Annotated in this window: 37 protein-coding genes (1 of these 37 running past the window's edge); 8 read left to right on the top strand and 29 right to left on the bottom strand. The window is 37.9% G+C overall.

Annotation, left to right across the window (positions count from 1 at the left end):
* The 7 genes from QM481_RS24050 to QM481_RS24020 form a co-directional block, all read left to right on the top strand.
* Window positions 1-690 carry the 3' portion of a peroxiredoxin family protein gene (locus tag QM481_RS24050; protein WP_283383672.1) on the top strand. 582 nt of this gene lie to the left of the window's left edge, so 690 of the gene's 1,272 nt are visible here — the last part of the coding sequence; the start codon falls outside the window, past its left edge; it ends in the stop codon at window positions 688-690.
* A gap of 32 nt (window positions 691-722) precedes the next feature.
* Window positions 723-1,340 (top strand): YceI family protein, encoded by a 618-nt coding sequence (locus QM481_RS24045; protein WP_283383671.1) that lies wholly within the window; start codon window positions 723-725, stop codon window positions 1,338-1,340.
* 97 nt (window positions 1,341-1,437) lie between these two features.
* Entirely contained in the window at window positions 1,438-1,902 is a 465-nt protein-coding gene (locus tag QM481_RS24040; protein WP_283383670.1) for a protein-disulfide reductase DsbD domain-containing protein, read from the top strand.
* Window positions 1,903-2,034: 132 nt separating this feature from the next.
* Entirely contained in the window at window positions 2,035-2,976 is a 942-nt protein-coding gene (locus QM481_RS24035) for a cytochrome-c peroxidase (RefSeq protein ID WP_283383669.1), read from the top strand.
* 189 nt (window positions 2,977-3,165) lie between these two features.
* Complete coding sequence (locus QM481_RS24030) at window positions 3,166-4,476, top strand: peroxiredoxin family protein (RefSeq protein ID WP_283383668.1); 1,311 nt, start codon at window positions 3,166-3,168, stop codon at window positions 4,474-4,476.
* 93 nt (window positions 4,477-4,569) lie between these two features.
* Window positions 4,570-7,317, top strand: coding sequence for a TonB-dependent receptor (locus QM481_RS24025; protein WP_283383667.1), 2,748 nt, complete (start codon window positions 4,570-4,572; stop codon window positions 7,315-7,317).
* A gap of 63 nt (window positions 7,318-7,380) precedes the next feature.
* A complete protein-coding gene (locus QM481_RS24020) occupies window positions 7,381-8,151 on the top strand; it encodes a DUF4397 domain-containing protein (protein WP_283383666.1) in 771 nt (256 codons plus the stop codon).
* Window positions 8,152-8,303: 152 nt separating this feature from the next.
* On the opposite strand, the gene QM481_RS24015 is transcribed toward QM481_RS24020, so the two are convergent.
* The 28 genes from QM481_RS24015 to QM481_RS23885 all read right to left on the bottom strand — a co-directional run bounded on the left by QM481_RS24015 (window position 8,304) and on the right by QM481_RS23885 (window position 56,368).
* Entirely contained in the window at window positions 8,304-9,167 is an 864-nt protein-coding gene (locus tag QM481_RS24015) for a cyanophycinase (protein WP_283383665.1), read from the bottom strand.
* Between the two features lie 56 nt (window positions 9,168-9,223).
* Window positions 9,224-10,663 (bottom strand): SLC13 family permease, encoded by a 1,440-nt coding sequence (locus tag QM481_RS24010; RefSeq protein WP_283383664.1) that lies wholly within the window; start codon window positions 10,661-10,663, stop codon window positions 9,224-9,226.
* Between the two features lie 56 nt (window positions 10,664-10,719).
* Complete coding sequence (locus QM481_RS24005; protein WP_283383663.1) at window positions 10,720-12,138, bottom strand: phytoene desaturase family protein; 1,419 nt, start codon at window positions 12,136-12,138, stop codon at window positions 10,720-10,722.
* 32 nt (window positions 12,139-12,170) lie between these two features.
* Window positions 12,171-13,421 (bottom strand): sulfite dehydrogenase, encoded by a 1,251-nt coding sequence (soxC, locus tag QM481_RS24000; RefSeq protein ID WP_283383662.1) that lies wholly within the window; start codon window positions 13,419-13,421, stop codon window positions 12,171-12,173.
* Between the two features lie 35 nt (window positions 13,422-13,456).
* Complete coding sequence (locus QM481_RS23995) at window positions 13,457-14,038, bottom strand: c-type cytochrome (protein WP_283383661.1); 582 nt, start codon at window positions 14,036-14,038, stop codon at window positions 13,457-13,459.
* A 30-nt stretch (window positions 14,039-14,068) separates the two neighbouring features.
* Window positions 14,069-15,391 (bottom strand): hypothetical protein, encoded by a 1,323-nt coding sequence (locus QM481_RS23990; protein ID WP_283383660.1) that lies wholly within the window; start codon window positions 15,389-15,391, stop codon window positions 14,069-14,071.
* A gap of 14 nt (window positions 15,392-15,405) precedes the next feature.
* Window positions 15,406-17,139, bottom strand: a complete 1,734-nt coding sequence (locus QM481_RS23985; protein ID WP_283383659.1) for a tetratricopeptide repeat protein — start codon at window positions 17,137-17,139, stop codon at window positions 15,406-15,408.
* 137 nt (window positions 17,140-17,276) lie between these two features.
* The gene (locus tag QM481_RS23980; protein WP_283383658.1) at window positions 17,277-18,935 is read right to left on the bottom strand and encodes a hypothetical protein; all 1,659 of its coding nucleotides are present in this window, start codon (window positions 18,933-18,935) and stop codon (window positions 17,277-17,279) included.
* A 38-nt stretch (window positions 18,936-18,973) separates the two neighbouring features.
* Window positions 18,974-20,314, bottom strand: coding sequence for a DoxX family protein (locus QM481_RS23975; protein WP_283383657.1), 1,341 nt, complete (start codon window positions 20,312-20,314; stop codon window positions 18,974-18,976).
* Window positions 20,315-20,335: 21 nt separating this feature from the next.
* A complete protein-coding gene (locus QM481_RS23970) occupies window positions 20,336-21,676 on the bottom strand; it encodes a RagB/SusD family nutrient uptake outer membrane protein (RefSeq protein WP_283383656.1) in 1,341 nt (446 codons plus the stop codon).
* 58 nt (window positions 21,677-21,734) lie between these two features.
* Window positions 21,735-24,776 (bottom strand): SusC/RagA family TonB-linked outer membrane protein, encoded by a 3,042-nt coding sequence (locus QM481_RS23965; protein ID WP_283383655.1) that lies wholly within the window; start codon window positions 24,774-24,776, stop codon window positions 21,735-21,737.
* Between the two features lie 841 nt (window positions 24,777-25,617).
* Window positions 25,618-26,853 carry an efflux RND transporter periplasmic adaptor subunit gene (locus tag QM481_RS23960; protein WP_283383654.1) on the bottom strand — a complete coding sequence of 412 codons (1,236 nt, stop codon included), beginning with the start codon at window positions 26,851-26,853 and terminating at the stop codon, window positions 25,618-25,620.
* Window positions 26,854-26,864: 11 nt separating this feature from the next.
* A complete protein-coding gene (locus tag QM481_RS23955) occupies window positions 26,865-31,205 on the bottom strand; it encodes a CusA/CzcA family heavy metal efflux RND transporter (protein WP_283383653.1) in 4,341 nt (1,446 codons plus the stop codon).
* Window positions 31,206-31,323: 118 nt separating this feature from the next.
* Window positions 31,324-31,659 (bottom strand): DUF6660 family protein, encoded by a 336-nt coding sequence (locus QM481_RS24955; RefSeq protein ID WP_374760925.1) that lies wholly within the window; start codon window positions 31,657-31,659, stop codon window positions 31,324-31,326.
* Between the two features lie 421 nt (window positions 31,660-32,080).
* Window positions 32,081-32,464, bottom strand: a complete 384-nt coding sequence (locus QM481_RS23950; RefSeq protein ID WP_283383652.1) for a nuclear transport factor 2 family protein — start codon at window positions 32,462-32,464, stop codon at window positions 32,081-32,083.
* A gap of 36 nt (window positions 32,465-32,500) precedes the next feature.
* Window positions 32,501-33,358, bottom strand: coding sequence for an SDR family oxidoreductase (locus QM481_RS23945; RefSeq protein ID WP_283383651.1), 858 nt, complete (start codon window positions 33,356-33,358; stop codon window positions 32,501-32,503).
* A 362-nt stretch (window positions 33,359-33,720) separates the two neighbouring features.
* On the bottom strand, window positions 33,721-34,725 hold the full coding sequence (locus tag QM481_RS23940) for a VOC family protein (protein ID WP_283383650.1): 1,005 nt from the start codon (window positions 34,723-34,725) through the stop codon (window positions 33,721-33,723).
* Window positions 34,726-34,845: 120 nt separating this feature from the next.
* Window positions 34,846-35,439 (bottom strand): Crp/Fnr family transcriptional regulator, encoded by a 594-nt coding sequence (locus QM481_RS23935; RefSeq protein WP_283383649.1) that lies wholly within the window; start codon window positions 35,437-35,439, stop codon window positions 34,846-34,848.
* A 644-nt stretch (window positions 35,440-36,083) separates the two neighbouring features.
* A complete protein-coding gene (locus QM481_RS23930; protein WP_283383648.1) occupies window positions 36,084-37,169 on the bottom strand; it encodes a Fic family protein in 1,086 nt (361 codons plus the stop codon).
* A 497-nt stretch (window positions 37,170-37,666) separates the two neighbouring features.
* Entirely contained in the window at window positions 37,667-40,066 is a 2,400-nt protein-coding gene (locus QM481_RS23925; protein WP_283383647.1) for a glycoside hydrolase family 127 protein, read from the bottom strand.
* Between the two features lie 320 nt (window positions 40,067-40,386).
* Complete coding sequence (locus QM481_RS23920; protein ID WP_283383646.1) at window positions 40,387-41,991, bottom strand: RagB/SusD family nutrient uptake outer membrane protein; 1,605 nt, start codon at window positions 41,989-41,991, stop codon at window positions 40,387-40,389.
* An 11-nt stretch (window positions 41,992-42,002) separates the two neighbouring features.
* The gene (locus tag QM481_RS23915; RefSeq protein ID WP_283383645.1) at window positions 42,003-45,293 is read right to left on the bottom strand and encodes a SusC/RagA family TonB-linked outer membrane protein; all 3,291 of its coding nucleotides are present in this window, start codon (window positions 45,291-45,293) and stop codon (window positions 42,003-42,005) included.
* Between the two features lie 280 nt (window positions 45,294-45,573).
* Entirely contained in the window at window positions 45,574-46,686 is a 1,113-nt protein-coding gene (locus QM481_RS23910; protein WP_283383644.1) for a FecR family protein, read from the bottom strand.
* Window positions 46,687-46,829: 143 nt separating this feature from the next.
* Window positions 46,830-47,432: an RNA polymerase sigma factor gene (locus QM481_RS23905; protein WP_283383643.1), complete on the bottom strand. Its 603-nt coding sequence runs from the start codon at window positions 47,430-47,432 to the stop codon at window positions 46,830-46,832.
* A 198-nt stretch (window positions 47,433-47,630) separates the two neighbouring features.
* Window positions 47,631-48,971, bottom strand: coding sequence for a DUF6055 domain-containing protein (locus QM481_RS23900; protein ID WP_283383642.1), 1,341 nt, complete (start codon window positions 48,969-48,971; stop codon window positions 47,631-47,633).
* A 387-nt stretch (window positions 48,972-49,358) separates the two neighbouring features.
* Window positions 49,359-51,689, bottom strand: a complete 2,331-nt coding sequence (locus QM481_RS23895) for an alpha-L-arabinofuranosidase family protein (RefSeq protein ID WP_283383641.1) — start codon at window positions 51,687-51,689, stop codon at window positions 49,359-49,361.
* A 44-nt stretch (window positions 51,690-51,733) separates the two neighbouring features.
* Complete coding sequence (locus QM481_RS23890; RefSeq protein ID WP_283383640.1) at window positions 51,734-54,109, bottom strand: glycoside hydrolase family 127 protein; 2,376 nt, start codon at window positions 54,107-54,109, stop codon at window positions 51,734-51,736.
* Window positions 54,110-54,112: 3 nt separating this feature from the next.
* A complete protein-coding gene (locus tag QM481_RS23885) occupies window positions 54,113-56,368 on the bottom strand; it encodes a S9 family peptidase (protein ID WP_283383639.1) in 2,256 nt (751 codons plus the stop codon).
* Window positions 56,369-56,665: 297 nt separating this feature from the next.
* Here QM481_RS23885 and QM481_RS23880 point away from each other — a divergent pair, with 297 nt between their 5' ends.
* On the top strand, window positions 56,666-56,974 hold the full coding sequence (locus QM481_RS23880; RefSeq protein WP_283383638.1) for an AraC family ligand binding domain-containing protein: 309 nt from the start codon (window positions 56,666-56,668) through the stop codon (window positions 56,972-56,974).
* Between the two features lie 565 nt (window positions 56,975-57,539).
* Here the strand turns inward: QM481_RS23880 and QM481_RS24950 are convergent.
* The coding region (locus tag QM481_RS24950; protein WP_374760926.1) for an integrase core domain-containing protein at window positions 57,540-57,671 on the bottom strand (132 nt) is incomplete at its 5' end.

The raw sequence follows: 57,671 nt of genomic DNA, 5'->3' as shown, positions 1-57,671 counted from the left end.
CTAACAGGATTTTCAGGGCCTAGTCCGTGGCTGATTCGAGGCAAAATCAACCCCGACAAAAGTATCTCTGGAGAAGTGGGTCTTGGTATTTACAACAATGTAAAATTTGAAGGCGTAAAAGATAGCAAAGCAGAATTGCCTGATCCTTATGCTCTTACCTATTTAAAACCAGGGTATGAAAAATTAGATTTCAAACTTCCTGACCTAAATGGAAAACTAGTTTCATTGAGCGATGAAAAATACAAAGGCAAAGTGGTCATTGTTGAAATCATTGGTACTTGGTGTCCTAACTGTACCGATCAAACACAATTTTTATCACCTTGGTACAAGGCCAATAAAGACCGTGGAGTTGAGGCAGTTGCCGTAGGATTTGAACAAAAAGATGACCTAGAATATGCCAAATATACTTTGGGCAAACTTCGTGACAAGTATGATATTCAATATGATATCCTGTTTGGTGGTATTGCAGATAAAAAGGTAGCATCAGAAAAATTCGAAGCTCTTAACAAAATGATTGCCTTTCCTACCACTATTATTATAGGAAGAGATGGTAAAGTCAAGCAAATCTATACGGGTTATACAGGTGAGGTAACAGGCAAGTATTTTAAAAAGTATGCCAAAAAATGGAATAAAGACCTCGATAAATTGATTAATGAGCCTGTTCCAAGTGCTGAGTTGTCATTAAAATAACGCTAATATTCAAACATTAAATTACACGAACAATGGTAAAAAAAGTATCTTTCCTATGCACAGCATTGATAGCTCTCACACTGGGCGTATCTGCTAACGATGGCAAAACTAAAGGCGCTGATGCTACGTATACAGTAGACAGTCAAGCAAGTCATTTGGTTTGGACTGGCAAAAAAGTAACGGGTTCACACACAGGTAATATCCCCTTGAGTACGGGTTCGTTGGTGGTATCCAATAGTAAATTCAAAAGTGGTGCATTTGAAGTTGATATTGCCTCGCTTACTGTAACCGATATTACAGATAAGGATGGCAATGCCAAACTGGTAGGGCACCTCAAAGCCGAAGACTTTTTTGGTACAGATAAGTTCCCTAAAGCCAAATTTGTTACCTCTTCTGTAACTCCTAAAGGTGGTGAAAACTATGAAGTTACGGGCAAATTAACCATCAAAGGAATTACTAATGAAGTTAAGTTTCCTGCGGTGATTAAGGTGGAAAAAAATAAAGTTACAGCACAAGCTAAAATTGTGGTAGACAGAACCAAATACGGTATCAAGTTTCGTTCGACAAATTTCTTTGAAAACCTTGGCGATAAAGCTATTGACAATGATTTCGAATTGAATGTCAATTTGGTGGCAAATGCTGGCAAATAACTCATATTCTTGATGAGATAATGGGCAGATTTTTTCATCAAGTACAACAACTGAGGTATATTAGCACCTCAGTTGTTCCAAAATACACAACATCAGTATGAAAAAGATATATATCGTTTGTTTACTCCTACTCTTCACAAACGCCATACAAGCGCAAGAAACAGATATTGATAAAATTGTCAATTGGAACTTTAAAATCACCAATAAAGATTTTAAAATCGGCGACGAAGTAGAACTCGTTTTTAGCTCATCTATCGAAAAAGGATGGTCACTCTATTCCTCTGATTTTAAAGGAGATGTAGGTCCACAGCCTACCGTTTTTCAATTTTCAGAAAATGGTTCTTTTGAATTAAGCTCTGATATTCAGCCTATTGCACCTTTGAAAAAGATTGATAAAAATTGGGGAACAAAGGTTTCTTATTTTACACAAAAAGCAGAATTTAAGGCAAAAGTTCGTTTGGTCGAACATAGTTATGATATTTTTGGCGTCATAAAAGGACAAGTGTGTCATCTTAAAAAAGGCATTTGTGTTCCTTTTGAAAAAACTTTTCAGTTTAACTAGACACATAAAGGCTTCTATTTATTGATTGAAGATTCCCTTTAACAACAATCAAGTTGATTTAAAATTACGAGCTTCTTTTTGCCTATTGCGTACAGCTAAAAGATTTATAGACAATTATTTAGAAACTAAGCCATGAGAAAATACCTCTTCATCGTTGGGGTAATAGCTGTAGCATTGATGAGTTTTCAATTCAATACAACAGACGACGAACCTAGCAATAAGGTAGCTTTGGGAGAGAAACTCTTCTTTGATCCCATATTATCTTCTAAAAAAACCATTAGTTGTGCTTCATGCCATAAGCCCGAATTAGCTTTTGCCGATACCACACAGTTTAGCCCTGGCGTAGATGGCATTCTGACCGATCGAAATACTCCTTCGGCGATGAACTTGGCAGGCAGGATACATTTATTTTGGGACGGTCGAGCCAACTCATTAGAAGAGCAGGCAATACAGCCCATTATTTCAAAAACAGAAATGAATTTACCTATTGAAGAAGCAATTGCTCGTCTCAAAGAGGACAAAGTATATAGTAGAGCGTTCAAAAGAATTTATAAATCTCAGCCAACAGAAAAACTCTTGGGCGATGCCCTTGCCGCTTACCAAAAAAACCTAGAAACTGCCAATACTCCGTATGACCGTTATATCAATGGCGACGATTCGGCTATGAGTGCGTCGGCTATTCGTGGGCGACTACTTTTCATCGGAAAAGCCAACTGTGCCAATTGTCATGCGGGTGAGGACTTTACAGCTGATAGATTCAAAAATATTGGACTGTATGATGGAAAAAATCTACGAGATGTGGGTCGCTCAAAAATAACAGGCGACTCTACTCACGTAGGACATTTTAAAGTGCCAGGCTTAAGAAATGTGGCTGTAACACCACCATATATGCACAATGGTATGTTCAAAACGCTCCGTGAGGTGATTGAATATTATAATAAGCCTGATGCAGTGGTCAAAAATGGTATTAATCGTGATTTGTCGTTGAGTACTCCTCTAGGTCTTAGTGCGCAGGAAATTGCTGATATTGAGGAGTTTCTGAAATCATTGACAGACGACAGATTCAAAAAATAATAATTTCGTAATTCAATATATTGTTCAACATCCAAACCCCTTTGCCATGAAAGAAATTATCAAGTTTCACTTGGTTTATCATGACCAATGCCTCTAATCCAAACTTTTCGTAATTCTTAAACGGTCCACCATCAGATATGCTTTTGCCAATGGTTAAGTGGTGGTGGACTTTAAATCCTTCTCTCTTTTATGAAAAACACATTGCTCAAAGGAGGTTTACAAATCTCCCTTCTATCGCTATGTCTAGCGAATCCCTCGTTGGCGAATCAATCCCCTGTTCTTAAGGAAGGACGATGGCGCGGAGAATTTAAAGTCAATGAAACTAGGGTGCCTTTCAACTTTGAAATCAAAGGAAAAACACTTGATGAGTCAACACTTACCCTACTAAATGGTACTCGTAGAGACGATTTCAAAATTAGTACAATTGCAGGCGATAGTATTTTTGTAAAAATGAATACTTACGATGCGGCTTTAGTAGGAAAGGTTGACGAAAACGGTCATTTTAAAGGTGTTTACAAAAGTCTTGTACCTAATTTTAGAGGAAATGCACTCCCTTTTGAAGCCGAATTTGGTAAAACTTATCGTCATGTCGACCCTAGTCAAAATATCAAACCTGCTACAAATCTCTCAGGAAAATGGAATGTAAAAATCATTAGTAAAGATCCCAATGCTGCCAATTCGGTAGCGATACTTGAACAGAAAGGCAACAAACTGACAGGAGTACTCATGACTGTAGTGGGCGACACACGTGAATTAGAAGGTACTATTCAGGGAAATGAATTTAAACTTTCGGGTTTCACAGGACCGAGTCCCGTAGCGATAAAAGGCACAATCAATCCTGATTTAAAAACCATTAGCGATGGCGAGATCAGTTTCGGTATTTATGTGACTCAAAAGTTTGAAGCTAGTAAAGATAATAAGGTAGAATTGCCTGATCCTTACAAACTTACCTTTTTGAAGGAAGGATACAAAAAGCTTGATTTTACGTTTCCTGACCTCAACGGCAAACCTGTTTCGCTAAGTGATGACAAATACAAAGGGAAAGTGGTTATTGTCGAAATTATAGGCACATGGTGTCCCAATTGCACCGACCAAACTCGCTTTTTGGCCCCTTGGTACAAAGCCAACAAGCAACGAGGTGTCGAAGCTATTGCCATTGGGTTTGAGCAAAAAGATGATTTAAACTATGCCAAATATACCTTAGGCAAGCTTCGTGATTTCTTCAACATTGAATATGATATTGTTTTTGGAGGTATTGCCGATAAAAAAGTCGCCACCGAAAAACTAGCAGCACTCAACCGTATGGCTGCTTTTCCTACTACTATCATCATCGATAGAAATGGTGATGTTCGTGAAATTTATACAGGATATACAGGCGAAGTCACAGGAAAATATTTTAAACAGTACACGAAAAAATTCAACAAACTCCTCGATGGTTTGATTGCTGAGCCTAATCCTTATGAAAACTCAACTATCACAACTGCAAGTATAAAAAAATAGATGGATACGGGTAAAGAGGTAATTCATAAAGATTAAAAGCAATCGCTAGCTTCTTTACCTGTATGCTATTTTTCGCTCTAAAACACATTATTAATGAAACAAAATACTACTTTACTCTTTATACTTTTATCCTTGTTTAGTATAAGCAAGATTTTTGGACAACAAAGAATTGTTATAGGAAAAGTAACCGCTCAGGAAGATAAATCACCTTTAATTGGTGTCTCAGTAATCGTAAAAGGCACCAATACAGGCACAACCACCACACCCACAGGAACTTTTAAACTAAGTTTTCAAAAAGGAACCACTTTAGTATTTTCATTTATTGGCTATCAGTCCCAAGAGGTTGCAATACCGCCTTCAGGTGAAGTAAATGTATCTCTTCAGCCTGCTATTAATACTTTAGGCGAGGTTCAGGTAGTAGGTTCTCGCAATGCCAATCGTACCAAACTTGATTCTCCTGTACCTGTAGATGTCGTTAATATCAGACAGTTGCAAGAATCTGCTCCGCAAGTTACCGTTACGCAAATCTTACAATATGTTGCCCCTTCTTTTCACTCAGCCGAAAGTAGTGGTGGCGATGCTTCGAGTGCTACCAACTTAGCACAATTACGAGGCTTATCTGTTGACCAAGTATTAGTATTAGTCAATGGAAAAAGAAGACATAAAAGCTCCAATATCAATTTTGGAGGAAATGGGAATGGCTCTACAGGCTATGACCTCAATGCTATTCCTACGGCGTCTATTGAACGTATAGAGGTACTCCGTGATGGAGCAGCGGCACAGTATGGTTCAGACGCCATAGCTGGGGTAATTAACATTGTTTTGAAGAAAAATACGGATAATTTATTGGTGAGTACAACAGGAGGTGTTCGCTATTCAGGAGATGGCGAATATACCCGAAGCAATATTAACTATGGCTTGAAAACAGGGGAAAAAGGTGGGTTTATCAACCTTACCGCCGAGTTTGGCACACAAGGAATTGCGGAACCCGTTGGTGGTGGTAATAATGGACTTTACACAGGTCCTATTTATGGCGGCGGTGCAGGCGTAAGAGATTATGATGCCATTTATACCAAAGAAATCGACGAAGCTATTCTTGCTTCAAGGGGTTTGACACGTAAAGATTTTAATCAAAGAAGTGGTCCAAACCGTCAGAAAGATGCTTTGGTTTTCTTCAATACCGCATTACCATTGACCAATGGCGCCGAATTTTATGCCTTCGGAGGTTTGAGTTATCGTAATTCAGAGTTTACCGCCGTTCGTCGATTGCCAGGATGGGGTACTCGTAACAATACTTTTATCTATCCTGATGGCTTTTTGCCTGCCATTGAAATGGGAATTTTAGATAAATCTCTTGCCGTAGGACTTCGTGGAAAAGTAAAAGGATGGAACGTAGACTTTTCGAATGTTTATGGGGGTAATAGCTTTACCAATCGAGTTACACATTCTTTAAATGCAAGTTTGGGGCTAAAAACACCTAAAAACTTTTTCGCAGGTGCTTATGGCGCTAGTCAGAATACAACCAGTTTAGATTTTATTCAATATTTTGACAAAATCTTACACGGGTTAAATATTGCCTTTGGTACGCAATACAGAGCCGAAACTTATTACATACAAAAAGGAGAACCTAATTCATATATCAAGGCCGATACCCGAACTATTTATGATGTAGATACAACCTATTTGGGTATTCCTTATTTACAGGAGGTTGGACAAACAGCGCTGAATGGAACAGCTGCAGGTGCTCAAATTTACCCGGGTTTCAGGCCTGAAAGCGAAACCAATGTGACGCGTTCTATTATTTCGGCTTACTTAGATTTAGAGGCAAACATTACACCTGAGTGGACTTTATCAGGAGCTGTGAGAGTTGAAAACTTCTCAGATTTTGGGAGTGTATTTACAGGAAAAGCTGCGACACGTTATCAATTTGCTCGGTGGTTGGCGCTCCGAGGTTCAGTGAGTAGTGGTTTTAGAGCGCCAGATTTAGCTCAATTTTATTACACTGCTGTATCTACTTCATTTTTAGGTGGAGTTGGGGTTGATATTCTAACGGCATCTAACGTGAGTGCTGCGGCTAGAGCCTTGGGTATTCCAAGTTTAACACCTGAAAAATCAAGAGGATATACCCTTGGTTTTACTTCGAAAGCAAGCAGAAATATAGAATTGTCGGTGGATGCCTACTCTATTGATATTGATGACAGAATTATCCAAACGGGAAATTTTAGCTCAACCGCCAGCAACTTACCTGCTGATTTAAAAGCTGCTTTTACTGCTACTGGAGCCAATCAAGCTAACTTTTTCTATAATGCTGTAAACTCTCGTACACAAGGAATTGATATTACCGCCAATTACAAAGCACAAATTGGTACTGGTAATTTTACATTTACCGCGGCGGCAAACTTTGGAAAAAATGAAATTCGAAAAATCAATACGCCAAAAGGACTTGAAAGTTTCGTGGATGTGATTGTAAGTCCTACTGAAAAAGTACGTATAGAGTCTTCTATTCCACAAAAGAAAATTAGTCTGCAAGCACTTTATGCCATTAATCGCTGGAATTTTTTACTTAGAACGGTGTATTTCGGAGACGTAAACGTAGCGACAAACTTTGGTGGCGGGAATATTTTCTATCAAAACTTTAGTCCAAAATGGATTACTGATTTATCAGCTGGTTATAAATTATCACCAACTATTCAGGTGACAGCAGGGGTTAACAATGTTTTCAACGTTCTAGCAGACTATACTGATCAATTAGTAGCTGGTCGTCGTATTGCCACGCCTGGAGGTGGACAGTTTGTGTCAACAGGTGGTCGTGCTTTCATTCGTCTTGCCGCAACATTCTAATTATTCCGTCACGCTGTTTTACTTACTTTTTCATAAAAAACGATTTTACTTAATTTATTCAATATGATTATTCGACAAAAATATATTTGGATTCTCGCTGCGCTGTCTATGCTTTTTTTGAATTCTTGTAAAAAATCATACCTTGATTTTCAAGAAGAAGGAACGCCATTGTCAGCCAAAATCCGATTTGTAAATGCCCGAAATACCACCACTCCTATCCATTTTTGGACATACATTACCAAAGTCACTACCAACACTGTTTCGGCAAATCAGGCTACGGATTACATAAACACCATATTTGGTGATGTACAAATTAGCTTTTCCGAAGGTACAAGTACAACGCTAAAAGCATCAACACAGTTTGGGAATGCGGCGACTTTCGGTGCGTCTGGAGGGCCCAATGGACCTATTCCAGACTATTATCATACTGTTTTTGCTGTCAGAAAAAAGAAATCATCAACGGCTGATTCCTTGATTCTATTTTACGATGATTTGCAGGCACCCGCTTCAGGAAAGGCAAAAGTAAGATTTGTTCATTTGGCACCCAACGTCAACGATGTTCAGGTACAAGCCAATAACAACATACTTTTCAATAGTATCGCCTATGGTAGAGCTGGCAATTCCATTATTTCGGGAACAGGTTTAAATGCCTATTCGTTAGGACCTTTCGTGAGTGTGGACGCAGGAACATTAAACTTCTCTTTGAGCGCAGGAAGTACAGCATTAAGCCTTTTACAGAAATCCATAACCGTTCAGTCAGGTAAAATATATACCATCTATCTGAGTGGTACAACAGAAAACAACTTAACCCTAAATAGTATCTCGCACAATTAAATTAAAAAGCCTGATTGAGTTTCTCGATCAGGCTTTTTTGTAGGTTATGAATTGATATTTAGTAGCTTATGTGATGAATAATCAAGACTGGATAAGATATCTTGAAAGGATTATTTTATTTTGCATTAATCTGCTTTAAGCTTTGTTTATCATTACTTCACTATCTTTCTATTTTTCAAGTCAAATTTTTGACCTTTACTTACAAAAAAGAAAGCGCCTCCATTACCAGACTCATTAGAAGGATTATTAGTATTTCCTTGAATATTTGCGATGTCATAAATGGCGACTACCGAATTACCAATTACCTCAAATTGATTTTTTTTGACTACAATCGCCGTACTTTCATCGATTCCTATACCTAGGAGTTCGGGATGTTTTTTGATGACAGGAATCAAGTCAAACTGTCTATTTCGAGGTAGTATGTGTTGGTCAATAGCCACCTGATGTATAAAATCAAGACCTTTTGTATGGTCGCCTTCTAGGATAGTATTTACTTTGGTATCGCCTCTCAATAAAAATGAGCCTTGAATGGTAGCTCCAGCAGATGTACCTCCTATTACCCCGTTGCGATCTAATACCTTAAGCAACTCTTTATGTGTTAACGTATTCAGATAAGAGTCTGCTAATCGCCATTGGCGTCCTCGAACAAACCACACTCCAGTAGCAGCTTTGATAGGTTTAATAAAAGCTTCAGTATTGGCTTCTTGTGGGTTGGTGGTATGTAAAATGGTAACTTTCCCTACGCCAAATTTTTCAAGTAAATCTTTTTCAGGAAAAACGCCTTTGGAAGCTTGGATTGCTGAGTCACCCAAGGCCGTTGGAATGACAACGATATTGGCAGTTTCCCCTCCTGCTAACTCTATGAATTTAGCCCAAATTTCGGCGGGGACTTTCCCACCACCAACTATAACCAAGGCTCCTTTATCGGGTCCAATGGTACTACTGATGTTTTGTGAGAATGCTTCGTTTATAAACAGTAAGATGAGAGATACTAAAATGATTACAGCTTTTTTCATAAAAATGTGTTGATAGCTTTAGGTAATTTGAATGAAATAATAAATAAGTTTGTGTCCTACAGCATAACTCTATAAAACCCATTGAGTGAAATTAATAACAAATAGCCAATGAGTGAAATGGCTATACCAGCCTTCATCATATCTTTGACATGAATATGACCTAGTGTCAGTACGATAGCATTTGGCGGAGTTGACATGGGTAATATAAAAGCAAAACTTGCAGCAAAGGTCGTAGGCGCTCCTAGCATGATTGGATCTATATCTGATGCGTTTGCTATGCCTATTACCATTGGTATAAGAATAGTGGCGAGTGCAGTGTTGGCTATTACTGTTTTTAACAATAACGTAATACCTACAACCAATATCAGAACAATTAATCCATTGTTTATTCCTGAGTTTTTTACTGAATTGGCAATCAACTGAACAATACCCGATGACTCCAGGGTTTTAGCCAATGCCAAACCACCTCCTATCATAAATAAAATACCCCAAGGAAGCTTTTGCATATCCTTCCAAACAAAAATGTATTGATCTTTTGATGCTGGATGCGGTACTATAAATAAAATAATAGCGCCCGAAACCCCAATGATTGTATCGTTAAGAAATGCAAGTGCAGGTAATTTTATCAGTACAACTCTTAAAATCCAAGCTGCGGTTGTTAACAAGAATACCGTGATAACTACGATTTCTGGAAAGGTGATTTTTCCAAGCTCTGTTATCTTATGATTAATGATTTGTGTTAACTCAGGTAGTTGAGCTACTCTGGACTTAAAGACGAGCCTTGTCAAAATAAAATAAGCCATAAAGGTCATAATACTGGCTAGTGGTAGTCCGATGAGTAGCCAATTACCAAAAGCTAAACTTGTATGTAGTTTTTCGTTGAAATATCCCGTCAATACGGCGTTGGTTGGTGTTCCAATAGGTGTGGCAGTACCTCCGATAGAAGCACTATATGCTAAGCCCAACAAAAGCGCTTTTGACATAAGGACAAACTCCTTTTGGCTAGATTCGCTAGTAATGGATTGCTGTAATATTGACAATACGGAAGTGGCTATCGGAAACATCAGTAGTGCGGCGGCTGTATTATTTACCCACATACTGATAAAGGCTGTAGCTACCATAAAACCAAGCACAACTCTATTGGAGGATGTTCCTATCCATCGAATGATGTGTAGGGCGATACGCTCATGAAGTTTGTGTTTTTCAATAGCCAAAGCAAATACAAAACCTGATAGAAAAAGTAAGATAGTTGCATTAGAATAATTGCTTGCCGTGGTGGCGAGATCTAAAATACCAAAGCTCGGAAAGATGACAATCGGCAACAGCGCCGTAACGGGTAAATCAACAATTTCTGAAATCCACCATATAAGCATCCATGTTGCCACTCCAATAACCTTGCTAACTTCATGATTAAATGGCAACAAATTACCATAAGCCAATGTCAAAAATAGTACAGGACCAATGAGAAGCAATATATTTTTTTTAGAAAACAACATAGCTTGAAATCAGATTTATAGAAATGCTACTATAAATGAAGTGTAAAGAAAAATGACTAAAACAAATCCTTAAAAACTCGCTCAGATGCATGGTAACCACACATGCCATGTACGCCCCCACCTGGCGGTGTCGATGATGAACAGATGTATAAACCTTTAGTTGAGGTTCGGTAAGGGGAGCTTTTAAGGGCTGGTCGTGTAAAAAGCTGTCGCCAGTCGATGATTCCGCCGTTGATGTCGCCACCAATATAATTGGGATTGTAGGATTCTAATTGCTCGGTATTAAAAGCATGTCTAGCCAAAATTCGCTCTCGAAAACCTGGCGCAAATCGTTCAATTTGTTTTTCGATAGCCTCAGTCATATCTTGTTTTGAGCCATGTGGCACGTGACAATATCCCCACAAAGCTTGCTTTCCTTCGGGTGCTCGACTGGTGTCATAAACACCCTGTTGTGCTAATAAAACAAAGGGCTTTTCTTGGTGTTCACCACGAGCGGTTCGAGCTTCTGAATGAGCAATTTCAGCAAAAGTATTACCAATATGTACTGTCCCTGCATGACGTGTTTTCTCATCCGTAAACGGTACTTGTCCGTCAATAGCCCAATCTACCTTAAACACGCCCATTCCATAGCGATACTTTTCGAGTTGCCATTTATAGATATTTGAAAATGTATACCCTGCAATTTGTAGCAACTGGCGAGGAGTAACGTCAAAAATAATAGCTTTGGCTGAGGGCAATTGTCCTAAAGATTTTACATGGAAATCAGTTTGAATACTTCCTCCATTACTCAAAAAGCAAGAAGTCAGCGCATTCGCAATTGCCTGCGAGCCTCCTTTCGGAATAGCCCAATTTACTTTATGGGCTGCCGCCAATAAGACTAACCCAATCGCCGAAGTAGTTAAGTTTTCAAGTGGCTGAATGGCATGCGCTGCCATGCCTGCCCATAAGGCCTTTGCCTCACTGGTTTCAAATCTTTTAGAGATATGACTTGCCGACCAAAGTGCTTTGAGTCCAAACTGACTGTACTTAATAGGATTTTTAGGAAAATGAAAAGGCGCCAGTATATCAGGTAAAATAGCATTCCAGTCTTGCACGATTGGTGCTATTAAACGAAGGTAATTGTCACGATCAATACCCAGTCTTGAAGCCGTTTCTTGGATATCTTTTGTCAAAATGGCGGATTTCCCATTGTCTAATGGATGAGCTGCTGCTACGGTTGGTTCTATAAACTGAAGCCCGTATCTATTCAATGAAAGGGTATTGAAAAACGGTGAAGCTATTCCCAAAGGATGTATCGCCGAGCAAATATCATGTTTGAAACCTGGCAACGTTAGTTCTGCCGTTCGCAAGCCCCCTCCTATTGTTGACTTCGACTCAATCAACAGCACCGATAAACCTTTGAGCTGTAGATTAACCGCTGCTGCCAATCCGTTTGGTCCCGAACCCACCACAATTACATCAAAATCTGTCGTCATACGATATATAGTTTTATTCGTGCGCAAAGCTTTTAGGATCTTAAATTTTCTGGTTTCAGTAAAACTCTACCATCTTTCTTGATTTGCCAAGCTGTTATTGGGTTCAAATGATATCCCCCCATTTCAGAACCTCTGGCTTCTACCAATTGTTGGAAAGTAGGTTGAGTATAACCCGTTTCGTCAGTCACACGACTCATGATTTCTGTTTCTTCACCATTCCACTTCCATAAATATCTAAATCGAACGTGTGCTTTATCAAGAACAGGCTCTTGAATATCAGCTATTTGCCAAGTTTTTCCTGCATTGGTACTAACCTCAACTTTTACTACTTTTCCTCTTCCTGACCATGCTAAGCCTTTTATTTCTATCCAACCTTTTTCTATAGATTGTGGAAAAGATGGAAAAGTAATAATCGAACGAGCATCTATGTCAAAACTAAACATTCTGATTTTGCCATCTTTGATAGCCTCCGTGTATTTGGAAGTTTCTTCACGCGTCATAAATGGCTCGTCTGATAGCTCAATTCTACGAAGCCATTTTACACTAGCATTGCCTTCCCAACCTGGCAAGAATAATCGAAAAGGAAACCCTTGCTCTGGTCGGACTGGTTCACCGTTTTGTCCGTAAGCAATGATTGCATCCTCCCAACCTTTCGCAACAGGAATACTACGAGTCATGACGGCGGAGTCGCCTCCTTCTGCCAAAAACCACTTGGCTTGTGGTTTCACTCCTACTTCTCTAAATAAGGTCGATAATTTAACCCCTGTCCATTCGCTTTGACTAGTCAAGCCAGCGATTTCTTGTGGGGTCATGGTCTCTTTTCCTGTTCTAAAATTTCCTGAACATTCTAAAAAAGCAATTCTTGAAACAGATGGAAAACGCTTTAAATCAGCTAAAGAGAACTTTAGAGGTTTTTCTACAAGTCCATGAATAATCAATTCATGTTTTTGCGGGTCAATCAATGGAATGCCACCATGATGGCGTTCAAAATGTAAATCAGATGGTGTTATAAAACCATAAAAATCCTGTAAGGGCGAACGAGAAGATATATCTGAGGGCTTTTTGACAGACTTTACAAAAGGTGAACGAGTACCAACCTCAGCTGGAAGCGTTCCAGTTACCTTGGTTGGGTCTTCATCGTTAAGTCCTTTTTGAATAGCTTGTCCGTTGGCAGATTGAGTTATTGCTACAGCCGTTGTCAGCATTCCACCCAAGAGTTTACGTCGTGAAACGGTCTTTGGGAAAGTTTGAGAAATCTCAATAATTTTATCTTGTTCTTGCATAAGCTTTCTAATTTTTGTTTAAAACAACCGTTGGACTATCTAATAATTGGTCCTCCTGTTCGGTCGTCGGGGACAAAAGCTTTGTGATTAGGCATTTCGATTTTAGGGAGTGTTTGAGCATCAATGGTTTTCTTTTCATCGATGATTCCATTGGCATGCAACAAATAAGCCGTGAGATGATAAACCTCTTGGTTGCTTAGCGAACCGGGCTGATTAAAAGGCATTGCTCGGCGAACATAGTCGAATATGGTAGTGGCATAGGGCCAATAATTACCAATTGTTTTTTCCTTTTTCTTGATTTTAGGATCATTTGTAGTAACCAATGCCCCACCTAAGCCACCTGTTCCTCCGATACCATGACAGGCCACACACTTTGCTTCGAAAATCTTTTTACCTTCTGTGGCTATTCCTTTCCCTTGGGGTAAGCCTCTACCACTAGGACTTACGTCTATGTCTATTTTATCGATTTCGGTCTGTGTGACCGCACGTCCAAATCCATACAGAGTTGAATCACGCTGGATAGATACTAAAGGAGAATATGATTTTTCTCCTTTAGTATAAAAATATAACAAACCTGTATTGGTCAACAGACCAATGAATAAGTATATGGTTTTCATCTAAAAGAAATTATTGATAAAATACGGCTGCTACTTTTTACCAAATAAATGGAATTGTTTTTCTACTAAAGGATAGTATTTTTCTTGGCGCTTCAATGTAATCGATAGAGAATCGCCAGACTCATTGATACCATTCAAAATCAATTCATTGTGATTTGTTTTTTGATAATGAAAAATAAGTTTCTTAGAAATATCTGCACGATTTTTTAGCACAATTTTGTGGGCGATGGAATCCAAATCATAGCCATAATACAGCCTTCCGACATTGCCGTAGTATTCGGTAGTCCTTACTTTATTATCCGTATTGAGTCGGGTTTGGTTGGCTACTTTAATACTGAATGTATTGAATTTTTCGAAGACTACATTTTGCCAACGTAAAGTATCGTTGGGGTTGTACGGTAATGTTTTATGATTGATTTGAAAATTTGCCACATCATAGAACCCTGCTAATGACTTGACTCCATCTGTCAAAGGCAGTTTGAAAGTCTTCTCAGCAGCATATACTCGACCATATTCAAAACCTCGATATACCAAGAATACCAAAATAAAGCCCCATTTCAGTACCAATCGAGTGGTATTTTGCCAAGGTTGGGTAAAATGTGGCGCTTGAAAGTTGGGCACAATGGATGTTTTATGTAAAATCAATATTTCCCAAAATGCTTTTATATCTTTTACCAAAAGTAAAATAGCGAGTGTTAAAATATGTAAACTTGTGACTTCAACCCCTGCATCATAACCGATGTTGACAAACCAAATAGGCAAAAGAATCGCTATCATCATCAATGCGCCCAAAGTAGTGGTACGGCGAAACAGAATTAGGACAGTTGCCACTAATTCAAATACCCCAGCAAAAACCTCGAAGAAAGGAGATACTCCTGTCGTAAGCCAGTATAATTTGCCTGGGGTAAACTCTCCCAAGTTGGTATTGAGTTGACTTATTGTTGGAAATGGCATTTGTACTGGAAAAACCTTTGCAATGGCAAACCACGACATTCGAAGTGCCAACCCGTAGCGTACAACCACAAAGAACCAATAGGTCAATTTTGAATAATCTTTACGTTTTTTGTCGAGCAGATGCCATACGCCACCAACCAAAATACTCAAAAATAGGGTTGTAAGCCAGCCAACATAGTTTTTGCCACTGGCATTGTCAAAAAACCAAGGGTTGTTTTGACTTACCACATCGATGATTCTAAAGGGATGTGTTTTTGTTTGAAAGCTTTCACTGTAATCCTTTAAATAAAAACTAGGATAAAAAGGAATACTGGTAATAATGGCAAAAAATAGTAACCCACGAAAGAGTATGGCTTCGTAAGGTTTAGAGAAAGTGATATTTGATTTTTCTGTGCTCATAGATTTATATTTTACTAAAGAGGAAATAATGACTTATCACCAAACTTGATTACTTCAGCCAATTTTTGGGCATACAACTGCTCATTAGTCTTGTCACCTTTTTGTTTATAAACTTTGTACAAACCATAGTACCCGTTGGCTGTATTAGGATGGCGCTTTAATAAGGCCTGATAGGTTTCTATCGCTTTGGTATAATCCTTCGCCTTCAAGTAGGTTTCTGCTAAGCTGATCAATACGGGTCTTGCATAAGTAGGTGGTTCGCTATATCCCAAGTCTTCTTCTTTTTGATGTGCTTTTTTCAGTAGAGAAATAGCTTCATCATATTTTCCTTCGACACTTTTAATACTTCCTTGTAGTTCTAGAGAAGCCACATTTAGGTCAGCTAGTCGTTTGGTTGACACTACTTCATTAGGCTTTACTTGATTGCTGCTGCGCCACAATAGCGCATCTAGGGCGTCAGCGTATTGCTTTGCTTCTTCGATTTTATGGTTTTGCACGGCATCCATGCCCAAAGCAAATAGTCTCAATGCATCTTTGTATGCAATTGCCTTTGGAGTAAAAAGGCTGTCATCGTCTATTTTGATATTGGCTAGTTTATCGGCTGCTTTTTTATAGAAACCAAAACATAGCTCCATTTTGGCAGGTGCAATTACGCCTTGATAGAAAAACCGACCTTCATACTTTCTTTTTCGCTCTTTGGTTGCAGGCATTTTTTGCAACTTTTCGGCGTAATACAAAGCCGTATTGTATCGACCATCTTCAGCGCAATTGGAAAGTAGGTAGTTAATGTTATGAATATAATTCCATGTATCCACCTCTGGCATTTTGAAGTTTTTCATGTAGATAGAATCTACTTTCACTGCCGCTACAAAGGATTCATTAGCTAGTCTATATTCTCCTAATTTGTAATATACATGTCCAGGCATGTGTACCATGTGACCAGAATTTGGCGCTAATAATGGTAACTTCTGAGAACTTTCAAGGGCTTGTTCTGGGCAACAATTTTCCTTCAAATGAATCCAGTAATGGTGAGCCGCTGCATTTTCGGGATGTGTCCGTAAAATATCTTTTAGCAGATATTCAGCATAAAGTTGCCCTTCTCGTGGTACCATTTTCGAATCATATCCTCCCATTTTGCTAAGTGCCAAAAACAACTTAGCATCTAAGTCTTCAGGGTATTTGTCAATAATTCGCTCAAGTCTATTTTGGTACTCTGCTTTACCCCCATCGACCTCCGAATCTCTTGCCAAAATGGCATCAGCATAGCTTTTTTCACGTTCGGTAGCTTTGTCTCGTAGCTTTTTTAATTTTTGAATAGCCAGTTTTTGATCTGCCTTAAATTCATCACCCTCTATTGCTCCGATTGCACTATATAGGCCGTAGTAGGGCATGATCGCTGTTGAGTCAAATTTGATGGCCTCTTTAAATGCTCGATATGCCTCAAAATCCCAAAAACAATGTAACAGGGCAATTCCTTGATTAAAAAACTCTTGAGTTTTATTGGATTTGGTAGTGATTTTGAAATCAACTTTCCCTATTCCTTGAAAGAGCTGTGCAGGAGGCAGATTCGGAACGTATGCCGTTTCTTTTCTGTAGTCTAAAATATGTTCTAAATGACTGTGATTATCATGGGTTTCACCATCATGAACTTCATGGTTACTGTGTTGATGTGTTGCTTCAGTTTGTCGTGTCCTTTGCGCCAGCGTCGAAGTTCCAACTAAGCACAAGAATATCAATAAGTATTTCATAATATGAGAGATAAGGCAATGTAAAACCTGCTCATTGAGCAAGGATACATCTAAATTGTATGCAAAACTTCTCTAACAGCTTTCAATAAAATGAAAGCTGTTAGAGAATATTTTCAATCTTAAAATGTCAAAAAATCTTATTTATCGTATTTGCCAGCTTCAAGCGTACTTCTTGTGAGGGCATATTTTTTCACAAAACGGTCTAAAACAACCTCGATAGAGTCCTTATTTTCATCGATTCCAGAAAGTACTATACGATTTCCATTATCAAGAATTGTGTATTTCAGAATCATTTTGTTACGCTCTACAGGTTTATTTTCAGCTTTGATTCCCTTCGTGCGACGTGCTGAACGCGCTATGGCTTCAATTTTGGTATCTTCTTTGCCAATCACCTCACGTGACTCTTTAGGAATCCAGTTATCTTCTGTATTTTCTTTTTTCTTATTTTTCAAAGCCACAGATTTACCCTCATTTCGATTTCCTGAGAACTCACGGTTTTCTGAATTTCTCGAACCACGATTTTTATCTTGCAAATACAAAATATTGCGAACAGTATCAGCTTCATAATAAAATACTCGTTGCCCACCTGCAACGCCTGTAAGCTCAAAAGTTCGATTGATGTCACGCATAGGAGCACCACCGCCATTAGATAAATCTAACTCAACGGGCTTATTGACTTTGAAAGTAAGCGTAGTCCATTTTTCGAAAGTCGCTTGTTGCCAGCGAGTTGTATCAGCAGGGCTATATGGTAATACCTGACCATTGATTTTGTATTCTGTCACATGATAATTACCTCGTAAACCAGCGATACCTTTTTGAGCAGGTTGTTTGTAAGGATCATACAAAAAGTTGATAATAGCCAAATAGGTAAATACAGGCAAAAACAAAATCAGCGTCAAGCTTTTGAGACTAATACGAGCGATTCGTTGCCATGCTTTATCAAAAGTTGGGTAATATTTGTAAGGAATCGTTAAGCGCTCTTGAATCAAGAGTTTATATAAATCAGGGATGTAATCCACCAAAATAAAGGCAGAGAATAAAACAAAGTAAGAACTATAAACGTGTACGCCTCCATCGTAGGCGAAGTTTACATAAACGATATCTGCCAATGCACCAAACAATAAAACAGCTCCCCAAAAAGTAGTGGCTCTAAAAAAGAGTAACGCTCCAGCTAATACCTCAACAACTCCCGTAAAAACTTCATACCAAGGAACAATCCCGATAGATAGCCAATAGATTTTTTGCAAGGTCAAATCTCCAAAATTGGTATTAAGTAAGCCCCACGAAGGATAAGGTAATTGAGTGGGTGTAAGTTTGGTAAAACCAAAGCCAATAATGCCAATACCAGCACGGTAACGCACAATTACTTTAAGCCAGTAATACCAAAGTTTGTAGTTTTGAGGTTCTTTTTTAGTGAAAATAGCGATGGCTGTCCATATTCCTGCTGCAACTAGAGAAACAATAAAAGTAATCACCCAAACAGCATAGCCATTAAGAGTAGAACCAAAAATCTTATTACCAAAGAAGTTTAGCCCTGACCCAAAACGAGCAATGTCATATATATCACGATAGTGCAAATGCAACCAATCAAATGACAAAATTTCCTGATACCAATCTAGATTATTGGGAAAAGTCATCGCAATAAAAAAGATAAACGATACGCGGAAGGCAAATTTTTGTCCTGCACTCCAAGTGAGGTTTTTAAAATAATTAGCCTTTTTTATCTCTGTACTTTCAAAAGATTCCGATGTTGGAATTTGCTCTTCAAGAGATGAATTAATATTTGTATAAGCCATTTTTTCTGAGTTAAAAGATTGATGATTTGTTGAGAAAACTACAATTTCAACACACTTCTACGTCCTACTTTTTTAGCCTCGTTAATCAAATATTTTTTATTCAACTTTTCGAGTACCGCATATACCGAATCTTGGTGGGCATCTACCCCAGATAACACCACCGTGGAGTCATTAATAACCTGATAATGAATCGTTAGTGCATCATTCTGATAATGTGCATTACGATTGGTCAATTGCAATATGTTTGAGCTTGGGTCTTTTTGATAGCTATAAAAATGACGACCTTGAGTCCCTGCCAGCTCATAAATACGCTGAGAATCTTTACTGAAAATCTCTTCTGTTGGTAAATTTTCGATATTCACCTCCCGATTTGATTTAATACTGATGGTGTTCCATTTTTCGAAAATAACATCTTGCCAACGTACCGAATCCGTTTTTGAATATGGAATTTCTTGGTTGTTGAGCTTGAATGTTTTTACGTTATAAACACCCGTCAATTGACTCAAACCAGCTTGGCTTGGGAAGTGATAACCACCTCCCGAAGCACCAGCCTTGGTTTTATAACCATAGAAAACCACAAAAACAATGATATATAAACCCTTTAGTGTTAGACGGTATAGTTGTTTTTTCTCTCTAAACTCTGGTTGAAAGTGATTTTGATCAACAGGCTGTTCAAGTGAAACCAGCTTGAACAAACGAATCGCATCGAAGGCAAACAAATAGAGTCCCAAGCTGATTAGATAAAAAGCATATACATATTCGCCCCCCTCGTAAGCAATATTCGAAATCGCTACGTTACCCGCAAAAGGCAAAATGATTAGAGTACCAATTGTTGTTGTTTTGCGGTGTAATAGCAATAATGCTCCTGCCAATTCCACCAAGCCAAGGAAAGATTGGTAACTCGGTACAACCCCCAAACCAAGCGAAAAGAGTTTCCATGCAGTAAAATCCCCATAATTGGTATTGAGATTACTCAGACTTGGCTCTGGTGATTGAATTGTATAGACTTTCAAAAATGCATAGCCAATGAGTCCTAATGCTAGTCGGTATCTCACAAAAACTCTTATCCAATAATACCATTTATCATAATTGATATCTTTGGGTAATACCTTATCCCACAGGATTGTGCCTACTAGCGCTAAAATGGCAACAATAATCCAGTTGAGAAATGACTGTTCTCCCAAGAAATCTGGAGCGTATCGTGACAAGTAGAAAATGTCACGATATTCAAGAGCCAGCCAATTAGTGCCAGTAATATGCTTCAAAAATGATAAATCGATTGGTAGTATTTGGATAAAGAAATACAGACCAAAAAACTTGAATAGGTTTTTCTCGCTTTTGCTCCATGAGCTTTGCGATTGAATATCAAAAGTTCCCATTGTGCTTATTTCGTTTAGCGTTTAATAACCTGTATTTTGAACTAAAGCCTTGTCAATCAGCAATTCCCCAGCTGGCAATGGCAATAGCAAACGATTGTTGTCTGTCACGTTAAAAACTGCTGTAGCACGCCCTGTTCTAACCACATCAAACCAACGGTGAGGCTCTAAAGCAAACTCTAGACGTCTTTCGTTTTCGATACCAAGTAAAATCTGATCTTTCGTTTGTGCTGTAGTCACATCAATTCCTGCACGACTTCTGATAGCATTTAAGTCTGCGATTGCAGCCGTAAGCTTATTTTGATTAGCTTCGGCTTCGGCTCTAATCAAATATAATTCTGCGATACGAATTACATACGTTGGGTCAGCGGCTGGCGTGCGATAATACAGATTTCCATACCAACGATTTTGGTTATCTTTTGCAACCAAAGTACTGCGTCCACCACCTACTTTGGGATCATTGAGCAATGCTACCAAGGCATCATTTGGTGCCCACTGACGAGTACCACCATTGGTTTGAGGTTGCCATTGGTTACGATGTGTGTTAGTTTCGTTAGCACTGTAAAAAATTTCAAATACCGACTCTGCCGTACCACGAGCATCATTCGCAAAAAAGGCACTATATGGCTTTACTAACTGATAAGATGCGTTATCCGAAATCAATTTTGTCGCATATTCTTCAGCTTTATCCCATTCTTTTTGGTACAAATGGTATCTTGATCGGAGCGACCAAACGGTTTTTCTGGTAGCCCTGTAGCGGTTTGTAGTAGCTGGTAATAAAGGCTCTGCCGTTGTCAAATCTGCTAATACTTGTGCATAAGTTTCGGCTTGCGTACTACGAGCAATACCTCTGTTTTCGGTTGGACTTGCAGTTGGTTTGGTAATAAGTGGAACACCTCCCCATGTACGAGCTAGGTCGAAGTAAGCTAATGCTCTAATGAAATAGGCCTCACCCAATATCTGATTTTTTAAATCTGTTGTCAAAGCTGGATCCGTTACGGTCGGTACTTTGGCAATGACATTATTGGCTCGGTTGATCGTTACATAAATAGCAGTCCAAACCGAGGCAATCGTCGAGTTGTCAGCGTTTACCTTTTTATTGATAAACTCTTGTACTTGTGATTGCGAACCTGTCCATTGAATATTGTCTCCAGACAAGTATCCGATAGATTGAAAGTTCGTGCCATAATAGTTGGCACTAGCTAAAGCTGAATAAACCCCTCTGATAGCAGTTTCAGAAGATGTTTTATCGTAAATCGTTTGTGTATCTGAAATGGATTCTAATGGTTTTACATCCAAATAGCTTTGGCAAGATGTTAGTAAACCAATTAATCCTATCGATAAAGTATATTTAATGAATTTCATTTTTCTCATTTTCTTAAAATCTTGTTAAAGAGCCTAAATCAAGATATATAGTTATTTTTTAGAAAGTTAGGTTAATACCCACTTGAAAGCTTCTTGGTTGCGGTGGAGTGCCTAAGTCAATCCCTTGCGCATTTTGGTCGCTACTTGCACTTGACTCAGGATCAAGACCTGTGTAGTTGGTCAACAACCACAAGTTTGTACCATTTACAAATACTTTAGCGGCTTCAGCTCCAATTCTTTTGGCGATTGCTTTTGGTAAATGATAACCAATATTAAGCGAACGGAGACGTATAAACGAACCATCTTCTAACCATCTACTTCCACCATCACGATAGTTGTTCACATTGATTCCATCAGGGCGAGGAACGTCAGTGATATCACCAGGTTTTTGCCATCTTGCCAAATTACTTGCAAATATTACACGTGCTGCATCTCTTGCACCACCGCCTTCGCCAAAGAATTTGTTATGGTTATAAATTTTATTCCCATACTGATAAGCAAAGAATGCTGATAACTCAAAGCCTTTATAAGTTACAGTGTTGGTTAATCCTCCAAAGAATTTTGGCCAAATACTACCAACTAATTGACGGTCATCGGTGGTGATTTTACCATCTTTATTTACATCTTCATAAACAACATTTCCTGTTTCTGGGTCAACATATAGTTGTTTATACACCCAGAATGAGTAAAGTGGATTTCCTTCTTTTTGCAAAATCAAATCACGGCTACCATATCTTAGTGGCGTTTCGAGTTTTTCGATTTTATTGATATTTTGAGCTATGTTAAAGCTTGTTGTCCATACCAAACCACCTTTATTGATATTGGTTGAAGTAATGTTTAACTCAAAACCCTTGTTGCTGATTTCGGCAGCATTGCTCCAGTAATTTGCAAAACCCGTTGTGCTTGGCAAAGCTAATTGTAGTAAACCATCACGAGTATATTTTGAATAAACGTTAAATTCAATACCCAAACGACCAGCCAAGAACGAAGCATCAACACCAATATTTACTTGGTTGGTTTTCTCCCAACGTAAATCTGGATTAGCTAATTGTTGCGGAGCTGTACCTGCACTGCCTTGATACGAAGCACCACCTGTCCACAAACCTTGTGCTGCAAAGTTGCCAATACCGTTTTGGTTACCAACGATACCATAACTAGCTTTAAGTTTTAGATCTGTTACTAAATCTACATTTTTCAAAAACTCTTCTTGTTTCAAACGCCAAGCTGCACCTACTGATGGAAAATAACCCCACTTGCGGTCTGCACCAAATCTTGAAGAACCATCCGCTCTTAAACTTGCATTGAAGAGATATTTGCCGTTAATGCTATAATCTGCTTTTGCAAAAAATGAAGCCAGATTGCTTTTACTCCAGTTTTGTGTACTAGTTGTAGTAGCTGCTGAAGAGATAATTTTGAAAGAATTGTTCGCAAATCCTCTACCTTCCGCATAAGTACGATTGAGTTGGTCACTTTGCAAAGTATTTCCGACCACAAAACCAAAACTATGTCCATTATCGAATCTTTTGCGATAGGTCAAAGTTTGTTCATTCAATAAGGTCGTGTATTGCGTAATAGAAGAAGTCGCCAAACCGCCTTGTGCGCCCAAAAGTAGGAAAGTATTCCAGTATTCTGATTCGTTATAGTTGTTGTAATCAGCACCCCAGCTTGATCTAAGCTTAAGGTTAGGGAGTAATTCTGCTTCGAAGTAAAGGTTTCCTATATATCGTAAACTAGTTGAGTTAACATCGTAATTTTGAAGTAATAAAGTTAAGTTGTCGAAACCCGCTCTTCCGACCAAAACGCCATTTTCATAAGGTGACAAATACGTCGGTGTATGAAGTGCAGCCTGTAACAAACCACCTTGAGGACCGTCACCTGCACGAGCTTGATTTCGATAAGTTCTTGTAAATAAGTTATTTACTCCGATAGTTAGTTTGTCGCTTACTCGTTGATCTAGGTTTACTTTAAAACTAGCTCTTGTGAAGTTAATAGGTTTTAAGATTGCTTCTTGAGAAGTAAAACCACCACCAATATAATACTTTGTACTTTTGGTACCACCAGTCAAAGCTATGTCATAGTTTTGTAAAGTAGCTGTTCTAAATGCCTCACTCAATCTGTCGTAGGTTTGTTGTTCCTCTGGCAAACCACGACCGCCTTCTGACACTGGTCTAAATGGACGGTTCGCAAAAGTTCTGTTGAGTGATGGCGTATCTTTACCTGTATTTACCCACCATTCGTTCACCAATTGCGCATGTTGTGGACCTGTCGTTAAATCCCATAGTTTGGCAGCTTTCGCCTGACCATAACTTGCACTGAAATTGATTTGTGGCGCTTGCTCATAATTTCCACGCTTTGTTGTAATCAAGACCACTCCATTCGCTCCTCTCGAACCGTAAAGCGCTGTAGCTTCTGCATCTTTCAGCACTTCGATACTCTGAATGTCATTAGGGTTAATATCAGCAATTGGCGAGGTCGATTTTCCTCCCGTACTAATCGACTGCAAGCTATTGCTATTGATAAATACACCATCAACCACATACAAAGGATCATTGTCAGCATTAATAGAGGTCGCTCCACGTACGCGAACATTCACGCTTTCACCTGGCACGCCTGTAGGTGATGAAATCTGTACACCCGAAACTTTTCCTTGTAATTGTGCATCGATACTTCCTACAGGAATAGAGTTGACTTCATTTGGATTTATTTTAGAAACCGAGCCAATCAAGTTTTTACGTTCTTGTGTACCATATCCAACCACCACCACTTCATTCAACTCTTTTGAACTATTGCGAAGCTCGATTGTTATGGTTGGTTTGGCTGCCACAAGTTGTTTTGACTCATATCCTACATAATTGATAATCAAAACATAAGGCAATTTTTGACCTGTACGAAAGTAAAATTCTCCATTTGAATCGGTGATGACACCATGCGTTGTACCTTTAATGCTAATCGAAGCTCCTATGAGAGGTTCTTTCGTTTTTTCATCAATAACAGTTCCTGATAACGTCGAGTTAATGGTTGCATCTGTTTTTTGTGCATAGGCTCCAACGGAGACAAACAAAATACAGATGATTGTCTGTAAAATGAGCTTTTTTTTCATTTAATTTGTGTTGGTTAATGTAAACAACAAGGTTTTAGGAAGCTTGTAACGAAAGCTCCTAATACACATTTATCGTACCTTTTGTAACCGAGTCATTCTTGTTGCCGCAAGAATGACTTTTTAAAGATACATATCTATACTAAAAATATAGACTATATAGATTAATTGTACAAATATAAATATTCAAATAAATGGAATCCAAATTTATGATTGAAAAAAGCGCACTTTTCGACTAAATTGGGTTTTATTAGGATAAACAACAGCAAGAACTACAACTATCAGTGAGGTATAATTGAATTTGTGAGATGCGTATTACTATCGTTTTATTGTGAGGTATTCCTCTGATACTTGTAAGGTTATTGCTTTAAAAGTTAAAAATATAACGACCTTTAACTCCGTAATTGGAAACGAAATAGACTTGTCACGACTGATATTTCGAAGATTCTCAAGGAATTTGGTTCTGGTACATTCTCGTTAGAAAATACGACCTCAGCAATTGACTTTTTACAAGCTGAAACGGGAAGATGACATAAATAATTGCCCACGATAAGGAAGACATTTCATCATATTTTGAGACACGAACACATAAAGTTGAAAAGGGTTTATATGTTCGTGTCGTCCGTTTTTAACCTAACTCTATTTCGTAAATAGTCTTAAATCCCATAACAAAAGTTTAATGATGACGATTATTTGTCTTCTAATATTATTAGTAGTTTTTGGTTTCGTCTGCTGTACTTTCCATACAGCTTGTGATTTTGTTTATTTGCTCTAAACTTCTGATGGAAGTTACTTCTACCATAATCTGTATGAATTTAATGAATGATTTAATCCTACTACCTCATCAATGACCGTGGTCATCGCCACCTTCCGCATTAGATATACTGGACTGAAGATAGTAAGCTCCCTTGATGACGATTTTTGTATTTGTAGGTATTTCTTGCAAAGGTGTTACCTGAACAAATCCCAACTGGGCCGTACCTGTTTTGACTTCTATCCTTTTAAAATGAAGGCTTTCTTCATGACCTTCATTTTCCTCCTTTTGATGATTTTTATTGACATGATTATCAGCAAATTGAATAAAAATAAATTCTTTCCCTTCTGCTTTAGCAACGGCTTCAATTGGTAAGGTATTTACCATATTTTTACCGATATCAATCAATGCATTAACATACATACCCGAAATAAGATTTGCGGTTTGATTATTGATATCTGCATGGACAGCCACAGATTTCGATTCGTTCTGGAAGGCCTTTCCAATACTAAAAATACGTCCCATAATCTCTTGATTGCTCTGATTGGTGAGTATGAATCTTACCGGTTGGCCTACTTTAATTTTGAATAAATCCTTCTCGTAAACCAGTAAATCTACATGCATTTTTGAGTTATCAACGATAGTAAACAGTGATACATTTGGCGAAATATTACTACCGATTTTAATATTCACATCAGTAATATAGCCCGCTATTGGCGACAAAATTGATTGTACTGAATTGTTTTCGCTTCCTCCCATGGCCAGATTTTGTTGAATAATCTGCAACTTACTCTCTGTAATTTTAATCTTGCTTTTGACGAGTTCTAGTTCTGACGAAATCTTTTGAAAAGCTTTTCTGGCAGTTACATTCTCATCGTTTAACACTTTTTGACGGGCAAAATCAAGTTCCAAATACTCTCTGTTTATTTTTGCTTGTTGTAATTCATCCAAAAGTTGAGTCTTTTGCAAACGCAAATTGTTGAAATCCAAACTCTGATAGGTAGCCAAAACTTGTCCTTTTTTGACGAATTGCCCCTCAATAACGGCAATAGACCTAATTATACCGCCCATAAAAACCGATACTTCTGCTTGGTTTTGTGGGGGCAATTTGGTGTAGCCATTCGCTGTAATGACTTCACTGAGATTTTTTTGCTCAAATGAGCCAAGCAAAATATTGATGGCTTTCGCTTGAGTGGTACTAAGCTCTACTACGTCCGTTTCATCGTGATGCTCCTCTGCTTTATTTTCTTCACTTTTTTTGTTACAAGCCATTAGCGACAAGCATACGAACAAGCCTACTATTATATTTTTATATGATTTATTCATGTTTCTGATAATTAATTATTTAGCAAAAATTGGATGTTAATGGTATTCTGGTTGAAGGCGTTGATAACCGCTAAATATCGTTGGCGGATACTTAGCACAGTTTCCAAACTCTGTAGGTATTCAACATAACCTATCTCACCATTTTGATAGGCTTTCGTGCTTTTCTGGGTAATCAGGTCGGCATTGACCAAAGCTGTATTTTGATAATAATCCAACAGTGATTGATTGCTTTTTTGCTCCTGTAGCGACTGAAGGAGTTTACTTTCTAAGTTGTTTTTTAGTAGATGAGCATATTTGTCCTGCACCATGATCTGAATATCCGACGCTTGGATTCGTGCTTTTGAAGCCTTCGCAAAAACGGGAATACTAACACCAATAGTTCCTCCTTGGAATCGAGGTGCGCCATTGTAATACACAGTTTGGGAATTCACCTCTTGATTACCTGTAAGTGATTGTAGAAAATAGCCAATCGAAAAATCTGGTTTTAGACTTGCTTTTTCTAGATTCCTGAAAGTATTAGCTGTAGCTACTTGTTGAATTGCTAGTTTTAAACTAGGATTTTGATGAATCAAAGCTGTATCCATCGCAGTAATTGGAAGAGGTAAAAACTCTTCCTCTGCTATATCAACTACTTCATTCATATTCAAAAGTGTCTTCAATCGCATCAATTCGCTGATGATATAGCTCTCATTTTGCTTGCGTAGTTGTAGAAACTCCTGCTGTTTTGCTTCTGCCGTTGTACGTTCTATCAAGTTACTTTCCCCTGTGCTAAGTTTTAGTTTTGAGACTTTCACGAACTCAAGTAAATACTCATCAAGTTTTAGCAACACGGTATTCAAGGATTTTAAATACAGGATTGTATTCCAAGACTGCTTAATTTGATAGGTTATTTCTTGTTTGGTAATCAACGATTTTATCTCAACTTCCTTTATTTGAGCATTTATTTGTTGTTTTTTGGCTTGAAATATAAATGGAGAAAAGGTTTGAGAGATACTGAAATTTTGGTCAAAACTCTTGGTGTTATATTGACCAATCATGGCATTTAGATCAGTTTTGGGCAGTTCTCTTGCCGTGGGTTTTAATTGATTTTGAACCCTAATCTCTAACTCACTTGCTTGAATAGCTAAATTGTTAGATAGTCCAATTTCGAGGGCTTTCCGCAAGGTCAATTTTACTTGTGCAGAAGCGCTGTTTCCTCCTAAGCAAAGTCCAATGGCAATAAGAATGGTAGCTTTAGGACTTGTTTTAAATTTAGAACTTCCTTCCAACAAGAGGTATAAAATTGGTAAAACTATTAGTGTCAATAACGTTGCAATTACTAAACCTCCAATTACTACTGTTGCCAAAGGTTTTTGAACTTCAGCACCAGAGCCATTGCTGAGAGCCATCGGTAAGAAGCCCAATGAGGCTACTGCTGCTGTCATAATAACAGGTCTTAAACGAACTTTTGTCCCTTCACGAACTCTCTCGAGCACATTTTCCCAACCTTCAGATTTGAGCTGATTGAAATAGCCAATCAAGACAATTCCATTGAGAACGGCTACACCAAATAAGGCAATAAAACCAATGCCTGCTGAAATACTGAAAGGCATCCCACGAAGGCTCAAAGCAAGTATTCCACCAATAGCAGATAAGGGTATTGCAGTAAAAATCAGTACCGATTGCTTGATGGAATTAAACGTAAAATATAACAATACGAAAATCAACAACAGAGCAACTGGTACGGCCACTGTCAAACGTTTGTTGGCTTCAATTAAGTTTTCGAATTGTCCACCATAGGTAACATAATATCCTTCAGGTAATTTTAGTTTGGCGTTGAGTCGTGCTTGTATTTCTTTGACCACACTTTCTACATCTCGACCACGAACATTTAAGCCGATAACGATTCTTCTGCGACCGTCTTCTCGACTGATTTGTGCTGGTCCTTGCTCAAAATTGACATCTGCAATTTGTTCAAGCGGAATTTGATTTCCGTTTGGTAGGCTTACGAAAATATTCTTTACATTCGATATATCCTGTCTGAAATCCCTATCAAGACGAACCACCAAGTCGTATCTTTTTTCTCCTTCATATACTTTGCCTGTGGCTTCCCCAGCAAACCCAGTGCGTACTACTTTATTCAAATCCCCTACATTTAGACCGTACAAAGCTAATTTATCGGGATTATATCTTACCGTAATTTGAGGCATACCCGTAACCTGCTCCGATTTTACATCGGCGACGCCCTCAATATTCCCGATTAATCCGATGACAGAAGTCGCTGTAACGGCCAATTTCTCTAAGTCTTCTCCAAATATTTTGATAGCAACATCGCTTCTTACTCCTGTCATCAATTCGTTGAATCGCATTTGAATAGGCTGCGAGAGTTCAAAATTAGTACCTGGTATTTGTTCCATTTCCTCTTTCATCAGGTCTGCCAGCGCATAGAAGTCTTTCGTCGTGGTCCATTCTTTTTTGTTTTTAAGAATGACAATTAAATCACCACTTTCGATTGGCATCGGGTCAGTAGGTATTTCGGCTGAACCAATTTTGGAGACTACTTCGACCACTTCAGGAAATTTCGCTTTTAGAATTTTTTCTAACCTAGTTGAAGTTTCTATGCTCATATTGAGCGAACTACCATTGGCATTTCTAAAGTTAATGGCAAAATCACCTTCCTCGAGTGTCGGAATAAACTCTCCTCCCATTCGACTAAAGATAAATGCAGCTATCGCAAATAACCCTACAGCAGTACCAAGTATAAGTTTTTTTATTTCGAAAGATTTCTCTAAAACTGGCTGGTAATACTGGTAAATCTTGTCGATGATTTTATCAGAAATGTTCTTTTTATGAGAAATTTTCTTGCTTAAAAACAAGGCAGAAGCCATTGGTACATACGTTAGTGATAGGATAAAGGCTCCTAAAATTGCAAAAGATACGGTTTGAGCCATTGGCTTAAACATCTTCCCTTCGGTACCAACCAACGCCAAAATAGGGAGATAGACAATTAAAATAATAATCTCACCAAAAGCTGCACTACTTCTGATTTTGGTGGCCGCTGAAAGTACTTCATGATCCATTTGTTGGTCATCCAATAAGCCCTCTTTATTTTGATGCAAACGGTGGATTACCGCTTCAACAATGATCACAGCACCATCCACAATCAATCCGAAGTCTATTGCTCCCAGACTCATCAAATTACCACTGACTCCGAAGAGATTCATCATACAAACCGCAAAAAGCAAGGCCAAAGGAATTACTGATGCAACCAATAAGCCCGCTCGCCAATTCCCTAACAAAAGAACTAATACGAAAATGACTATGAGTGCTCCCTCTAAAAGGTTTGTCTCTACTGTACTAATAGCATTGTTTACCAATTTGGTTCTATCGATAAAAGGCTCTAAATCAACTCCTTTAGGTAGCGACTTTCTAATTTGTTCTACTTTGGCTTTAGTACGATTAACTACTGCCGAGGAGTTTTCGCCTTTTAACATAAGTACCATTCCTCCTACTACCTCTCCCTTTCCGTCTTTGGTAACGGCACCATAGCGCAGTGCAGCCCCTTCTTGCACACTGGCAACATCCCGAATCAATATTGGAATCCCATTGCTTGTCTTTACTACAATCTTTTCAATATCCGCTACACCCTTCACCATGCCCAATGCTCGAATAAAATAGACATAGGGTTGCTTATCGATATACGCACCGCCTGTATTCTCATTATTAATTTCGAGTGCATTAAAGATTTCGGTAATTGTAGTATTCATACTTTTGAGACGGTCGGGTTTCACCGCAATCTCATATTGCTTCAAAGCTCCTCCCAAAGTGGTCACTTCAGCAATGCCAGGAGTTCCCAATAATTGTGGCTTCACAATCCAATCCTGAATACTCCTGAGCTTCGTTGCATCGTACTGTGTTTCATATCCTTTTTCAGCAAAAAGGACATACTGATAAATTTCCCCAAGCCCAGTACTAATTGGGGCTAGCTCTGGCAGACCAACACCTTTGGGGATTAGGGTTTCTGCTTCTTTGAGCTTCTCGCTCATTTGAGCTCTGGCCCAATAAATATCTACGTTTTCCTCGAAAACCAAGGTGATAACACTCAGTCCAAATCGACTAAAAGACCTCATTTCTACTATCTTCGGGATAGTTTTCATGGTTTGTTCGATTGGATAGGTGATAAACTGCTCTACCTCCTGAGTGGCCAATGTTGGGGCCGTAGTAATTATTTGAACTTGATTATTGGTAATATCTGGAAGGGCGTCGATGGGTAATTTGCGAAGGTTATAAACCCCGACAACTATCAAGGACACGGTAAGTAAGCCCACAATAAATTTATTCTTTATTGAGAACGCGATAATATTATCTAACATGAAAATGAAGATTTACTAATTGAAAATTAGGCTATAGATGTACATGATCATTCCAGCATTAAGTCGATATAGTTCAACTCAAAGCTCGAAATCTCCGTACTACAAATTGTCAAATGAGTTAAATCTTGGGCGGTTGCCAGATATTTCCGTAGAAATGAGAAGTAAATGAATTTATATAAGAGAAATTGGTTTTATCCAAACAGTTACAAAGCACGGATTGTGCGTCATAAAAATTAATTTTTGCTTCAAAAACAAAGCTCCCACAACAGCCACAAACGCAAAAGGGAGAACATAAATCACAAGATTCTTCTTGGTGAGAATGCGTGCTATGAGAATTATTATCATAAATATATGATGTAGCACCAACCGATGATACATTTTCGTCCTTATCAGTACACGGTAGACATGATAGGGCGAAAACATAAAATGCAAGTATGATGTTCAATAATCTCATGGTACAAAATTAGATAAAAAACCAATGCAACAGGGTTTCAACTCACAAAAGAGATTTTTTTTAGCATAGAATCTATTTTATGATGCAGTGTTTTATTAACGCTAAAAACCTCTTTTAGTTGGCTTACTATGCTGATTTTTAGATTGAATAAATACGCACTAGTTAGAATATTTCATTGTTTGGTGTAAGTTATTAGGCAATAATTAAATTTATTTTCCCTGTTTTAGTCTACGGCTTAAATCATATCAATACAATTTTATTTTGCATTTATACTTATAACTATTTGATCATTGAGTCATACTAATGAGCTACTATACTTTATGTATCTTGAAATATAAAGTATAGTAGCTACAATATTGAAAATAATAATTCTCTAGTATTTGTAATGTTGTGTGGCAAAGCTAAAAGGGCATTAGCAAAATTACCCTTTAATCTTCGTCACAGCTATCATATCCATACCTTCACGAATTAACTTTATTTTACCATTCTCTGCCACAAGTCTACCCATATAAAGTTGTTTGTATGGTTTACCATCAAACAGTGTATCGACCTCATATTCAGCAAACACTTGCTCTGGCGTATCTATTAATAATTGAATATTTATAAAATGAAAGCCTGGAGCTTGTTTGAGTAATCCTGTCAACATTTTTTCTATCGCATCATTTCCCTTTGTACGGTAATTGCCATTCAGGGATTTCAAATATGGTAATTCTATGGCTCCATCTTCAGCAAATAATCGAGCAACATCTTTCGGAGTTTGAATTTTTTCTAAATACTCATAGAGCAATTCTTTAGCGGTTTTCATATTTGTAGTAATGTTTAGTATTTTAGATCACAATTATTATGCACTGTATTTAGCTTGCCATTTGGCTTTTATTTCAGCTCTAGCACGAATGAATTCTACATCTGTTCCTTCGGCAATCGCATCCAATGGGAAACGTAATGGGCGAGTACCTTCTTTCAATTGGATAAGCTCTAAAATGCCATCTGAAATCGTTTGTGGATTCATGTTGTAAGTTGCCATTTTACCAAACAGATTAGCTCCTAGGGCATTAAAATGCTCTGTGGCAATCGGATCATATTCCTTTGCAATAGCTTGTTTATCTGCGTGAACCCCTGCTTTTACGCCTGAATTCATCTCGGTTGGATATACCCCCGGTTGTATGGATACGTTTTCGATATTGAACTGTTTTAGCTCATCTTGTAAGCCTTCCGTGATGGTTTCCACGCCAAATTTTGAGGCAAAGTAAGGAATCATAAATGGTAATGTATGCCCACTAGCCCCTGTTGTAATATTGATAATCAAACCATTCTTTTCTTTACGCATTGAAGGTAAAACGGCTTGGTACATACGTATTACACCATAAAAATTCACCTCGAACATTTGACGTATTTGATCGATGCTATAAGCTTCTAATAGCCCAAAACCTGCTACTGCTGCATTATTAACTAATACATCAATTTTTCCATGTTTTGCCAAAATTGCATTTATCGCCTGCTTTACAGATTCATCCTGTGTTACGTCGATATCAACAACCTCAATATTGGAAATTAAGCTCAGCTCTTTTGCTACAGCCTCATTTTTTCCTTTTGTGCCACGCATTCCTGCAATCACAGTATAGCCAGCATTTGCTAATGTAATCGAAGTAAGTTTTCCAAAGCCTGTACTTGTTCCGGTAATTAAAACTGTCTTGTTCATCTTGATTAATGTTTAATTGTTGTTTGATGATACAAAGTTGCAAAGCAGAGGGTCTAGTTTTCGTTGATAAAAACTTGAAAAAAAAGCAAACAAATGTCAATGGTTTAGCATTTTTAGTGTTGCCTAAAGGGTATTGTAGGACAATAAAATATGAGTCATCCCGAATTTTTAGGATTGGGATTATTCTCCACGTTTTTATCAAAAAAGCGGTCGAAAAACATTTTTCGACCGCTTTTTTGATGCTACTATGCTATATATAACCTGACTTAAGACGCAATCATTGCGTCTCTACTACGAGATTACAAATTTTTATATAATCGCTAAATTCGGGATGGCTCATGAGAGATGAGGCTTTCTATGAACTAATTTACAAACACATAAAGTTGTTGTATTTTACCATTTTGAATCACAAATAAATCCATTCCAGAAACTGCGTTAGGTCGAGTTGTTGAACCTACTTGCCAGAATAATCGGGCAATATTATGATGCGTTTCTAGCTTTATAGTACGAAATCTATAGTCTGGATTCTTCTGTTGTAGACTATTAACAAATTCATTAATCTCATTATAACCAGTCGCAACAAAATGACGATCCACCATCTCTATATTCGGGGCATATACTTGATTCATTAACACATTACGTTTAGACAGATTTTTTTCGTTCCAAATCGCTAGATGTTGCTTAATTAAGGTCTGCGTTTCATGGGCTGATGGAAGATTGGAATCTGAGCTTCGAGACTTTATTTCATTATTCTTAGGAGACCAAAGAATCGCCTTAGGATGGTGCTTTTCATATCCTTTCCCATTCGGATACGACACCAACTCCATTTTTGAACCCCAAGGTGTTTCAAAGTACACCCAGCTTTCACCTTCAGTATCTCCGGAGGGCATCAGAAATGGATCTCCTAAAACTTTTACTCCCTTACTTTTTAAATAAGCAACTCCAGCCGTAATGTCATTTGTATAAAATGCTATATGAGTCGCACCAATATCATCGCCGCCTGGTTGTTGCTGATTTCCCTGATTATTTTGATACTCAAACAACTCAATGTTTGCTCCAGTACCAGCTAAAATCATCTTTATCGTGACTGCCCCTGTCCCTAACTGCATATAGTTATTCTTTTTCCAGTTGTCATCTAATGAAACAGGACCTAATTGTGTAACGGGCGTAAACTTTAGCACATCTGTAAAAAAAGCTACCGCCTTTTCTAAATTTGGCACATTGATACCCACATGGTCTATGCCGATAATACCTACATTTTGCTGTTGTGAAAAGGCATTGTGATAAAGTCCTGAGACAAAGAGAATACCTAATGTTAGGGAAGTTCTAATAAGGTTATTTACCTTTTGCTTGAATGTTGTGTTCATCGTTATGAAAAGTTAATTGTGATTTGATGATACAAAATTGCAAAAGGTAATTGCCGTTTTTCGTTGACAAAAACTTGAAAAAAAAGCAAACAAATATCAAGTAAATAGACTATCAGCCTATTATTTTTTAGCAGAATTCCTTCTTATTCTTGTCAATGTTTCAGGAGTAATGCCTATGTAAGATGCTATCATGTGTTGGGGAATACGATTGGCTATCAAAGGAAACTTTGTGAGAAAATATTCATATTTTTCCTCGGCTGATAAGCTAATATTTGCGTTTATTCTACTTTGAGAAACGATAAAACTTCTTTGCAGAATCGTGTTAACAAGGTTATTCAATTGTGGAATATTTTGACATAAGTTGTCAAAATTATTCTTTTCGATTAAGATGATTTCAGAGTCCTCAATGGCATCAATATTATACTTTGACGGCGAGGCATTCATCAAACTTTCACGATCACCAGTCCAATAATTTTCTGGCGAAAAATTCATAATATGTTCTTGACCTTTATCATCTACTGTAAAAGTTTTTAGAAAACCTTTACATACAAAAGCATTATATTTCCAAGTATCACCTTCCTGCAACAGATATTGCCTTCGACGAAGTTTCTTCTGTATTGCCACCGCTCGTATCATTTCAATTTCGACATCAGAAAGGGTAATACTTGCATGAAGGTATTTTATAAAACTATCAAAAATTGTACTTTCTAACATGAATCATTGTTTGGTTGTATGAGAAACACCTAATTTAAATCTCGAATAAATTTGGTTTAGCGATGATAATTTCACTACAAATGTACAGGGTTTGCCCACACTTAGAAGAAAATAAGGCTCTAATTGTTGTCTTACTTCACAAAAGTAATAAGTATCTAAGACAGTCTATCCTAAGGATGATTGTATCGCTCAATGTAGATATTTTGCATTGGTTTTCCTTGATGAATATTTGAAATACTATGTCATCAGGCTCCACTTCTCTGCTAGTTTTGTGTATATATACTTAGGGTTAATATCCTCTGTATCACGCTATTTGATTTTCTTGAATTCGCTAGCTTTCATGCCACCATAGCGTTGATACCATTTTCTATAACGATGATGTCTAAGGACTTACCAGAATCAAATTCCTTGAGAACATTCGAAACATCATTGCTAGAAAATACAACGTCAGCAATTGACTTTTTACAAGCTGAAATGGGAAGATGACATCAATAATTGCCAGTGATAAGGAAGACATTTCATCATATTTTGCGACACGAACACATAAAGTTGAAAAGGGTTTATATGTTCGTGTCGTCCGTTTTTAATCTAACTCTATTTCGTAAATAGTCTTAAATCGCATAACAAAAGTTTAATGATGACGATTATTTGTCTTCTAATATTTTCAGTAGTTTTTGGTTTAAATATAATTTTTCTTTTCCCACTTTTACTGATTTCAAAAAACCGTTTTCCTCTAATGTCATTAAGTAATTACCAACAGTTTTGGGATTTCCGATATTTTCATCAATCAAGTGTTGACGTTTTGTGTAAGGTAAACGGAACAAAATCTCAATCAGGTCTTTTGAGTAAATCTTGGGCAGTTTGTTTTTGATTTCGTCTGCTGTACTTTCCATACAGCTTGTGATTTTGGTTATTTGCTCTAAACCTCTAATGGAAGTTACTTCTATCATATCCAACATATATAAAATATAGTTTTCCCAATCATCATTTTCGGTCACGTTACGCAAACTTGCATAGTACGATGCTTTATTTTTGATGATATAATCACTCAAATAAATTGCGGGAATGTCAAGTAAGCCTGAGAGTTTGAGATACAATAATAATAAAATTCGCCCCGTCCTGCCATTGCCATCTGAAAATGGGTGAATTGCTTCAAACTGATAATGCATGATTGCCATTTTTATCAGCGGATCAATCACGTCATCTTCGTTGATGAACTTCTCTAAGTTTGATAACTTTTCTCGAATGATAGATTCTCCACTTGGTGGTGTAAAAATTACTTCTCCTTGCGGATTACTTAATGTGGTTCCCGGGGTGTTTCGAATGGAAGCTGTATTTTGTTTTACACATTGAACAATTTTTATACAAAGATTTGTCGTGATAAAAGGCTTCGTCTTTAACTCTTCCAATCCTAGCCAGAGAGCTTCTTTATAACTTAATACTTCTTTGGTTGCCGAATTCTCAGTCTTTTTGTCTGCAATTAAAGATTGGTATAGTTCATCGTTAGTTGTTATGATATTTTCAACTTCAGAACTGGCTTTTGCTTCTTGTAAATATATCGTGTCTAAAAACAACGTAGGATTAGGCAGGTTCAAGAGGGTTCCGTTTAATTGGGCTAATGCCCTACCAGCGGAAATTGTTTTTTTCAGGATAGTTTTAGTTTCAATATCTACCTTTGGAGGTAACAATGGTAGGTCATTGTACGGTATTTTGCGGTCGAAATTCCCCATGTCATCAATGATATTTTTACTCTCGTTTTGAATACAAGAGTAAAAATACGAACAATTTACTCTTGTTTAATACATAAGGGTAATTTTTACTCTCGTTCGTTGTGGAACTATCATAATATTTATGACTGGTTGCTTTTAAGATGAATCCTAAAATATCCTCTGTACATCTTTACCTAAAAAATGGGGAATTTCGATGTATTTTGAGCAGGTTTTTACTCTGTAGTTTCCTAGACTCATACTATACTTTCCAACTCTACCGCAACTGGGACGAAAATTTTTGACGAGTGCGAGAGGAGTAATTAAAAGTCTTATTTGATGTGATTTTCTTGACTTTTGCTTGTATAGATCAAAACAAAAAAAGCTTACTTTAGAATCTGAGCGATCAGTCAGCGTGCGATTCAAAAATAAACAAGGATATGCTCCTTTTAGAACATATCCTTGCGTTGATTTTAAGTCATCAGGAAATGGAATTCTTTTAAATAACCTCCTTCTCAAGGCTATTCAACAATCCATTCATAAATACCTGCAGCATTTTTTTCGGCTAATTTTACTTCAAGTTTAATGGCTGTGGTTACTACTGGCTTAAAACGAACTTCGTTGGCTGTTCCTTTTTCAACCCCGTAACTTGTGGTTGTTTCTACAGGTTTCCATTCTCCAGCTTTGTCTTTGTAATACACAGTCCAGTTTTCAGGCACTTTACAACCGCCCCACGGCTTATCATCAAACCAATAAACGGTAGTGCTGCTTACTGTTTTTTCGGAATCAAACTCATACGTAAGCCATTCCTTTGAACCTTCTTTTGGCCACCAATGATAATAAGGAATGGTACGGTCGTTGGCATCTTTGGGTAACAAACCATCGCTGATAGCCTTGATATTTTTGGCATTGTGAGACGCTCCAATTTTACTTTCAGATGCAACTGTCGGAGGCATGGCAGGACGTACAACGCCCAAATCGGTCGATAACCATACCGCCATGTCGCCACTTCCACGGTGCGCCCAAGCATAATAAGGTATCAGTTTGAGCTTTACCTCTTTTGTAATCAACTTACCATCACCTGCGTAGCTCAATGCTTGAGCTTGTGTCTGAATTGAGTTAATACCGTAAAGCAAATCTTGATTTTCTTGTACTTCAAAGGATGATTTTTTATTAAAAATCACACTAAAAATATTGAAATCATTATCTGCCCATTCAGCGCAATAGACAATAGGACCACGCTCGATAGCTACCTTGCCGCGGTCAGCTTCAACAACTTCATTGGCTTTTACCATACGTGGCTGCATATCGAAATGTACTTCTACTTGGTCACCCTTTTTCCAGATACGATTTATGCTAAAATACCCTTTTTCGAGTGTACTAGTAACTACTTCACCATTTACTTTAATGGCATAACTCAATGCCTTTTTGTCGGCATAACTATACAAATTACTGGCTGCAACACTTCCTTGTACCCAACCTGGCACACGAAGTTTTAGGGTAAACTCTTGTTGTTTGGCAGGCGATACTTCCAAATTAATATCGCCTTTCCATGGATAACCCGTACTTTGTTTGAGTTGTACGGTTTTGCCATCGACACTAATGGCAGCACTATTTGCCATAAATAAGTTAACATACAAATCATTATCGCGAACAGCATACACATAACCCGGAACTGAGGGAATAAAACGACAGATATTAGATGGGCAACATGCACAACCAAACCAAGGCTGACGTTGGTGTTGTCCGACAGACTCAAGTGGATTAGGGTAAAAGAACCCACCGCCGTCTAAGGATACACCAGAAATTAGCCCATTATAAAGTGAGCGCTCTAGAACATCATAATATTTGGCATCGCCGTGGAGCAAGAACAAACGATGATTTAAATACACATTGCCAATCGCCGCACAGGTTTCGCAATATGCCGACATATTTGGTAATTCGTGGTTGTGACCAAATGCTTCGCCGTGATTTGTAGCACCGATACCGCCTGTAATGTATAGTTTTTTGCTAACAATATTATCCCAAATTCGGTCGATTGCTTCGATATACCCTTTGTCGCCAGTAAGCGCTGCCACGTCTGCCATACCAGAGTACATATAAGCTGCACGAACCGCGTGCCCAACGGCCTCATCTTGCTCTAAAACAGGTTTATGCGATTGGCTGTATTCTTCTTTCACCAAGGTATGCCCTCTTTTGTCTAACAACAACTTAGCTAGATTGAGATAGTTGATATTGCCCGTAACAAGATATAATTTAGACAAAGCCATTTCAGCAATCTGGTGACCTGACACTACCATCATTTGCCCCGGTTTGTCCCCTACTTCACGTACCGCACAGTCGGCATATTTGATAGCTATATCCAAAAAGTTTCTTTTGCCTGTAGCCTGATAATGAGCAATAGCCCCCTCAATCATGTGTCCGAGGTTATACAATTCATGGCTTAAATCTTCTTCCTTTTCCCAACGTTTTGAGCCCGCCCATTCATGAGGATGTTTGGGATTCATGGTGCGAAATGTGTAAAGATAGCCATCAGGCTCTTGGGCTTTTGCAACAATCGCCAATACGCTATCGATGTATTTATCTAACTTTTTGTTGGGATAGGTTTGCATTAAATAACTAGCCCCTTCGATGGTTTTATACACATCCGTATCGTCGAAGGTAAAGCCCTCTACTTTATTAAACTCGCTAGGCTTGGCGGCCATCTGAAAATTTTTGTAACGACCCGTTTCTTCACATTTACTAAATGCCAAAGGAATGGTTACTTCACGGCTAGCTTTGAGGCGTTGCCCCCAAAAAGCATCCGTCACTTTCACAGAAGTGAATGGCACAGGTGCAATAGGATACCCTGCGTTTTTCTTTTTTTGCCCTTGCACAACCAAACTACAAAGTACGAGCAAACCTATTAATAACTTATGCATAATAAAACTGTTGAATGTGAATATTACTCTTATTAATTAACTGTCAATCTAACACTTGAAATCATTTAAGTTTGGGGAAAGAATCATATATCAAAAATGGAAAGCTATCTCTCTTCGGAGACACAACTTTCCATTTTAGGCTTTGATAATCAATGTTATATCTTGAAAAATATCAGATTGATTATTTAGCTTTCGGCTTTCAGGTATGGGCATTCGGCAAAACATATCTATCGTTACTAAAAAATATTTTAACACTCTTTGCCTTGTGCCTGTTGCCTAGTGCCTCAACACATAACTTAAATCTTATTTTGCACGATTACTCAATTATAGCCAGGGTTTTGCTTTAAGTTTTTATTGGCATTCATCTGGCTTTGTGGTATCGGAAACAAGGCTCTAAATGCCCCGTTTGGTTTGTGCGAGAACCATGATTTTGTGGTATACACTCCAAAACGGATTAAATCTTGCTTTCTGTGGTGTTCGCCTACAAATTCCCAAGCTAACTCATCAAGCATTCCTCCGTATTTAATGTCAGCGCCACCTTCAAGTTTGGTGATTTTTCCATAAGAATATTCGCCATATTTATAGGCACTTCCACCTGCCAACTTAGCGCCAGTTACTGTAGCTTTTGTTGGGTTGGTTTTGAAAGCTCTAGCACGAACTTGACTTACAAGAGCAGCAGCTTCATCGGCTTTTCCTGTTCTCAACAAGCACTCAGCTTTAATCATCAAGGCATCAGCGTAGCGATAAAAAGGTACATCGTTTGAAGTATTCGAGATATTTTTCTCTCCGATTTCATATTTTACCATTCTATAACCTTCATTATACTCCGTACCATCCACTTCTGACATATAATTGATGTATTCGAACTGCTTGCCATTGTCCATAATTGGGGCACCTGCCTTCGTGTATTGTGGACCACCTAACCATGAATCTTTCAAACGACTATCTCCTGGCTCATAGGTATCGATAAATTGAGGAATACCACCACTACCTCCCCATGGAGAACCTTCTAAGTTGAACGTACTTTGACTCAAACCATACAAGGTTTTGTAAGGATAATAAGAAGCGCCTTTTCCTCCAGGATGTTTGTTATCAAACGGAATAGAGAATATTTCTTCTGGGTTTGCCTCATTTGCAATAGCAAAAGCATCCAAATAGTTAGGATTTAAGCTAAACTTATTGCTATTAATAATATCATTTACTTCGCTCAACGCTTCAGTCCATTTTGGTGTACCAATATACACTTCAGAGTTAAGATAAAGTTTTGCAAGCGTCATTTTGGCTGCCCATTTAGTTACTCTTCCGTAGGTAGCCACCGAATTATCATCTTTTAAAGAAGGAATAGATTCTTTTAATTCTTTTTCAATAAAAGCATAAACTTCTTGATTTGTGTTCTGAGTAGGCAAGAAACCCTCAGGATGCTCGAATATGGTATCGATAGGTACATTTCTGAAATTATCGTACAATAAATAGTAATAAATGGCACGTAAAGCTCTTAATTCATTAATGTAAATTTCAGGTTTGTCAATCCCCTTGAGGTTTTCAATTTGATAAATAGCTTTATTGACATAGTTAACTCCCGTATAACACTGATACCAAAGACCTTCAGCGTGTTCGAGGGTAGTTCCCCAAGTATGTTTGTGCATAGTAATATACAAATCACCCCAACCGATGCCGTTTCTGAAAGGTGTTACAATCAAATCGGAGGATTCTTCATAGACATCAAATAGACCGTTCCATCCCCAATATACGTCTCTCAATTGAGCAAATGAAGGAGCCATAATACTTGACAAATCAGAGGCTGACAAAATGGTTTTTTCAGCTACGACTTTATCATAAACCGTTTCATCTAAGTTTGTACACCCAGCCAATAATAACCCAGTGCAGATAGAAGTTACTCGAAAGAATTTAGTTATATTTTTCATCGTTAGTTCTCTTAAAAGTTAACATTAACGCCCAAAGTAAATGTTCTTACCGTCGGATATTTATCACGGTTGTCGAAGCCTGGTGTTCTCAAATCGTTCACAGCGATTTCAGGATCTATTCCTTTGTATTTGGTAAAAGTTGCCAGATTGGTTCCAGATACAAATAGTCTCATTGACTTGATAAAAGGAATTTTCTTGGTATTCAGGTTATAGCCAATGCTTGCATTATCGATTTTTACATAATCTCCGTCCTCAATGTAATAGCTCACGTAAGTTTGCGAATAATTCAGCTTGGTTTTACCATAAATTTTATCCTGTGCCGTGGTCAACATATTATAGTTGATATTCGGATTTTCGTAGAACATACGTTGACCGTTAAGGATTTGGAAACCAAACGCTCCATTAAATTGGACGCTAATGTCAAAGTTCTTGTATTTGATATAGTTAGTCCACCCTGCTCTAAAACTTGGAATACCATTACCCAGATATTGCTTACTTTTATCATCACCGTACAAATCAGGTGTTAATGTTTTTCTTGTACCGTCTGCTGTTTCAATAATCCATTTGCCATCATCGGTGATGTCAACAGATTTGAGTCCCCAAAAATTACCGATAGGTTGTCCTACTTCGAGGCGGTGTGTCGAGAAAGAAATAGGGTCTCCAGCATCACCTACATTTAAGAAGTCTCCTTCAATTTTGTATAAATCGTTTGAAAGGCTAAGTAATTTGTTCTGATTATGCGAAAATGTTAGACTTGTATTCCACTCAAAAGAGTTAGTTCTTACAGGGCTACCATTCAAGAGAATTTCAATCCCCTTATTTTCCATTTTACCCACGTTTGCCAAAGTTGTTCCATACAAGTTTGGTGGTTGTGGCACGCTATATTCCCAAAGCATATCTTTGGTTTGTTTATTGTACAAATCGATGCTACCATTGATTCGGTTTTTCAAGAAAGAGAAATCTATCCCTATGTTTACCTCCTGAGATTTTTCCCAACGTAAATCTGGGTTTGGGTTACTCGCTGCCACTAAGCCTTTAACCCATTTACCATTATCATAAAAATCGCCCTCATACTTCAGCAAAGTTTGTGACAAGTAAGAACCTCCAACGATTACCCCTGTTTCGCCATAACCCGCACGTAACTTCAAGTTGTTAACTCCTCTAACGTTTTTCATAAAAGGCTCGTTGCTGATGGTCCAACCAGCCGACACCGCAGGGAAAAGTCCCCATTTGTTGTTATTCCCAAATTTTGAAGAACCTTCATTTCTGATACTTGCTAATAGATGGAATCGGTTATCAAAACCATAACTAGCTCTTCCAAAGAAGCCAATCAATTTATCATCGCTTTTTGAAGAACCCATTGAAGCCGTTCCATCTTTCAAAGCATTACCTGCACCGATATTGTTGTAAGTGAAAGCATCTGTAGGAAAATCATAATTGTAGATAAATGATCCGTCTGCCACATTGTATTGATAGCTATAACCACCTAACACGCTAAAGTCATGTTTACCAATGGCTTTACTATATCTTGAAGTGGCTTCTAAGATGTCTGAACTATTTTTGCTGTTTGATACCGTTGCTACCCCATTTTTACCCCCGTAAACGTTCGAGATATTCTTTTTGGTTTCGTAAGAACCGTTGAAGGAAGTATTCTTAAGCGAAGAAACAGTCAAGGTACTTACCCAACCAGGCAACAACGTAAGGGTTAGTCCTCCCGTGATTCTTGTGTAAGCCGATTCTCCCATTTGATCCGTTTCGACGATACTTGCCAAAGGGTTAGAATATTGGAAACGACGCGTTTGAGTCCAATCTCCATTATCATCTTTAGGGCGAGCTGTTGGGTTTCTAATCAATGCTTGTCGGTAAATATTGCCATCAAATGCACCTGTTTGATAAGTACCTCTAACGATATTGAAATTGAATTTGAGTTTATCGTTAAACATATAATGATTCATATCAAATGAAATTTTTAGCTCCTTATTGTAAGAATCTAAAAATACCCCTTGCTGGTCTCCATAGTTAATATTGGCAACATAATTAGACTTAGCCGAACCTCCTTTGAAGTTCAAGTTATGATTGGCAATTAGGGCTTTTCTCGAAATTTCGGATAACCAGTCTGTAGCATATCCTTCGTCCACAAAGGGCATTTTTACATTATTGGCAAGCAAGCTTCTTAATCCGCTAGCATTTAAAAAGTCCGCTTTCTTTGCAAAGCTTGAAGTAGCGATATTAAAGGAATAAGAAAGCGTATTGGGCATATCTTTTTCCGCCGACTTAGTGGTAATCAAGATTACACCATTGGCGCCACGTGTACCATAAATCGCAGAAGCTGAGGCATCTTTCAAAACGTCGACAGAAGCAATATCATTGGGAGCCACACTGTCAAATGAGCCTGGCACACCATTAATCAAAATCAAAGGTGCTGAACTTCCTTGAAGCGAAGCAATCCCACGTAAGGAAACTGAAGGACCAGCAAGTGGGTCGCCTGAACCATTGGAAATACTCAAGCCTGCGATTTTTCCTTTAATTAATTCTGAGGCATCTCTTACAACCCCTTGGTTAAAATCTTTTGCTTTGACCGTTGCCGTAGCAGTGGTAATCTCAGATTTTTTTTGTGTACCATAACCAATCACAACTACTTCGCCCAACTGCAAATTGTCTTCTACCAATGAGACATTGATTACTTTCTGAGTTCCAACGGGTACACGTGTAGAAACATAACCAATCATAGAAAATAAAAGGGTAGATTGACCATTCCTTACACTTATCGTGTATTTTCCATCGGCATTAGAAACTGTACCATTGTTTGTGCCTTCCTCGCGTATAGTGACACTCGGTATTGGTTCTCCAGAGGCATTTTTGATGATACCAGTGATTTCCCATGCCAACGGTGCTAACTGTTCGCTCGTATTTGAGCTCTGTTGTTTTTCAATTTCCTTGTCAGACGAGGTCAATAAGATTTTCTTGTTACTAACCTCATAGTTGATTTTTAGGGGAGATAAAAGTCTATCCAAAACACTCGAAAGCTTCTCGTTTTTGGCTAGAAATGATACTCTTCTTCTCACCTGAATAATTTCTGAACTATACATAAATTTTACCGAGGTCAATTGTTCAACCTCCGATAAAATCGACTTAATATCTTGATTTTCAATATGCAATGACACTTGCCGATTGAGAATCTCTTGAGCATTTGATTTACGAGCAAAGCCTATACTCGTAAACAATATTACCATGCCAATTTGAACCAATGTCAGCCTCATAATTCTTAACAGAAAGCTTTGTAAGTCTATCTTTTTTTTCATAATTTTGAATGTTTTGTACAATTTTTCGAACACTTTTGGACAAAATAATCCCTTCAGGTTTATGCCAAACCCTAGCGTTTATAATGTTTGTTGAAGGGAAGCAAATTAAAGTCTATCGTGGGGCAAACACTTTAGGCTTTAATTTTTTGAAAGGAAATCGAGTACATTATGTTTTCATATTTTAGGTTTTAAAGTGTTAAGAGTGATTGGTTTTAATTGAAATACAATATGTTATTTAAAGGTACTTTGTATGTAATTTGAATTATTAATTCATGGTCTGCTAATTACAGCTTTTCACATTCATAATCACCTGTCCATCAATCATTTCAAACTTTGCGTGAATAAGTTTACAAATGATATTGAGCTTTTCTAATAATGGCTCATTCGACAACTCTGCGGTAATGGTACAATTGGCAATTTGATGTTGATCTACCACGATATTTATACCGTAGGCTTGTTCGATTTTTTTCAAAACAGCTGATAAAGGCGTATCCTCAAAAACAAAATCATCTTCTTGGGTCAGCACATCGATGATATTTGGATTTTCGACAATTGTCTTTTGAAACTGCGCCGTTTCTTTTTGATATTCTACTTGCTGATTTGCAGTTATGATTACTCCACCAATGGCAGAGTTAGAGGTTGTTTTTACTTTGTACCAATCACCTTTCGCAAATACGGATACTTTCCCTGTTTTTACCAAAACCTGCATTTTAGCATCATTTTTAAAAGCTTTAATGGTAAAACTTGTTCCTAAAACCTTTACAACCAACTCATTAAAATGAACAATAAAGGGTTTGTCTGGATTTCTGACAACATCAAAAAATGCTTGACCTGTTAGATTGACCTCTCTAATATCACCATCAAACGTTTTTGAATAAGCCACCGAACTGTTTGGTTCGAGTAATACCTTTGAGCTATCTGGCAATACAATTTCAATCGTAGAATGGGTATTATTTGTTCTTTGAATATTATCTCCAGTCGCTGTAGCATTTGAAAGTACTGATAGTAATTCGTCGGAAGATGGGTTATTTCTATTCAAATAGAAAAATGCCAAGCCCAAAACCAATACAATAGATGCCGCAACACCTGATATTTTTATCCAATTAAACTTTTTTACTTCTCCCCCTTCCTCCGTTGAGTTTTGTCTATTTTCTGCTGCTTTGCGAAAAGCATCTATTTTTTCTTCTAAATCTGTTTCTGCAATAGTTGGTAACCCTTGTTGAATATGCTGTAAATATAGCTTTGCAATCTGGGCCTCCCTGTTGAGCATTGGATTTTGTTCAAGCCAAATGTATAAATCATGCGAAATAGGTGGCTTTTTGTTGAATATCCATGCTCTAAATGCTTGATCATTTACAAAATCTATCGCTTTAAATTCATTGTAATTATTCATAAATAATCAAATATGTAGGGATTATTAAGTCTGATGAACGTGCTTTTACTGAGATTAGCAAAAAATGGGGGGCAGATACTCGATTTTTTTAAGAAAATGTTAAATAATTTTTAAAAAAATAATAATCAGGATTAAATACCTGACTATGAGGAAAATAACTTAAAGAGAACGAGATAGGCAAACCAACTTTTTTTAAGAATACCAATGGCTTGCTGGAGTAAATTAGATACAGATTGCTTATTGATGTCCATAACAGCCGAAATTTCTTCGTGGCTCAGGCTCTCATAATACTTTAAGTGCAATGCTTCTTTCTGTCTTTTTGTTAAAAGCCCAAAATACTGATTCAATTTGGCGATTATTTCTTTTTCCGAATCTTCGTCCAAAATAGCATGTTCGATAGTTTTCAAATCTGCAAAAATGTCTTCTTCTTGCTCCTTTATGCCAATCATCAGGTTGTTTTTATGGATGGCTTTATTCAGGTTGATTCTGAAGGCTTTGAAAAGGTAATTTTTCACCGATTCAGGATTTGAAATAAAAGCGCGACGATCCAACAATTCTAAAAACAAATCATGCAAGATATCCTCAATTAGCATTTTGTTTTTCGTAAACTTGGTTCCATACTGCAACAAAGACATATAATATCGCCTCATTAATTCGCTTAATGAATCGATATCTCCATCTTTGTAATTTTGCCACAACACAAAGTCTGGAATAGGTTCCTCATTCTGATGTTTTTTGATTTGCATAAAGTACTACTATTCTTTACAAAATGCGTTTTACGGTATTGTTAGGTATTCACAAACAAATCTATCCAAATATTTCATAAAAAGAGAATTTTAAACAGGTTTACACGCTCCTATCAATTTTTTCATTTTTTAAGTAAGCAGTGTGAATAGAGCCATTCTCTTGAATGTCATATCCACACTTTGCTTACCGTATATAGATTACTTGTAGGCTGTATTGGTAAACTTTATCTCGTAAGGCCATTCTTCATCATTGGCAGGATTATCGTCCCAAGGATGTCTCGAATGTGCTTGGGGTGCTCCCGAAACTACCAGCCATAAATTGGTACAGTTGTCAGGACACGTAAAAGAAAGTTCTTGTGTTGGGTTCTTATCTTGCTGTACGTTTGCTTTCATCATTTTGCTGTACACGCGTGTTCCGTCTTTTAATAAGGCTACAAACCCAAATCGCCAGCCTCCTACAGGTTTGTTAATCGTAGTATAATTTGCTTCGCCTGCCAACCCTTTAAATTGAACCTTAACCTTCGTTTTTGTGGTGGGCGCTTCAAGTTTTATGCTATTGTAACCGTAGTTTTGTAGGCACTCAGTGGTATCTATTCGCCAAGAACCATCTACTAGGTTCATTTTTGTTTGCTTTCTTGTATCTATAAAAGCGGCTCCATCCTTTTTAATCGCAGGCAAATCCCATGTGGTAAGTCTAACAGCCTGTTCATATATTTCGTCATTAAACTTCTCTTGAGAAAGCTGAAAGAGCCTTTTGTAAGTTTCGACTGGGTCTTCGGGTTTGGTAGACTCTCGCCAAATTTTGCCAATTGCATCAAGTCTTCTTTTGAATGCCCAATAATCTTGGATAAAGAAATTAGAATATCGAGGGTCTTCGTGCAGGATATGTTTGTAGGTACTTTTGGTATAATACTTAAAGTCTCTGTCATTAAACTTTTCCTCAGGATATACCTTGAATGCCATCCATTGAGCACATTGCTCCCAAAAGCCATTGCCTCCGTCGCCATTCACACCCAATCCATAGCGAAATCCTCCTTTGGTATCGCAACCAGTAATGTATTGAAAACAATGCCCTATTTCGTGGGCAACCACCGTTTTGATATTGGCAGCCGCAGGATTTACATGCAAAGAACCCACTTTATCGTCTTGTCCAGAACCATAAGCTGCCCATTCGGTAGAATGCAATAAGAAAATCATCAATTTATACTTATCAGTAACCGATGTGCCTTTTGAAACAAATTGTAAAGAATCTATATAATAGGTATAGCATTTTTCGGCATTTGCCATAAGTTGCTCAATATCAACCTTGTAAACACCCGTTGCAGTAGATGGGTCAGCGCCGAATCCAGCTTCCCAAAATATAATGATATTATCGGATTGTTTGCTCCGAGAATAGCTCCATTGACTAGCAGGATCGTTTAAATCCATTTTTGCTTCAGTAATAAAAGTTGGAATATATACTGCTTTCTGAGCCAAGAGTTTATTGTTATTCAGGAACAGCAATAAAGCACTGGCAAAAGTTATAAATAGTTTATGCATAATGCGTTAAGTTTTAGAGATAAACAGCCCTATAAAATGTTTCGTAATGAAGTGTAACCTGCACAGGATATTGCTAATCCACTAAACGAATGACTATTTCATTACATTTGTCATCTATTTTTTTGGTTAGAATGACTTTCCCAAAGAAGAATTACCGTCGGTAATGGCAAGTTCAAATAGGTTATTTGTGCCAAAAGCTTGATAAAGTTTTTGGTTCTTGCCAACTTTTAAAACCAAAGCTGAGCTTTCATTTCGATACAAATCAAAGGGCTTTTTTGTGCCTATATCGACGAAAATATAAACAGGAGTATCAATAAAAATATCTTGCTCATTTTCTTAAAAACCAATTGCCTGCCTTGAGTCATAAAAACCCAAGGCAGGCAAAAATTAAAGTGCAAACTTGTAAACAGCGGCACTTTCTTTCGGAACGATGAGTGTATTGTTTATAAGAGATACTTTTTCTTCGTGGATGCTAATGTTATTTTTAGCGTCTTTGTTGTTGTAAATCATATCATTAGCTCCCGAAACTGTAAAGCGTGTACCTTCAGCAGCTACCTTTCCTTGCTTGAAGGCCAACTTCAAAGGATAAACTTGGTGCGTAGCATTGATTACCGACACCGTAAGGTATTTGCCATCTTCGGTAAGCGTTGCAGCTACGTCTAAAGGCTGTGGTGAACCTTCGATTGTCACGGGAATTGTGCCAAACTCGTTGCGGTAAAGCTTTAAAACAAGCCCTGTACCTTCGAGCCAAGCGTCGGTTTTGGTGGTTTTGATAGCACCAATAACATTAACTGTTTGGGCATAATTTGCCATGTAGTAAATATCCGATTGGCGGGTAAATTCGTTTAGGCCAGCCGCAATACCCAAGGCATCACGTAGGTAGAATTTAGTACCCAACAATCCGTAGTCGTGTGGGCCATACCAATAATTCCATTCGTCTAAAGCAATTTTGACATTTTTGCCTTTCAATTGGGTTATTTCTTTTCTGCATCTGCGGTGTTCGTCGGCTACTTCTCTAATGGCATCAGCTATTTGCTTTACGTGCGTCAAAAGACCTCCTGCGTGCCAGTCTTGGCGATAAAAATGTTCGCTGATAAAAGTCATATTGTCGCTTGTGTGCGTGTACATCATATCATTCCATTTTCCTACTGCACCAACGGCAACCAATTCGATAGAGGGGTCAACTTTCCACATGGCTTTTGCTACTTCGTTGTGTTTGACAACATACTTTTCGATAGGCATATAACCCAATTGCCAATCGCCAAACATTTCGTTTCCTACCGCCCAAAGTTTGATTTTATAAGGTTCTGTGTGTCCGTTTTCGGCTCTCCATTTTCCCATTTTAGTGTTGATACCTCCATTGAAATACTCCACTTCTTCGGCCGCCATTTCGGCTGTACCCAAGCCCGTGTTTACGGCAATGTAGGCTTCGGTATTGAGTAATTTACACAAATTCATAAACTCATGAATACCCACATCGTTGTATTCCAGGCCATTCCAAGCTCTTTCGTATTTAGTTGGGCGTTTGTCTGCGTCGCCAATGCCATCTTTCCAGTCGTAGCCCGAAACAAAGTTTCCGCCGGGCCATCTGTAAATGGGCGAATTGAGTTCTTTCATCAATTGTAATACATCTTTTCTATAGCCTTGTACGTTGTCGTCGGGCATTAAAGATGCTGCGGCAAGAGTCACTTTTCCTTCGCCTGTAAAAGTAATTTCTAAGGTAGCATTGTTTGTATTGGCTTTAGACGTAAGCGTAAAAGGAATTTTCTGGAATGGTTCTGCAGGAACATCAAAGCTTTTTTCCGAACGTTCCGTTTCTGTCACCAAAGCAACTGTTACTTTTTTAACCGTTTTATCAGCACTGAAAACTAATCTTCCTTCATAATTTTTGTTAGCAAAAACCGCTAAATTTTCTTGCGAAAGGACTAAGTTTTTGCCTGAAAACGACAACACGGGCAAGGCTCTTTTAGCAAAACTATGGCTCTTATCTTGGGTAATGGTTGTGGTATCAATATTAACTTTCCAAGGCGATTTTTTACCATTGGGCGTATAGTAAAACTTCCTATCTTCGAGCATTTCGGCCCAAATACCGCCATAGATACATTTGCCCATGTGCTCGATAAACTGTCCATATAAATAAGGCGACATAGGCTCTTTTTTCTGTGTCATATTCAATACGACACTTGGTTTAAGAACCTTGGCACTCAATTCTTTGATAAAAAAGTTGTCGAAATAGACACTTCCTTTGGCTGTTCCATTTTTTCCAAGTAAACATTCCAACAATACGCTGTCGTCACCACCCGAATAAAACTTCATTTCTACATACGTCCATGCCGTAGAGCCTTTAAAGATACGGTCGTTGCTAAAAGCAAAATTGCCCAATCTAAAGCCCGCACCAGCGTTGGCATTTTCACCTATTACGTTTTCTGTTTTGATGTATCCTGTAATAAGATAAGTGGCATAAGGCTTGATATTGATTTTTTTATACCAACGATTGACACCTAATGTATCAGCCTTGATAAGCAAGGTTTGGGTATTGAAACGACTCGAAGGAGCATCCGAATAATTTTCTTTTTTGCTCCAATACTCTTTTTCCCATCCATTCTTTTTAACATCACCACCTTTTGGTGTCGATAATGCTATTTGTTGAGCTTGTAAAGTGCCTATGTTGAGGAGAAGCAACAAGGCAGAAAATATATTTTTCAGGTAATTTTTCATGACAATTGTTTTCTAACGGCTACATCAATAATTTCGATAAGGGCTTATTTTTCTTTCACGATGCGAACACCATAAATAGGTCCTACCTGATTATTGGGAATAGCCTGAAGTTTTACCACTACAGATTTCTTTCCTTGTGTAAGTTCTTTTGGAATAGTGTAATTGATGTCGTAAAACTGACTCAACTTATACTTGTTGACATCAACTTCTGCCACTTTCTGACCATCCACCAACACATGAAATATTCTCCCACGGTTATCCATTCCCCAATATGTCAAAATGAGATTATTCGTAAGGTTTTCGTCTACCTTTAAAGTAAATGAGATATAGCCTCCGTTATCCGCCGTTGTGTATTTGCGCGTGTGGTCTTCGCCCGATCGGAGATTTTCACCTGTAAGGTTATGGTCTCTTTCGGGTTGCATTTCGCCAATTCTTAGCACATCAACTGTTCTGTCGGCCAACAACTTAGCTTGTAGTTTTTCTTCTTGATATACCTTTTGTTGTACAGTCCATTTCTCAGGCGTAAATACATCCCAGTAAACACTGTAGTAATCGTCCGTAAATTCGTAGAATGGTTTGAAATTTACATCATTGGGTTTACCCGTATTACTGCTTGTAAAGGTAAGATTATCAAGATTTTTCACTTTAATCCATTTATCGGCGGTGGCGGCACTGGTTACAAAAACTGGTGTTCCGTTGGTAGGGTCTGGCTCACTTTTTCCTAAATCGCCAGCCAAGGCAATTGGTCCATAAAAGAACGTCATACGGTTTTGATTATCAGGTAACGACATGGCATGAATACCCATAGGCAACGAAATTTGTATGTTGTCATTATTCTTCCATTCTTTCGTCAAAACGATATAACCTTCTTCGTTGACAGCTACATTTTTTTCAATTTTATTATTGATTTTAACGATAAAATTGCCTTTTAACCAATACGGTTTACGTACTTTGATAGCAAAATTTTGGCTTTTTTCTGTATTGATTGTTAAGGTAAATGATTCTGATTTAGGCATTTGTGTATCTAAGGAAACTTTCAGGTTTTTCTCTTGCCAAGTCAGTTCAGAAGGAATAAACAAGTTTACATACAAACTACCATCAACGCCTTTATTATAAATACCTTGGGTATATTTTACATGACTTTCCAACGTTGTGCCAACGCAACAAGTGAAGGTATTGAACTGGTCGCTAAATTCTTTTTTCGTACCCATACGCAAAGGCATAAAATAACATGACATACCATCTTTGCGGTTTTGCGAAGCTAAAATATGGTTGTACAAGGCTCTTTCGTAATAATCCATATAATTGGCTTTGGGCTGTACCGTAAATAAATGCTCGGTTAATTTGAGCATATTATAAGTGGCACAGGTTTCCATCGTATTGTCGGTTAAGGCATGATTTAACTGGTCATTTCTGCCAAAATACTCGTAATTTCCATTACCGCCAGGTGCATACGTATGATGATTAATGACAATATCCCATAGGAAATCAGCAGCGGTAAAGTCCTTTTTATTGCCTGTAAGTTCGTAGCGTCTTATCGAGCCAATCACTTTAGGAATATTGGTATTGGAGTGTTTGCCTTGTAAAGCATTTACTTTTACTTCTAAAGAATCCATCAAAAAATTATCATGGAATCGCTCCGATAAATCAAGGTATTTTTTCTCACCTGTAAGTGCATACGTATTAACCAAAGCCTCAGCCATGCCACCATATTCGCAACGAAGCATTTTTTGAACTTGGTCATAATTCAATCCCTTCAATACGTTGTCGGTCCAATCTGCCATGCCTTTTTCCACACGAAGAGCTTCGTCGCTATTGCAATAAAGATTAGCATCTAACAAACCTGCCATTACCTTATGAATGGTGTACCAAGGAGCCCAACCGCCGTTGAGACCAAAGCCTCCCGTTTGGATATTTCCTAACATAACTTTATAAAAAATGACATCCTCATTCGGAATCGCCCCCACATAGCCTGTGCCTCTGGCTTTTTGGCATTCAGCCAATTCTTTGACGATATAATTTACTCTGTCTAAAAAAAACTTATCTTTCGTACCAGCGTAATACATCGAGCAAGCTGACAAATAATGTCCCAAAGTATGTCCAGCCAAACCGTCATTTTCCCAACCGCCATACTTTTCACCTTTGGCTTTCAGACCAGCGTTAGTTCTAAACTGCGATAGTAACCTGTCGGGGTCGATTTCTTTGAGGTATTTTACATCCGCCTCCATAGCTTTGGCGAAAATGCTTTCTTTTAGCGTTACATCGCCGATGTTAAAGGCGTGTGCCTTTACGGGAACTGCCAAGTTTACCTTCATTTTGGTAGCACTCAGAGATGTTTCGGGCACATAGTTTTGGGCAATCCCAACGGTTGCAAAAGCAGTCAGTACACCTGTTGTTATAATTTTTTTGAAGTTCTTCATATCTTATTTGTAAATTTTATCCCACGTCGGAGGCGTTACCCCTAATAAATGTTGTACAAAATAATCCTTACGCTTGCGTTCGCCGAATTCCCCTCCTGCTGAGTGACCCATACCCGGAATGGTCACTAATTCAAAGTTTTTGTTCGCCTTAATCAACGCATTGGCAAATTGCATGGTAGATGCAGGATCTACGTTATCATCTACTTCACCCAGAATTAGCATAAGATGCCCCTTCAACTGTGCAGCATTGACTACATTCGAACTGGCTTCATAATGAGGTCCTATTGGATATCCCATCCAAAGCTCATTCCACCACATTTTATCCATGCGGTTGTCATGACACCCACATGAAGAAACAGCCACTTGATAAAAGTCAGAGTTGAAAACCAAGGCTGCACCAGCATTTTGCCCTCCTGCTGATGTTCCATGAATTCCTACTTTGGTGGCGTCGATGTAAGGGTATTTTGCTGCGGCTGCTTGTATCCATAATTTCCGATCAGGGAAACCTGCATCTTTCAAGTTTTTCCAACAAACATCATGGAAAGCTTTTGAACGATTGGATGTACCCATGCCGTCAATTTGAACCACAATAAAGCCTAATTCAGCCAAAGCCGACATTCCCCAGAAATTTGGTTGAAATGATTTTGGAACAAACGAATCATGTGGACCAGCGTAAATGTATTCGATAACTGGATAGCTACGTTTAGGGTCAAATGACGTAGGACGAACAATCACACCCCAAATATCGGTCTTACCGTCTCTGCCTTTTGCCGCAAAAACTTCAGGCATATTCCATCCCGTTTGTTTCAAATCAGTAATATCTGCCTGTTGTAAAACAATGTTTACTTTAGCATCTTTTACGCTTTTGAATAGTGTAACAGGCGGTAAATCCACTCTTGAATATTGATCAATATAACTTTGATAATCAGGAGAAAAAGTCAAGGTATGGTTGCCATTTTCAGTAGTGAGACGTTTAAAATTTTTACCATCAAAGTCAATGCTGCAATAGTGAATCAGATATGGGTCTTGATCGCTGTCTAAGCCACTAGCTGTAAAGTAAATTTGACGTAGCTTTTCATCTACTTTTATCACTTTTCGTACTGGCCAAAGCCCCTTTGTAATCTGAGTCTTTACTTTCCCCGTTTTGGCGTCATATAGATACAAATGGTTCCAGCCATCACGCTCAGATGTCCAGATAATCTCTTGGCTATTTTTCACATCGTATCTGTATTTCTTGGCGCTGTATTCTATGAAGGTTGGACTCGTTTCTTCAACCAACGCCTTTACTTTTCCGTCATTGGCATTGACTTCTAGAACTCTGTAAACTTGGTGGCCTCTTTGATTATATTCAAAAGTAAATCCGCTGTTGTCGTCTTTCCACTCAAATCTTCCCAAAAAATATTGCTCTTGAAAAAGCTCTGTTGAGATGGCAATGTGTTTTTTGGTAGCAATCGTAAACAATTGTGGACTTTTGAAAGGCAGCTGGTCGCCAGGTTTGAGGTAATCACGGCTTTGCAATTTGGGTTGTAGTTGGTCAGTTGGACTTGATTCAACAAAGTAAATTTTATGGTCTTCCCCATTTCTTACTTTGTACGCCATTATTTGTTGGCTATTGGGCGACCATTGCAAATAGGATGAATAGTAAAAGCCTTTCGACCCATCATAACTCAACTGAATCTCTTCTTTTGTTTTACGATTTCTAACAAACAAATTATCATTTTTGATAAACGCCGTATAACTTGAATCGGGAGAAACTACAGGTTTGTTGCTTCTTTCATCAAAAAAGTTTCCCCAGTAATTATTGTTCAGCAATGATTTAGCTTGGCTTGGATTAATTTTGGTAAATTGGTAAGACGTTAAATTGCAGACAATCTTTTGATTTTCAGCAACAAATGTCAAAATCGAAAAATCCTTGTTGAATTCTAAACTGTCGAGAGAAAGCTGATAAGGAGACACTTCTTTTCCGAGCACTTTACTTAGCGAAGTAGCCAATCGGCTGTGGTCAAATGCAAGATGTTGCTTTTGTTGTTGAGTATCAAATACCCAATATTCCTTGCCTTTAGCAATCGGATTGATATACCAGAAGTAGTCGTTTCCGACCCATCGAAAAACCTTGGGAGTGTTATAAATTTTATTCTTGAATAAAGAATCAATAGCAATTGATTTCTTATACTCAGCCAACGTTCCTTGGGCAAACGAATGCATAATACCCAAAAAAAGTGTCAGAATGACACAAATTGTTTTGTGTAACTTTTTCATAGTGAAAAGTGCTAGTTATGATATACAAGATTAGGGGCGTGCGTAGAAAGGTTGGTGCATAATACCAAGCAAGCGTGCATCTTAGTGTTATCAAATGCCTATAAGTCTATCATCATGTGGTAATGAAAAAATAACATAAGGGCAAATTATGCTATAAAGACTTATAAAATTTTGATTTGTTCAGAAACAAATTTAGTAAAAATTTGAGCCCAACCATTTGCTATAATTAACCGTTAATGGGACTATATTACCCTTTATCTCCTAATTTTTTTAATAAATAGTTAATATTTGCCTAAAATGGAGGTTTTACCCTTTAAACTTCCCAAATCGGAGAAAGATGCCCTCATCTACCAAGAAGACACAGGTGTGGCTTTCTATGAACAGTTGCACCAACACGAAGAAATGCAAATCAGCTATATCGTAAAAGGTTTAGGGACATTAATTGTGGGTGATAATATCAGTGTTTTCAACGAGAATGATATTCTTGTGATTGGCGAAAATCTCCCGCATGTGTTCCGTACAGACTACGACTTGTCGACAAATGCAGAAATGCTCACGTTATTTTTCACAAAAACATCTTTTGGGAAGGATTTTTCAACTGAATGATTTGAATATCATTGATGATTTTTTTGAAAAGCAGAGTATGGTATGAAGGTGCTGTCGCAGTAAGAGGAAATAGCCATTTATTTTAAGAGTCTAAATATTGCTCAAATTTCTTAACAAATAAACTTAATGCTTTGTATTCATCTGTGCTATAATAATTTATAAGATTATACCAAGAGGCAGATAATTTACCCCACTTATTCTGGTTAAATAGCCAGTCTTCAAAATTTAAAAGTAATTCCCAATTTATAGTCGTTTCTGGGCTTTTAATGTACCATCCTGTTAAGAATGAAACCTAACAGAAAATATTATTTTTACCAATATATGTAGGTGTTCTTACTTTTAATAGATCTATTAATTCTAGTAAATTATCTATGTTTCTATTTTCATTTAAACTATTTATCGAATTATATTTCTTGTGATAAGAAAGTATATAAAATTCACTAAATAGCTAAAAAATTTACTTAAAGCAGTCTTTTTGTCGGCTTCCCATTTTTAGTACAGTTTAAAAATATACATAATCTGATTGTTTTGATTATGTATTTAACCCTTCTTGGGCTTCGTTCCGCTACGCTACACTCAGCCCAAGAAGGGTGTTCTGTTTTTTCATTCTATAATCTACTGGGCTCATACCACCCAAAGAGACATGTGGACGAACGAAATTATAATCCCTCATCCATAGATCTGTTTCTTGGCGTAC

This window comes from Flectobacillus rivi (assembly GCF_030056655.1).
In the GTDB taxonomy this organism is placed as follows: domain Bacteria; phylum Bacteroidota; class Bacteroidia; order Cytophagales; family Spirosomataceae; genus Flectobacillus; species Flectobacillus rivi.
This window is presented reverse-complemented; position numbering and strand designations above follow the sequence as displayed.

What these genes read in the sequence shown, in the direction of transcription:
- QM481_RS23975 (WP_283383657.1), bottom strand. Translation starts at nt 20,314, where the DNA reads ATGGGAACTTTTGATATTCAATCGCAAAGCTCATGGAGCAAAAGCGAG.
- QM481_RS23995 (WP_283383661.1), bottom strand. Translation starts at nt 14,038, where the DNA reads ATGAAAACCATATACTTATTCATTGGTCTGTTGACCAATACAGGTTTG.
- QM481_RS24010 (WP_283383664.1), bottom strand. Translation starts at nt 10,663, where the DNA reads ATGTTGTTTTCTAAAAAAAATATATTGCTTCTCATTGGTCCTGTACTA.
- QM481_RS24955 (WP_374760925.1), bottom strand. Translation starts at nt 31,659, where the DNA reads ATGAGATTATTGAACATCATACTTGCATTTTATGTTTTCGCCCTATCA.
- QM481_RS23935 (WP_283383649.1), bottom strand. Translation starts at nt 35,439, where the DNA reads ATGTTAGAAAGTACAATTTTTGATAGTTTTATAAAATACCTTCATGCA.
- QM481_RS24035 (WP_283383669.1), top strand. Translation starts at nt 2,035, where the DNA reads ATGAGAAAATACCTCTTCATCGTTGGGGTAATAGCTGTAGCATTGATG.
- QM481_RS23940 (WP_283383650.1), bottom strand. Translation starts at nt 34,725, where the DNA reads ATGAACACAACATTCAAGCAAAAGGTAAATAACCTTATTAGAACTTCC.
- QM481_RS24015 (WP_283383665.1), bottom strand. Translation starts at nt 9,167, where the DNA reads ATGAAAAAAGCTGTAATCATTTTAGTATCTCTCATCTTACTGTTTATA.
- QM481_RS23885 (WP_283383639.1), bottom strand. Translation starts at nt 56,368, where the DNA reads ATGAAAAAGTTACACAAAACAATTTGTGTCATTCTGACACTTTTTTTG.
- QM481_RS23955 (WP_283383653.1), bottom strand. Translation starts at nt 31,205, where the DNA reads ATGTTAGATAATATTATCGCGTTCTCAATAAAGAATAAATTTATTGTG.
- QM481_RS23985 (WP_283383659.1), bottom strand. Translation starts at nt 17,139, where the DNA reads ATGAAATACTTATTGATATTCTTGTGCTTAGTTGGAACTTCGACGCTG.
- QM481_RS23895 (WP_283383641.1), bottom strand. Translation starts at nt 51,689, where the DNA reads ATGAAAAATTACCTGAAAAATATATTTTCTGCCTTGTTGCTTCTCCTC.
- QM481_RS23930 (WP_283383648.1), bottom strand. Translation starts at nt 37,169, where the DNA reads ATGGGGAATTTCGACCGCAAAATACCGTACAATGACCTACCATTGTTA.
- QM481_RS23950 (WP_283383652.1), bottom strand. Translation starts at nt 32,464, where the DNA reads ATGAAAACCGCTAAAGAATTGCTCTATGAGTATTTAGAAAAAATTCAA.
- QM481_RS23900 (WP_283383642.1), bottom strand. Translation starts at nt 48,971, where the DNA reads ATGCATAAACTATTTATAACTTTTGCCAGTGCTTTATTGCTGTTCCTG.
- QM481_RS23890 (WP_283383640.1), bottom strand. Translation starts at nt 54,109, where the DNA reads ATGAAGAACTTCAAAAAAATTATAACAACAGGTGTACTGACTGCTTTT.
- QM481_RS23990 (WP_283383660.1), bottom strand. Translation starts at nt 15,391, where the DNA reads ATGAGCACAGAAAAATCAAATATCACTTTCTCTAAACCTTACGAAGCC.
- soxC (WP_283383662.1), bottom strand. Translation starts at nt 13,421, where the DNA reads ATGCAAGAACAAGATAAAATTATTGAGATTTCTCAAACTTTCCCAAAG.
- QM481_RS24040 (WP_283383670.1), top strand. Translation starts at nt 1,438, where the DNA reads ATGAAAAAGATATATATCGTTTGTTTACTCCTACTCTTCACAAACGCC.
- QM481_RS23970 (WP_283383656.1), bottom strand. Translation starts at nt 21,676, where the DNA reads ATGAAATTCATTAAATATACTTTATCGATAGGATTAATTGGTTTACTA.
- QM481_RS24045 (WP_283383671.1), top strand. Translation starts at nt 723, where the DNA reads ATGGTAAAAAAAGTATCTTTCCTATGCACAGCATTGATAGCTCTCACA.
- QM481_RS23965 (WP_283383655.1), bottom strand. Translation starts at nt 24,776, where the DNA reads ATGAAAAAAAAGCTCATTTTACAGACAATCATCTGTATTTTGTTTGTC.
- QM481_RS23880 (WP_283383638.1), top strand. Translation starts at nt 56,666, where the DNA reads ATGGAGGTTTTACCCTTTAAACTTCCCAAATCGGAGAAAGATGCCCTC.
- QM481_RS23905 (WP_283383643.1), bottom strand. Translation starts at nt 47,432, where the DNA reads ATGCAAATCAAAAAACATCAGAATGAGGAACCTATTCCAGACTTTGTG.
- QM481_RS23915 (WP_283383645.1), bottom strand. Translation starts at nt 45,293, where the DNA reads ATGAAAAAAAAGATAGACTTACAAAGCTTTCTGTTAAGAATTATGAGG.
- QM481_RS24005 (WP_283383663.1), bottom strand. Translation starts at nt 12,138, where the DNA reads ATGACGACAGATTTTGATGTAATTGTGGTGGGTTCGGGACCAAACGGA.
- QM481_RS23960 (WP_283383654.1), bottom strand. Translation starts at nt 26,853, where the DNA reads ATGAATAAATCATATAAAAATATAATAGTAGGCTTGTTCGTATGCTTG.
- QM481_RS23910 (WP_283383644.1), bottom strand. Translation starts at nt 46,686, where the DNA reads ATGAATAATTACAATGAATTTAAAGCGATAGATTTTGTAAATGATCAA.
- QM481_RS23980 (WP_283383658.1), bottom strand. Translation starts at nt 18,935, where the DNA reads ATGGCTTATACAAATATTAATTCATCTCTTGAAGAGCAAATTCCAACA.
- QM481_RS24030 (WP_283383668.1), top strand. Translation starts at nt 3,166, where the DNA reads ATGAAAAACACATTGCTCAAAGGAGGTTTACAAATCTCCCTTCTATCG.
- QM481_RS24020 (WP_283383666.1), top strand. Translation starts at nt 7,381, where the DNA reads ATGATTATTCGACAAAAATATATTTGGATTCTCGCTGCGCTGTCTATG.
- QM481_RS24025 (WP_283383667.1), top strand. Translation starts at nt 4,570, where the DNA reads ATGAAACAAAATACTACTTTACTCTTTATACTTTTATCCTTGTTTAGT.
- QM481_RS23920 (WP_283383646.1), bottom strand. Translation starts at nt 41,991, where the DNA reads ATGAAAAATATAACTAAATTCTTTCGAGTAACTTCTATCTGCACTGGG.
- QM481_RS23945 (WP_283383651.1), bottom strand. Translation starts at nt 33,358, where the DNA reads ATGAACAAGACAGTTTTAATTACCGGAACAAGTACAGGCTTTGGAAAA.
- QM481_RS23925 (WP_283383647.1), bottom strand. Translation starts at nt 40,066, where the DNA reads ATGCATAAGTTATTAATAGGTTTGCTCGTACTTTGTAGTTTGGTTGTG.